The sequence below is a fragment of the Streptomyces sp. MA5143a genome (assembly GCF_900290235.1).
In the GTDB taxonomy this organism is placed as follows: domain Bacteria; phylum Actinomycetota; class Actinomycetes; order Streptomycetales; family Streptomycetaceae; genus Streptomyces.
The window spans coordinates 57,672-115,342 of record NZ_OLMK01000037.1 but is presented as its reverse complement, the minus strand read 5'-3'; the positions used below and the strand labels follow the sequence as shown (position 1 = coordinate 115,342).

Annotated in this window: 42 protein-coding genes and 2 tRNA genes (2 of these 44 cut by a window edge); 9 read left to right on the top strand and 35 right to left on the bottom strand. The window is 71.7% G+C overall.

The features are described from left to right. The 3 genes from SMA5143A_RS18970 to hrcA all read right to left on the bottom strand — a co-directional run. Nucleotides 1-1,155, bottom strand: partial view of a nitronate monooxygenase gene (locus SMA5143A_RS18970; RefSeq protein WP_107464093.1) — the 5' portion only. 33 nt of this gene lie to the left of the window's left edge; 1,155 of the gene's 1,188 nt are visible here — the first part of the coding sequence; it begins with the start codon at nt 1,153-1,155; the stop codon falls past the left edge of the window. A gap of 159 nt (nt 1,156-1,314) precedes the next feature. Continuing rightward, nucleotides 1,315-2,451, bottom strand: coding sequence for a molecular chaperone DnaJ (gene dnaJ, locus SMA5143A_RS18965; RefSeq protein WP_055543006.1), 1,137 nt, complete (start codon nt 2,449-2,451; stop codon nt 1,315-1,317). Then, nucleotides 2,452-3,468: a heat-inducible transcriptional repressor HrcA gene (hrcA, locus tag SMA5143A_RS18960; RefSeq protein WP_107464092.1), complete on the bottom strand. Its 1,017-nt coding sequence runs from the start codon at nt 3,466-3,468 to the stop codon at nt 2,452-2,454. Between the two features lie 319 nt (nt 3,469-3,787). Here hrcA and SMA5143A_RS18955 point away from each other — a divergent pair, with 319 nt between their 5' ends. Both SMA5143A_RS18955 and SMA5143A_RS18950 read left to right on the top strand, forming a co-directional pair. Beyond that, a complete protein-coding gene (locus SMA5143A_RS18955) occupies nt 3,788-4,525 on the top strand; it encodes an MBL fold metallo-hydrolase (protein ID WP_107464091.1) in 738 nt (245 codons plus the stop codon). A gap of 42 nt (nt 4,526-4,567) precedes the next feature. Beyond that, complete coding sequence (locus tag SMA5143A_RS18950) at nt 4,568-5,377, top strand: DUF3097 domain-containing protein (protein ID WP_107464090.1); 810 nt, start codon at nt 4,568-4,570, stop codon at nt 5,375-5,377. Between the two features lie 309 nt (nt 5,378-5,686). Here SMA5143A_RS18950 and hemW read toward each other — a convergent pair whose 3' ends face one another. Together hemW and SMA5143A_RS43995 are read right to left on the bottom strand one after the other, a co-directional pair. Continuing rightward, nucleotides 5,687-6,919: a radical SAM family heme chaperone HemW gene (gene hemW, locus SMA5143A_RS18945; protein WP_107464089.1), complete on the bottom strand. Its 1,233-nt coding sequence runs from the start codon at nt 6,917-6,919 to the stop codon at nt 5,687-5,689. A 30-nt stretch (nt 6,920-6,949) separates the two neighbouring features. Continuing rightward, nucleotides 6,950-9,628, bottom strand: coding sequence for a SpoIIE family protein phosphatase (locus SMA5143A_RS43995; protein WP_375136511.1), 2,679 nt, complete (start codon nt 9,626-9,628; stop codon nt 6,950-6,952). A gap of 133 nt (nt 9,629-9,761) precedes the next feature. Here SMA5143A_RS43995 and SMA5143A_RS18925 point away from each other — a divergent pair, with 133 nt between their 5' ends. Together SMA5143A_RS18925 and SMA5143A_RS18920 are read left to right on the top strand one after the other, a co-directional pair. Continuing rightward, nucleotides 9,762-13,898: a HAMP domain-containing protein gene (locus SMA5143A_RS18925; protein ID WP_181361925.1), complete on the top strand. Its 4,137-nt coding sequence runs from the start codon at nt 9,762-9,764 to the stop codon at nt 13,896-13,898. Then, nucleotides 13,895-14,467: a response regulator gene (locus tag SMA5143A_RS18920; RefSeq protein WP_107464088.1), complete on the top strand. Its 573-nt coding sequence runs from the start codon at nt 13,895-13,897 to the stop codon at nt 14,465-14,467. Before SMA5143A_RS18925 ends, SMA5143A_RS18920 begins: the two co-directional genes overlap by 4 nt. A gap of 5 nt (nt 14,468-14,472) precedes the next feature. Here SMA5143A_RS18920 and SMA5143A_RS18915 read toward each other — a convergent pair whose 3' ends face one another. After that, on the bottom strand, nt 14,473-16,350 hold the full coding sequence (locus SMA5143A_RS18915) for an AMP-dependent synthetase/ligase (protein ID WP_107464087.1): 1,878 nt from the start codon (nt 16,348-16,350) through the stop codon (nt 14,473-14,475). 303 nt (nt 16,351-16,653) lie between these two features. Next, nucleotides 16,654-18,522: a translation elongation factor 4 gene (gene lepA, locus SMA5143A_RS18910; RefSeq protein WP_107464086.1), complete on the bottom strand. Its 1,869-nt coding sequence runs from the start codon at nt 18,520-18,522 to the stop codon at nt 16,654-16,656. Nucleotides 18,523-18,799: 277 nt separating this feature from the next. Here lepA and rpsT point away from each other — a divergent pair, with 277 nt between their 5' ends. After that, on the top strand, nt 18,800-19,066 hold the full coding sequence (rpsT, locus tag SMA5143A_RS18905) for a 30S ribosomal protein S20 (protein WP_055515178.1): 267 nt from the start codon (nt 18,800-18,802) through the stop codon (nt 19,064-19,066). 393 nt (nt 19,067-19,459) lie between these two features. On the opposite strand, the gene holA is transcribed toward rpsT, so the two are convergent. From holA to leuS, 8 genes are all read right to left on the bottom strand, one after another. Continuing rightward, a complete protein-coding gene (gene holA / locus SMA5143A_RS18900) occupies nt 19,460-20,446 on the bottom strand; it encodes a DNA polymerase III subunit delta (protein ID WP_181361924.1) in 987 nt (328 codons plus the stop codon). 36 nt (nt 20,447-20,482) lie between these two features. Continuing rightward, the gene (locus SMA5143A_RS18895; RefSeq protein ID WP_107464084.1) at nt 20,483-20,728 is read right to left on the bottom strand and encodes a hypothetical protein; all 246 of its coding nucleotides are present in this window, start codon (nt 20,726-20,728) and stop codon (nt 20,483-20,485) included. A gap of 104 nt (nt 20,729-20,832) precedes the next feature. After that, entirely contained in the window at nt 20,833-21,642 is an 810-nt protein-coding gene (locus tag SMA5143A_RS18890; RefSeq protein WP_107464083.1) for an arylamine N-acetyltransferase family protein, read from the bottom strand. Between the two features lie 4 nt (nt 21,643-21,646). Further along, the gene (locus tag SMA5143A_RS18885; protein ID WP_441349506.1) at nt 21,647-24,106 is read right to left on the bottom strand and encodes a ComEC/Rec2 family competence protein; all 2,460 of its coding nucleotides are present in this window, start codon (nt 24,104-24,106) and stop codon (nt 21,647-21,649) included. A gap of 443 nt (nt 24,107-24,549) precedes the next feature. After that, nucleotides 24,550-25,290: a ComEA family DNA-binding protein gene (locus SMA5143A_RS44775; RefSeq protein WP_375136510.1), complete on the bottom strand. Its 741-nt coding sequence runs from the start codon at nt 25,288-25,290 to the stop codon at nt 24,550-24,552. A gap of 768 nt (nt 25,291-26,058) precedes the next feature. Further along, nucleotides 26,059-26,904, bottom strand: a complete 846-nt coding sequence (locus tag SMA5143A_RS18870) for a DegV family protein (RefSeq protein WP_107464080.1) — start codon at nt 26,902-26,904, stop codon at nt 26,059-26,061. A gap of 87 nt (nt 26,905-26,991) precedes the next feature. Beyond that, nucleotides 26,992-27,726 (bottom strand): hypothetical protein, encoded by a 735-nt coding sequence (locus SMA5143A_RS18865; RefSeq protein WP_181361923.1) that lies wholly within the window; start codon nt 27,724-27,726, stop codon nt 26,992-26,994. 170 nt (nt 27,727-27,896) lie between these two features. Next, nucleotides 27,897-30,770, bottom strand: a complete 2,874-nt coding sequence (gene leuS, locus SMA5143A_RS18860; RefSeq protein ID WP_107464078.1) for a leucine--tRNA ligase — start codon at nt 30,768-30,770, stop codon at nt 27,897-27,899. 433 nt (nt 30,771-31,203) lie between these two features. On the opposite strand from leuS, the gene SMA5143A_RS18855 reads away from it, so the two are divergent. Beyond that, nucleotides 31,204-32,586 (top strand): ferric reductase-like transmembrane domain-containing protein, encoded by a 1,383-nt coding sequence (locus SMA5143A_RS18855; RefSeq protein WP_258193604.1) that lies wholly within the window; start codon nt 31,204-31,206, stop codon nt 32,584-32,586. After that, nucleotides 32,583-34,199: an NADH-quinone oxidoreductase subunit NuoF family protein gene (locus tag SMA5143A_RS18850; RefSeq protein WP_107464076.1), complete on the top strand. Its 1,617-nt coding sequence runs from the start codon at nt 32,583-32,585 to the stop codon at nt 34,197-34,199. The genes SMA5143A_RS18855 and SMA5143A_RS18850 overlap by 4 nt, the downstream gene beginning before the upstream one ends. A 174-nt stretch (nt 34,200-34,373) precedes the next feature. Here SMA5143A_RS18850 and SMA5143A_RS18845 read toward each other — a convergent pair. The 9 genes from SMA5143A_RS18845 to SMA5143A_RS43050 form a co-directional block, all read right to left on the bottom strand. Next, nucleotides 34,374-34,446 (bottom strand) — tRNA-Ala (locus SMA5143A_RS18845). A 147-nt stretch (nt 34,447-34,593) separates the two neighbouring features. Further along, on the bottom strand, nt 34,594-34,827 hold the full coding sequence (locus tag SMA5143A_RS18840; RefSeq protein ID WP_005479297.1) for a hypothetical protein: 234 nt from the start codon (nt 34,825-34,827) through the stop codon (nt 34,594-34,596). 397 nt (nt 34,828-35,224) lie between these two features. Further along, nucleotides 35,225-35,297: transfer RNA gene (locus SMA5143A_RS18835), tRNA-Ala, on the bottom strand. A 132-nt stretch (nt 35,298-35,429) separates the two neighbouring features. Then, nucleotides 35,430-36,098 (bottom strand): histidine phosphatase family protein, encoded by a 669-nt coding sequence (locus SMA5143A_RS18830; RefSeq protein ID WP_107464075.1) that lies wholly within the window; start codon nt 36,096-36,098, stop codon nt 35,430-35,432. Beyond that, entirely contained in the window at nt 36,095-36,541 is a 447-nt protein-coding gene (rsfS, locus tag SMA5143A_RS18825; RefSeq protein WP_107464074.1) for a ribosome silencing factor, read from the bottom strand. The genes SMA5143A_RS18830 and rsfS overlap by 4 nt, the downstream gene beginning before the upstream one ends. A 163-nt stretch (nt 36,542-36,704) precedes the next feature. Next, nucleotides 36,705-38,540: an LCP family protein gene (locus SMA5143A_RS18820; protein ID WP_107464073.1), complete on the bottom strand. Its 1,836-nt coding sequence runs from the start codon at nt 38,538-38,540 to the stop codon at nt 36,705-36,707. 16 nt (nt 38,541-38,556) lie between these two features. Next, nucleotides 38,557-39,291 (bottom strand): nicotinate-nucleotide adenylyltransferase, encoded by a 735-nt coding sequence (gene nadD, locus SMA5143A_RS18815; RefSeq protein WP_107464072.1) that lies wholly within the window; start codon nt 39,289-39,291, stop codon nt 38,557-38,559. A 58-nt stretch (nt 39,292-39,349) separates the two neighbouring features. Further along, entirely contained in the window at nt 39,350-39,517 is a 168-nt protein-coding gene (locus SMA5143A_RS43055; RefSeq protein WP_099964502.1) for a hypothetical protein, read from the bottom strand. Nucleotides 39,518-39,640: 123 nt separating this feature from the next. Beyond that, nucleotides 39,641-39,811, bottom strand: a complete 171-nt coding sequence (locus tag SMA5143A_RS43050; RefSeq protein ID WP_181361922.1) for a hypothetical protein — start codon at nt 39,809-39,811, stop codon at nt 39,641-39,643. A gap of 98 nt (nt 39,812-39,909) precedes the next feature. Here SMA5143A_RS43050 and SMA5143A_RS18810 point away from each other — a divergent pair, with 98 nt between their 5' ends. After that, the gene (locus SMA5143A_RS18810; protein WP_107464071.1) at nt 39,910-41,049 is read left to right on the top strand and encodes a M48 family metallopeptidase; all 1,140 of its coding nucleotides are present in this window, start codon (nt 39,910-39,912) and stop codon (nt 41,047-41,049) included. 74 nt (nt 41,050-41,123) lie between these two features. Here the strand turns inward: SMA5143A_RS18810 and SMA5143A_RS18805 are convergent, their stop codons facing one another. The 5 genes from SMA5143A_RS18805 to proB form a co-directional block, all read right to left on the bottom strand. Further along, on the bottom strand, nt 41,124-42,194 hold the full coding sequence (locus SMA5143A_RS18805; protein WP_107464070.1) for an SCO2583 family membrane protein: 1,071 nt from the start codon (nt 42,192-42,194) through the stop codon (nt 41,124-41,126). A 101-nt stretch (nt 42,195-42,295) separates the two neighbouring features. Next, nucleotides 42,296-42,868 carry an SCO2584 family spore wall biosynthesis protein gene (locus SMA5143A_RS18800; protein WP_107464069.1) on the bottom strand — a complete coding sequence of 191 codons (573 nt, stop codon included), beginning with the start codon at nt 42,866-42,868 and terminating at the stop codon, nt 42,296-42,298. A gap of 158 nt (nt 42,869-43,026) precedes the next feature. Further along, nucleotides 43,027-44,313 carry a glutamate-5-semialdehyde dehydrogenase gene (locus SMA5143A_RS18795; protein WP_055716059.1) on the bottom strand — a complete coding sequence of 429 codons (1,287 nt, stop codon included), beginning with the start codon at nt 44,311-44,313 and terminating at the stop codon, nt 43,027-43,029. A gap of 88 nt (nt 44,314-44,401) precedes the next feature. Then, nucleotides 44,402-44,866, bottom strand: coding sequence for a hypothetical protein (locus SMA5143A_RS18790; protein ID WP_107464068.1), 465 nt, complete (start codon nt 44,864-44,866; stop codon nt 44,402-44,404). Between the two features lie 160 nt (nt 44,867-45,026). Continuing rightward, nucleotides 45,027-46,154 carry a glutamate 5-kinase gene (gene proB / locus SMA5143A_RS18785; RefSeq protein WP_181361920.1) on the bottom strand — a complete coding sequence of 376 codons (1,128 nt, stop codon included), beginning with the start codon at nt 46,152-46,154 and terminating at the stop codon, nt 45,027-45,029. Between the two features lie 368 nt (nt 46,155-46,522). Here proB and SMA5143A_RS18780 point away from each other — a divergent pair, with 368 nt between their 5' ends. Continuing rightward, entirely contained in the window at nt 46,523-48,604 is a 2,082-nt protein-coding gene (locus tag SMA5143A_RS18780; protein WP_107464066.1) for a hypothetical protein, read from the top strand. A gap of 471 nt (nt 48,605-49,075) precedes the next feature. Here SMA5143A_RS18780 and obgE read toward each other — a convergent pair whose 3' ends face one another. The 6 genes from obgE to SMA5143A_RS18750 form a co-directional block, all read right to left on the bottom strand. Beyond that, complete coding sequence (gene obgE, locus SMA5143A_RS18775; protein WP_107464065.1) at nt 49,076-50,512, bottom strand: GTPase ObgE; 1,437 nt, start codon at nt 50,510-50,512, stop codon at nt 49,076-49,078. Nucleotides 50,513-50,652: 140 nt separating this feature from the next. Beyond that, complete coding sequence (rpmA, locus tag SMA5143A_RS18770) at nt 50,653-50,907, bottom strand: 50S ribosomal protein L27 (RefSeq protein ID WP_055515300.1); 255 nt, start codon at nt 50,905-50,907, stop codon at nt 50,653-50,655. Nucleotides 50,908-50,921: 14 nt separating this feature from the next. Then, nucleotides 50,922-51,242: a 50S ribosomal protein L21 gene (gene rplU / locus SMA5143A_RS18765; protein ID WP_003990208.1), complete on the bottom strand. Its 321-nt coding sequence runs from the start codon at nt 51,240-51,242 to the stop codon at nt 50,922-50,924. Between the two features lie 203 nt (nt 51,243-51,445). After that, nucleotides 51,446-52,792 (bottom strand): phospholipase D-like domain-containing protein, encoded by a 1,347-nt coding sequence (locus SMA5143A_RS18760; RefSeq protein WP_107464064.1) that lies wholly within the window; start codon nt 52,790-52,792, stop codon nt 51,446-51,448. A 303-nt stretch (nt 52,793-53,095) separates the two neighbouring features. Then, nucleotides 53,096-57,322: an Rne/Rng family ribonuclease gene (locus SMA5143A_RS18755; RefSeq protein WP_107464063.1), complete on the bottom strand. Its 4,227-nt coding sequence runs from the start codon at nt 57,320-57,322 to the stop codon at nt 53,096-53,098. Between the two features lie 246 nt (nt 57,323-57,568). Next, nucleotides 57,569-57,671 carry the end of a TIGR03936 family radical SAM-associated protein gene (locus SMA5143A_RS18750; protein ID WP_107464062.1) on the bottom strand. It continues 695 nt past the right edge of the window, so 103 of the gene's 798 nt are visible here — the last part of the coding sequence; its start codon lies beyond the right edge, outside the window; the stop codon is at nt 57,569-57,571.

Genomic DNA, 57,671 nt, shown 5'->3' with positions numbered 1-57,671 from the left:
GCCGTCCTCGTCGGAACCGGAAACGGAAGCCGGCGCGGAGGCCGGCGCGGCCGACGCGGAGGCCGAGCCCGGCCCGGCCGTGCCGATCCCGGCGGAGACGACCGCGGCCCGCGCCTCGGCGATCTCGGCGGCCAGGAGCGCGACCAGTTCCCCGGCGGGCAGCTCCCGCGCCATCCGGTGCCCCTGCCCGGCCCACAGGGCCATGCCCTGCGCGTCCCCGGCCTTGGCGGCGGCCTTGCGCAGCGGCGACGTCAGATGGTGGACCTCGGGGTAGGCGACAGGCGCGTAGGGCCCGTGCTCGCGCATGAAGCGGTTGACCAGTCCCCGGGCCGGGCGCCCGGAGAAGGCGCGGGTCAGCTCCGTCCGCACGAACAGCGGGTCGGTCAGGGCCCGCTTGTGCACGGCGGCGGCCCCGGACTCGGGCGTGGCGAGGAACGCCGTACCGAGCTGGGCGGCGCTCGCGCCCGCCGTGAGGAGGGCGGCGATCTGGCCGCCGCGCATGATCCCGCCGGCCGCGACGATCGGCAGCGCCACGGCTTCCCGGACCTGGGCGACCAGGGCGAGCAGTCCGACACCGGCGCAGTCCCGCTCGGGGTCGTCCCGGTGGGTGCCCTGGTGACCGCCGGCCTCGACGCCCTGCACGATCACCGCGTGGGCGCCCGACCGCTCCACGGCCCGCGCCTCCTCCGCGGAGGTCGCGGTGACGAGGATCAGCGTCCCCTTGCGGGCGAGGGACTCGACGACCTCGGGGGTCGGGCAGCCGAAGTGGAAGGAGACCACCGGGACGGGGTTGTCGAGGAGGACGGCGAGCTTGGCCTCGTAGCCGTCGTCCCGCCCGCTGTCGGGGTCGCCCAGTTCCGTGCCGTACCAGGAGGCCTCACCGGCCAGCTGTTCCGCGTACACCTCGACGGCGGCGGGCTCCGAGTACTCGGGCTGCGGCATGAACAGGTTCACGCCGAACGGGCGTGAGGTGAGCGCCCGGAGCGCGTTGATCTCCTGGTACATCCCGTCGGCCGTCTTGTACCCGGCGGCCAGGAACCCCAGGCCTCCGGCCTCGGAGACGGCGGCGGCCAGCGGCGGGACGGAGACACCGCCCGCCATCGGGGCCTGCACGATCGGGAGGGGAAAGAGATCGGTCAGTGCGGAGGAGGACATGGCCGCATGTTGTCACGTCCCTGGACCGCCGCCGAACCGGGTGCGCGGACGGTTCGGCCGCGGGTGGGTGGGGGCTGGTCACGCCCACGCGGCGACAGCCGCATGTGTCACCGCCCCGCGCCCACCACCACGACGAGCCCGCAGCCGAACAACCGACGGTCAGCGCCCGTTGAACGCGTCCTTCAGCCGCGAGAACAACCCCTGCTGCCCCGGCTGGAACTGTCCCGTCGGCCGCTCCTCGCCGCGCAGCGCCGCCAGTTGGCGCAGCAGCTGCTCCTGCTCGGGGTCGAGCTTCGTCGGGGTCTGCACCTCGACGTGGACGATGAGGTCGCCCCGGCCCCCGCCACGCAGATGCGTGACGCCGCGCCCGTGCAGCGGGATCGACTGACCGGACTGGGTGCCGGGCCGGATGTCGACCTCCTCCAGACCGTCCAGCGTCTCCAGCGGCACCTTCGTGCCGAGCGCCGCCGCGGTCATGGGGATCGTCACCGTGCAGTGGAGGTCGTCGCCGCGCCGCTGGAACGTCGGGTGGGGCAGCTCGTGGATCTCGACGTACAGGTCACCGGCGGGACCGCCGCCGGGCCCGACCTCGCCCTCGCCGGCGAGCTGGATGCGCGTGCCGTTGTCGACGCCGGCCGGGATCTTCACCGTCAGCGTCCGCCGCGACCGCACCCGTCCGTCGCCCGCGCACTCGGGGCAGGGGTTCGGGACGATCGTGCCGAAGCCCTGGCACTGCGGGCAGGGCCGCGAGGTCATGACCTGGCCCAGGAAGGACCGCGTGACCTGCGAGACCTCACCGCGGCCGCGGCACATGTCACAGGTCTGCGCGCTCGTGCCGGGGGCCGCGCCCTCGCCGCTGCAGGTGCCGCACACCACGGCCGTGTCGACCTGGATGTCCTTCGTCGTGCCGAAGGCGGCCTCGTCGAGGTCGACCTCCAGCCGGATCATGGCGTCCTGGCCGCGGCGCGTACGCGAGCGGGGGCCGCGCTGGGACGCCGTGCCGAAGAAGGCGTCCATGATGTCCGAGAAGTTCCCGAAGCCACCGGCGCCGAAGCCGCCCGCGCCTCCGCCGCCCGACTGGGACAGCGGGTCGCCACCGAGGTCGTAGACCTGCTTCTTCTGCGGGTCCGAGAGAACCTCGTACGCCGCGTTGATCTCCTTGAACCGCTCCTGCGTCTTCGGATCGGGGTTGACGTCCGGGTGCAGCTCGCGAGCGAGCCTGCGGAACGCCTTCTTGATCTCGTCCTGGGACGCGTCGCGGCGCACGCCGAGTACGGCGTAGTAGTCCGTGGCCACTTAAGACTCCGCCAGGATCTGTCCGACGTACCGTGCCACCGCTCGTACCGCTCCCATCGTTCCCGGATAATCCATGCGCGTAGGTCCGACCACGCCCAGTTTGGCGACTGCCTCGCCGCCCGAACCGTAGCCGACCGAGACGACGGACGTGGAGTTGAGTCCCTCATACGCGTTCTCGTGACCGATGCGGACGGTCATGCCCGAATCCCCCGCCTCCCCCAGCAACTTGAGGAGGACGACCTGTTCCTCGAGGGCCTCGAGGACGGGCCGGATGGTGAGGGGGAAGTCATGTCCGAAGCGGGTCAGATTGGCGGTGCCGCCGATCATCAGCCGCTCCTCGTTCTCCTCGACAAGGGTCTCCAGCAGCGTGGAGAGCACCGTCGAGACCGTACCCCGGTCCTCGACGTCGAACGCCTCCGGCAGGTCCTCGACCAGCCGGGGCACATCGCTGAACCGGCGGCCCGCGACCCGGCTGTTCAGCCGGGCGCGCAGATCCGCGAGAGACGTTTCTCCGAACGGCGCCGGGCAGTCGACCATCCGCTGCTCGACCCGGCCGGTGTCCGTGATCAGCACGAGCATCAGCCTGGCGGGGGCCAGCGACAGCAGCTCCACGTGCCGCACCGTCGAGCGGGTCAGCGACGGGTACTGCACGACCGCGACCTGCCTGGTCAGCTGGGCGAGCAGCCGTACGGTCCGCGCGACCACGTCGTCCAGGTCGACGGCGCCGTCGAGGAAGTTCTGGATGGCGCGGCGCTCGGGCGCGGTCATCGGCTTGACGCCGGCCAGCTTGTCGACGAAGAGCCGGTACCCCTTGTCGGTGGGGATGCGACCCGCGCTGGTGTGGGGCTGCGCGATGTAGCCCTCGTCCTCCAGCGCCGCCATGTCGTTGCGGACCGTCGCCGGGGACACGCCGAGGTTGTGCCGCTCGGTCAGGGCCTTCGACCCCACCGGCTCCTCGGTGCCCACATAGTCCTGGACGATGGCGCGCAGCACCTGGAGCCTGCGTTCACTGAGCATCCGCGCACACCTCCAGCTCGTCTCCCGCGCGACATCCCCCTTGGCACTCACCGCGGGCGAGTGCCAACACTCCCCGCCCAGTGTACGGCGGTGGGGTACGCCCCCGGCAAGGCCGGTCCAGCCATGTCGTGCCGACGTGTACCGACCTGTCCGACGATGTCGCACCGCTTCCTACCGACGGGTACGGGCGGGGCGCGGGGCCGCCGGGGACGGGCGGGAGTGATGTGGGACACGGGGGCGCCGACGGGTGGCCGGAGCCCCGGGGCGCCACGGGCACCGCACCGAGCCCTCGGCCACCCGCTGGGGCTAGCGTCGGGCCATGACGGTGACGTGGGAAGAGTGCGGGTGGGAGGGGCTGGCGCCGCGGGTCGGACGGTGCCGCCTGCCGGGCTGGGACTGCACGGTCGGGCTGGTGGCCGGGGACGGCGCGGCCCTGATGATCGACGCGGGGTCGAGCCTGCGGGAGGGCGTGCGGTTGCGGGGCCAGGCGCACGAGCTGCTCGACGGCTCCCGTGTGACACATCTCGCGCTCACCCACTCGCACTTCGACCATGTCTTCGGGGCGTCCGCCTTCGCCGGGGTGGAGGTCTTCGGCGCGGTGGGCCTGGACGGCGTCCTGACCGCCGAGCGGGACGGGCTGCGCGCCGACGCCGTCCGCCACGGCCTCCCCGTCGAGGACGCCGCCGAGGCCGCTGACCTGCTCGTACGCCCCCGGCATCAGGTCTCGGGCGAGTGGACCCTGGATCTGGGCGGCGGCCTGCGGGTGCTGCTGGCGAACGTGGGCCCCGGTCATACGCCGCACGATCTGGTGGTCCTGGTGCCCGGTTCGTCCGCCGCCCCCGAGATCGTCTTCTGCGGGGACCTGGTGGAGGAGTCCGGTGAACCCCAGGCCGGCCCGGACGCCGTGCCCTCCCACTGGCCGGCCGCCCTGGACCGGCTCCTGGAACTGGGCGGCGAGGACGCGCTGTACGTACCCGGGCACGGGGCGGTGGTCGACGCGGCGTTCGTCCGCGCCCAGCGCGACGCGCTCGCGCACCGCTTCGGCGTGTCGGGCTGAGCGGGGGCGACTCCGGGCGCGGGTTCTCCTATCGTCATCCGAATGCGCCAGTACTCTCCGGATCTGACCCCGCCGTGGAAGAAGCCCCAGCCGGTTCCCGAGGTCCCGGCCGATCCGGGCCTGGTGGTCGAGGAGGCCGACACCGGTTTCTGCGGTGCGGTGATCCGTTGCGAGGCGGGCACGGTGACCCTGGAGGACCGCTTCGGCAAGCACCGGGTGTTCCCGCTGGAGCCTCGGGGGTTCCTGCTGGAGGGGCGGGTGGTGACGCTGGTGCGCCCCTCGTCCGCCGCCCCGCCCCGGCCGACGCGGACGGCGTCCGGCTCGGTCGCCGTCCCCGGCGCCCGCGCGCGGGTGGCCCGCGCCGGACGCATCTACGTGGAGGGCCGTCACGACGCCGAGCTGGTCGAGAAGGTCTGGGGCGACGATCTGCGGATCGAGGGCGTGGTGGTGGAGTACCTGGAGGGCGTGGACGACCTCCCGGCGATCGTCGCGGACTTCGCCCCCGGCCCCGACGCGCGCCTGGGCGTCCTGGTCGACCACCTGGTCCCCGGCAGCAAGGAGTCCCGCATCGCCGCGTCCGTGACCGGCGACCACGCGCTGGTCGTGGGCCACCCGTACATCGACATCTGGGAGGCGGTGAAGCCGTCCTCCCTGGGCATCACGGCGTGGCCGCGGGTGCCACGCGGCCAGGACTGGAAGACCGGGGTGTGCCGGGCGCTGGGATGGCCGGAAAACACCGGTGCGGCATGGCAGCGGATCCTGGGGAGCGTCCGGTCCTACAAGGACCTGGAGCCGGCCCTGCTGGGCCGAGTGGAGGAACTGATCGACTTCGTCACGGCCGGCGAGGGGTAGCCGGTCGCCCCACGGGGGTCTCGCAGGCCGACGGATGGCGGGCGGCCGGCGAGAGCCGGAACCGCGACGGACGGCGGGGCGGCCGACGAGGGCGGCCCGGTCGGCGACGGCCGGCCGGTCGGCCGGCGGGGGCCCGCAGCGCGGCACGCGCCACTTGAGCGCGCCGGGCGCCACCCATGCGGCAAAGGGGCGCGGGGAACTGCGCGACCGGCCACAAACCGACCCGCGGCCGCGAGATCACAGTCTCCCGGCAGACGCGTGGGGTGGCCGGGGCGGCCCGCTCGGGGTCGGTCGGCGGCTCATGGTCGGTCAGTCGACGAGGTCTCGGACGACCGCGTCGGCGAGGAGGCGGCCGCGGAGGGTCAGTACGGCGCGCCCTTCCTCGTACGGCTCCTTCGCCAGGAGCCCGTCCGTGAGCGCCCGGCGCGCGGCCGCGCGGCCGGCCTCCCGCAACAGGTCCAGCGGCACGCCCTCCCTCAGCCTCAGCTCCAGCAGGATCCGCTCCACCCGGCGGTCCTCGTCCGACAGCACCTCCCGCCCCGCTCCCGGCGACCTCCCCGCCGCCAGCGCGCCCGCGTACGCGCCGGGGTGCTTGACGTTCCACCAGCGCAGGCCGCCGACATGGCTGTGCGCGCCGGGGCCGGCGCCCCACCAGTCCGCGCCGCGCCAGTACAGCTCGTTGTGCAGGCACCGGCCGGCGTCGGAGGTCGCCCAGTTGGAGACCTCGTACCAGTCGAAGCCCGCGGCCGAGAGCATCTCCTCGGCGATCAGATAGCGGTCGGCGTGCACGTCGTCGTCCGTCATCGGCACCTCGCCCCGCCGGATCCGCCGCGCGAGCTGGGTGCCCTCCTCGACGATCAGCGCGTACGCCGAGAGGTGGTCCGGCCCGGCGCCGAGCGCCGCGTCCAGGGAGGCCCGCCAGTCGTCGTCGGACTCGCCGGGCGTGCCGTAGATCAGGTCGAGGTTGACGTGCTCGAACCCGGCCGCGCGCGCCTCCGCGACACACGCCTCGGGGCGCCCCGGTGTGTGCGTCCGATCGAGGATCCTCAGCACGTGCTGCCGGGCGCTCTGCATACCGAAGGAGATCCGGTTGAAGCCGCCGGCCCGCAGTGTCGCCAGGTACCCGGGGTCCACGGACTCCGGGTTCGCCTCCGTCGTCACCTCGGCGTCGTCCGCGAGCCCGAACTCGTCCCGGATCGCCCCGAGCATCCGTACGAGATCGTCGGCGGCCAGCAGCGTGGGGGTACCGCCGCCGACGAAGACCGTGCGGACGGGCCGCGGGTCGTCGCCGAGGACCTTGCGGGCGAGGCGGATCTCGTCGACGACGGTGTCCGCGTAGTTGTCGCGGGACGCGAGCACACCACCGGTGCCGCGCAGCTCGGTCGCGGTGTAGGTGTTGAAGTCGCAGTACCCGCAGCGGGTCGCGCAGTACGGGACGTGCAGATAGAACCCGAGGGGCCGCTCGGCCGCCCCGGCCAGGGCGTGCGCGGGCAGCGCCCCGTCGTCGGGAACGGGCTCACCGTCGGGAAGTGCGGAAGGCATGCGTTCCATTGTCCAGCACCGGCGCGGCGTCTACTCCGCCTGGAGCACCAGCAGCGCCAGGTCGTCCTCCGGGGCACCCTGGCCGAACTCGTGCACGAGTCGACGGATCCGTTCGGCGATCAGCTCGGCGCTGAGCCCGGCGCAGCCGGCCAGCGCGCTCGCGAGGCCGTCGCCGTCGTCGAACATCACGGGCCCGCTGCGCCGCTCGGTCACCCCGTCGGTGACGCTGAGCAGCGTGTCGCCGGGGCGTAGCTCGAAGGTCTCGGAGACGTACTCCGCGTCCTCGATCACCCCGAGCAGGGTCTGTGGCTCGGCCACGGCGCGTACGTCGCCGTCGGGCCCGAGGAGCAGCGGCAGCGGATGCCCGGCGGAGGCGAGGGTGCAGCGGACGCCGCCGTCGAAGGGGACGAGTTCTCCGTAGAGGAGGGACAGGAAGCGGGTCTGGGAGGCCTCGGGGTCGACGAGGCCGGGGTCGCCCGCCGTGACCAGGGCCCGCGCGGCGGCGTCGGCCGTCTCTGTCGCGTCGTCGAGGAGGAGCTGGTTGAGGCGGTCGAGTACGTCGGCGACGCCGTAGCCCTCGCGGGCGAGCAGCCGGAGCCAGGGGCGGGCGAGGCCGATGACGACGGCGGCCTCGGGGCCCTTGCCCTGGACGTCGCCGAGTGCGAAGCACCAGCGGCCCCGGCCCGCCGGGAACAGGTCGTAGAAGTCACCGCTGGGCCCGCCCTTGTCGCGCGGCTCGTACACGAGGGCGCTGGTGACGCCGGGGATCTCGGCGACCGCGCCCGGGAGCAGCCCGCGCTGAAGGACGCGGCTGATGGTGGCCTGGCGGGCGTACTGCCGGGCCGCGCCGATCGCCAGCGCGATCCGGCGGCTGAGGTCCTCGACGAGCCCGGTCAACTCGTCCGGGAAACGGAGCAGCCCGGCGCGGCCGATCACGAGCGTCCCGAGCGGCCGCCCACCGGCGATCAGCCGGTACGCGAGCGCCGCCCCGCCCTCGACGCCGCCTCCGGGCTCCCCTTCGTCCCGGCCTTCGGACGACGCCCCCGACCCGCCTGCCCGCCGCGACGCGGGGGCCGGCTCGACCGCGGCCGCGCTTCCGGGTGCGCCTGTGCTTACGGGCGCACCTGTACTCCCTGGGGCGCCCGAGCTTCGCGGAGCGCCGGTATTCTCCGGCGCGCCCGTAGTCGCCGCCGCAGCCGCCTTGACCGCCGAAGCCGCCGGGGTCTTTGTGGTTGCCGAGGCACCCGAGGTCGCCGAGGCACCCGAGGTCGCCGAGGCACCCGAACCCGCAGCCGCACCCGTGTCCGCCACGGCCCCGGCGTCCCCCATCCGCGGCCACGGCACCGGCACCGCGCGCGACCGCACCGACTCGGGGAGCCTCGGCGGGTCCTTCTCCAGGGCCCTGCGGAGGTCCTCGATGCGGTTCTCGCTGCCGTGCCAGACCCGGGCGAGCCGGGGCGCGGGGCCGAGCGAGCCGTCGGAGCCGCGCCAGCCGAGGGTCTCGTCCTCCAGCCACACCGCGCACCAGTCGGCGAGGCGGGGCACCAGCAGCTGTCCGGCGAGTGCGGCGACCAGGTCCTCGTCGAGCTGACCGGCGAGCAGGTCGGACGCCTCGGCGAGGAACGAGAGGGCGCCCCGGTTCAGCCACTCCCGGTCCCCCTCCACCCCACGCCGCGGAACCGGCGCGATGAGATCGGCCGGCCCTCGGTCGACGGGGCCGGGAAGCCCGGTGGAGTCACCGGGGTCACGGAAGGCGTCGGAGCCGACCGGGCTCATGGAGCCGACCAGGTTCACGGAGTCGACCGGACCGACCGGATCGACCACGCCGACGGAACCGCCCGGGGCGACCGGCTCAGGGGCAAGCGAACCCACCGTGTCCACAAAGCCGTCCGGATCGACCGGACCGACCACGCCGACGGAACCGCCCGGGGCGACCGGCTCAGGGGCAAGCGAACCCACCGTCTCCACAAAGCCGTCCGGGCCACCAGGCCCGACCAGGCCCGAGCCGTCACCCTCACACCCAAGACCCGGCTCGCCCCCGAGCCCCGGTCCAGACCCCACGGCGTACGCCCCCGCGCCCCCACCCTCGGGCCCGGCGTGCGCCCCCGCCCCCGACCCCCCGCCCTCCACCGGCGTCCCGTCCACCGCCAGCGCCCCATCCACCGACAGCCGGGCCCAGACCGTCTTCGTGCCGGTCCGATACGTGATGCCCCATGCCTCGGAGACCGCCGCGACGAGGCGCAGGCCCCGGCCGTACTCGGCGGCGCCGTAAGGACGTTCGACGAGGTACGGGCGGGCGGCGCCCTCGTCGCGTACCGCGCGGGAGGGATGGTGGTCGGAGACCTCGACGACGAGCCAGCCTGAGGCGGTGCCGTCGTCGCGGTCGTAGCGGCACAGCAGTTCGACATCGGTACCGGCGTGGACGACCGCGTTGGTGACCAGCTCGCTGACCACGACGAGCACGTCCTCGACCAGTCGGCCGCCGAACGCGTCCGCGCCCGGGAGTTCGAGGTCCGCCCACTCCTGGAGCGCGCTGCCGACGAAGCGCCGGGCGGCTCCGGGCGCGAGCGGCCCACCCGGCAACGACAGCCGCGCCACCGCGCGCCGGTCGGCCCCGGCGCGTACGGAGCCGACGTAGGCCGCGCCGGCGTAGCCCGCGGGGGCGCTCCCGCCCTCCGGACGCGCGGGCGCATCGGGAGAACGCGGCACGGTCTCCCGTTGCGTCGGAATGGCCCCCACTGAGCGGCTCCCTGAGAAGTTCGGACGAATAGGCCTCAGGCGGCACGGACAGAGTGACAGACTGGCCACGCTCATAAGCGCCGAGTCACCGAAGTGGGCAACCATGAGTGAGAACAGTGCTACGCGGGCGCTCGAAGACGGTCGGAAAGACAGCGGAACGGACGGACTGATCCAGGCGTCCGACCTCCGTGCGCTCGCCGCCGCCATGACCGCGGCGCGCGACGGCACCTTCATCAAGACCCCGGAGACGGGTCCCGCGCCGGTCGCGGAGCTGTGCGCCCTCTTCAACCAGATCATCGACCGCAGCACGCACTTCGGCGGCGAAGTGCAGCGCGTGAAGCGGGAGTTGGTGCGGCACGGCCGACTGGACGAGCGGCTCTCGGCCAGCCCCGGCCAGGGCGCCTGGGCGACCCGCGTCGACGACGTGAACCAGACGCTCGACGCGCTGGTCGCCCCCGCGGTGAACGCCACGCGGGTGCTGGACGCGGTGGCCGGCGGCGATCTGACCCAGCGTGTCGACCTGCACGACGGCAACCGGCAACTGCGCGGCGACTTACGCCGGTTGGGCCGAGCGGTCAACAAGATGGTGGACCAGTTGTCGCTGTTCACCGGCGAGGTGACCCGGGTGGCCCGCGAGGTCGGCACCGAGGGACGGCTCGGCGGCCGGGCCAAGGTGCGTGGTCTGTCCGGCAGTTGGCGGGATGTGACCGAAGCGGTCAACACGATGGCCTCCCGACTGACCGCGCAGGTCCGGGACATCGCCCTGGTGACCACGGCCGTCGCCCGCGGCGATCTCACCCGTACGGTGACGGTCGAGGCGACCGGCGAGTTGCTCGAACTGAAGCTCACCGTGAACACGATGGTGGACCAGCTGTCCGCGTTCGCCGACGAGGTGACGCGGGTGGCCCGCGAGGTCGGCACCGAGGGCCAGCTGGGCGGCCGGGCGCAGGTCAGAGGGGTCTCGGGGGTGTGGAAGGACCTCACCGACAACGTCAACTTCATGGCGTCGAACCTGACCTCGCAGGTCCGCAACATCGCCCAGGTCACCACCGCCGTCGCCAACGGCGATCTGAGCCAGAAGATCACGGTCGACGCGCAGGGCGAGATCCTGGAGCTGAAGTCGACGATCAACACCATGGTCGACCAGCTCTCCGCCTTCGCCGACGAGGTCACCCGCGTCGCCCGCGAAGTCGGCACCGAAGGCAACCTCGGCGGCCGGGCCCAGGTCAGAGGAGTCTCCGGCGTCTGGAAGGACCTCACCGACAACGTCAACTTCATGGCGGACAACCTGACCTCGCAGGTCCGCAACATCGCCCTCGTCTCCACGGCCGTCGCCCAGGGCGATCTCGGCAAGAAGATCACGGTCGAGGCGAAGGGCGAGATCCTGGAGCTGAAGTCGACGATCAACACCATGGTCGACCAGCTCTCCGCCTTCGCCGACGAGGTCACCCGCGTCGCCCGCGAAGTCGGCACCGAAGGCAACCTCGGTGGTCAGGCGCAGGTCAGAGGAGTCTCAGGGGTCTGGAAGGACCTCACCGACAACGTCAACTTCATGGCCCTGAACCTGACCTCCCAGGTTCGCAACATCGCCCAGGTGACGACCGCCGTCGCCAACGGCGACCTCTCCAAGAAGATCACCGTCGACGCGCGCGGCGAGATCCTGGAGCTGAAGGACACCGTCAACACGATGGTGGAGCAACTGCGGGCGTTCGCCGACGAGGTGACGCGGGTGGCCCGCGAGGTCGGCACCGACGGCCGGCTCGGCGGGCGCGCCCAGGTGCTGGGCGTGTCCGGTGTGTGGCGGGACCTGACCGACAACGTCAACTCCATGGCCGACAACCTGACCTCGCAGGTCCGCAACATCGCCCAGGTGACGACGGCCGTCGCCAACGGCGACCTCTCCAAGAAGATCGACGTGGACGCGCGCGGCGAGATCCTCGAACTCAAGACCGCCATCAACACCATGGTCGACACGCTCTCGTCGTTCTCCTCCGAGGTCACCCGCGTCGCCCGCGAGGTCGGCTCGGAGGGCCAACTCGGCGGGCAGGCGCGGGTCGAGGGCGTGTACGGCACCTGGAAACGCCTCACGACGAACGTGAACGAACTCGCGCTGAACCTGACCACCCAGGTCCGCGCCATCGCCGAGGTGGCGTCGGCCGTGGCCCAGGGCGACATGTCCCGTTCGATCACGGTGGAGGCGCGCGGCGAGGTCGCCGAGCTGAAGGACAACATCAACCTGATGGTGGCCAACCTCCGTGAGACGACCCGCGCGAAGGACTGGCTGGAGTCCAACCTCGCCCGCCTCGCCGCCCTGATGCAGGGCCACCGCGATCTGATGGAGGTCGCCGATCTGATCCTGCGCGAGCTGACGCCGCTGGTGAAGGCCCAGTACGGCGCCTTCTACCTGGCCGACCCCGACCAGGACGGGGCGGCGCTGCGCACGGTGGCCCCCGGCAAGGGCCTCGCCTTCATCGCGGGCTACGGGTCGGCGCAGGACGCGACGGTCGAGACCGGCGGTCTGCCCGTGCACGGGCTCGTCGCCCAGGCGGCCCGCGAGAAGAAGCGGATCCTGGTCGAGCAGACACCGCCCGACTACATCAAGATCAACAGCGGTCTCGGGGAGGCGGCCCCGTCCAGCGTGGTCATCATCCCGATCCTCTTCGAGGACAAGCTCCTCGGTGTGATCGAACTCGCCTCGTTCTCCCGCTTCTCGGACGTCCATCTGGCGTTCTTCGACCAGTTCGTGAACACCATCGGCGTCGCGATCAACACCATCATCGCCAACTCCCGCACGGAGTCCCTCCTCGGAGAGTCCCAGCGCCTGGCCATGCAGCTCCAGGAACGCTCCGACGAACTCCAGAAGCAGCAGGCGGAACTCCAGCGCTCGAACGCCGAACTGGAGGAGAAGGCGGCCCTGCTCGCGACCTCCTCCCAGTACAAGTCGGAGTTCCTGGCCAACATGTCGCACGAGCTGCGCACACCGCTCAACTCGCTGCTCATCCTGGCGCGTCTGCTCTCCGACAACCCGGACGGCCATCTCTCCGACCAGGAGGTGCAGTTCGCGTCGACGATCCACCGCTCGGGCTCCGACCTCCTCCAGCTGATCAACGACATCCTGGACCTGTCGAAGATCGAGGCGGGCCGGATGGACGTACGGCCCAAGCGGCTGCCGCTCATCAAGCTGCTGGACTACGTCCACGCCACGTTCCGCCCGCTCACCCTCGACCGAGGCCTGGCCTTCGAGGTCACGGTCGGCGAGGACGTACCGCGCGAGATGTACTCGGACGAGCAGCGCCTCCAGCAGATCCTGCGCAACCTGCTGTCCAACGCGATCAAGTTCACCGCGTCCGGCAGGGTCGAGCTGACCGTCAACCGCGTGAAGGACCCCGAGCACCGCTACGCCCGTGAGGACACCGACGAGGTGATCGCGTTCGCAGTGTCCGACACCGGCATCGGTATCGCGCCGGAGAAACTGCCGGTGATCTTCGAGGCGTTCCAGCAGGCCGACGGCACCACGAACCGCAAGTACGGCGGCACCGGCCTCGGGCTGTCCATCAGCCGGGAGATCGCGGGCCTGCTGGGCGGCCGCATCATCGCCGAGAGCATCCCCGGCAGGGGCTCGACGTTCACGCTGTACGTGCCCGTCTTCAGCCCCGGCCACACGGTGACCGGCGGCCCCGAGAACCCCGCCACGGCGCTGATCCCCGACCAGCCGGCGGCCGAGCCGTACCCGGCCGCCCCCGAGGACGACACCTGGCCCGCGCCCACCAAGCTGGAGGCGTGGAAGGCGGGGCGCGCGGGCCAGATCCTCCCCGGCCGGCGGGTGCTGATCGTGGACGACGACATCCGCAACGTCTTCGCGCTCACCCATGTCCTCGGCCGGGTCGGCATGCCGGTCCTGTACGCGGAGAACGGGCGGGAGGGCATCGAGACCCTGGAGCGCAACCCGGACGTCGAGCTGGTCCTGATGGACATCATGATGCCGGAGATGGACGGCTACGAGACGATCTCCGCCATCCGTCGCACGCCCCGCTGGGCCGGTCTGCCCATCGTCGCGCTGACCGCGAAGGCGATGCCCGGCGACCGCGAGAAGTCCATCGCCCGGGGCGCCAACGACTACGTACCCAAGCCGGTGGACGTCGACCAGTTGCTCACCGTGGTGTGCGCCGTCCTGGACCCGGAGGGCGTCGAGCCGTCGCCCGAGAAACGCACCGAAGAGAACGAGGCACCCTCACCATGACCACTCAGGACCGGACCGACGGACGCGCGGGCATCCTCCTCGTCGACGACATGGAGGACAACCTGATCGCGCTGGAGGCCGTCCTGGCATCGCTCAACGAGCCGCTGGTACGGGCCCGTTCCGGCGAGGAGGCCATGAAGGCCCTGCTGCGGCAGCGCTTCGCCGTCGTCCTCCTGGACATCCGTATGCCGGGTATGGACGGTTTCGAGACCGCGGCCAACCTCAAGCGCCTCGACCAGACCAAGGACGTCCCGATCATCTTCCTCACCGGCACGGACGCCGAGATGGGCTACGCCTTCCGCGGATACGCCACCGGCGCCGCCGACTATCTGACCAAGCCCTTCGACCCCTGGGTCCTCCGCGCGAAGGTCAGCGTCTTCCTGGAGCTGCACCGCAAGACCCGCAAGCTGGAGGCCCTGCGGGCACGGCAGAGGGAACAGGCGGAACAGGTCCTGTCCCGCCTGAGCGCACTGGAGAAACAGCTGTCCGAGGAGTCCCCGGACCTGGCGGAGGCCCGCATACAGGTCCAGGAACTCCGTTCCCTGGTGACCAGGGACCAGGGCAGCTGACCTCGCTACTTCTCCCGGGTTCCCGCGTACATCTCGTCGATGAGGTGCTGGTACTCCTTCTCCACCACCGGCCGCTTCAGCTTCAGGCTCGGCGTCAGCTCACCGTGCTCGACGTCCAGGTCCCGCGGCAGCAGACGGAACTTCTTGACGGTCTGCCACCGCTGCAACCCCTGGTTGAGCCGGGTGACGTACCCCTCGATGAGCTCCACCGTGGCCGGAGCCGCGATGATCTGCTCGTACGACTTGCCCTCCAAGCCGTTCTCCTTGGCCCAGCCGAGGAGGGCCGGCTCGTCGAGGGCGATGAGGGCCGTGCAGAAGTTGCGGTCGGCACCGATGACCATGACGTTGGACGTGAACGGGCACAGCGCCTTGAACTGGCCCTCGATCTCGGTCGGCGCGATGTACTTGCCGCCGGAGGTCTTGAACAGGTCCTTCTTGCGGTCGGTGATCCGCAGGTACCCGTCGGGCGACAGCTCACCGATGTCACCGGTGTGGAACCAGCCGTCCGCCTCCAGGACCTCGGCGGTCTTGTCCGGCAGCCCGTGGTAGCCCTCCATGATGCCGGGGCCGCGCAGCAGGATCTCGCCGTCGTCCGCGATGCGCACCTCGCAGCCGGGGAGCGGCTTGCCGACCGTCCCGGTGCGGAACGCCTCACCGGGGTTGAGGAACGACGCCGCGGAGGACTCGGTCAGGCCGTAGCCCTCCAGGATGGGGATGCCCGCGCCGGCGAAGAAGAAGCCGATCTCGGGTGCCAGAGCCACCGAACCGGAGATACAGGCGCGCAGCCGCCCGCCGAACGCCTCACGCAGCTTCTTGTAGACCAGCGCGTCGGCGACCTTGTGCTTGGCCCCCAGCCCGAACGGCACGGACGCGGTGCCGGTGCGGCGGAAGTTGTCCTGGCTGACCTTGGCGTACTCGCGGGCGACCTCGGACGCCCACTGGAAGATCTTGTACTTGGCGGCGCCGCCCTCGCGGGCCTTCGCGGCGACCCCGTTGTAGACCTTCTCGAAGATGCGCGGCACCGCGGCCATGTACGTCGGCCGCACGACCGGCAGATTCTCGATGATCTTGTCGACCCGGCCGTCGACGGCGGTGATGTGCCCGACCTCGATGTGCCCGGACAGCAGCACCTTGCCCATGACGTGCGCGAGCGGCAGCCACAGGTACTGCACGTCCTCCGCGCCGAGCAGACCGGTCGCGGCGATGGCCTTGCCCATGTACGCCCAGTTGTCGTGCGGGAGGCGCACACCCTTGGGGCGGCCGGTGGTCCCCGAGGTGTAGATGAGGGTGGCGAGCTGGTCCTTGGTGATCGCGCCGACCTTCTCCTTGATCAGGTCGGGCTTCTTCTCCAGGTACGCCGTCCCGCGCTTCTCCAGCTCGGCCAGCGAGAGGATCCAGTCCTCCGAGAGGTCGGCGCCCTCGGGGTCGATGACGATCACATGGGTCAGCTCGGGCAGCTCGGCCTTCTTCTCCCGCGCCTTCTGAAGCTGCTCGGCGTTCTCCGCGATGAGGACCTTGCTCGCCGAGTCGGACAGGATGTACGCCGATTCCTCGGCGTTGGTCGACGGGTAGATCGTCGTATTGGCGGCGCCGGCGCACATGATGCCGAGGTCGCACAGGATCCACTCGATCCTGGTGGCGGAGGACAGCGCGATGCGTTCCTCCGGCTGTACGCCCAGCTCGACCAGCCCGGCCGCGATGGCGTCGACGCGCGCGGCTGCCTCCGCCCAGGTCAGCGGCTTCCAGTCCGAAGGACCCTGGCCCGAGGCCGGCGGCACCGGGTAGCGGAATGCCTCCGCGTCGGGCGTGGCCGCCACGCGCTCCAGGAAGAGGGCCGCCATGGACGGCGGTCGGTTCTCGATCAGGGTCTGTGTGTCGCTCACGACATCCTCCGGGGCCCGCGACAGTGCGGCAGGGTCAGCATGGACTGTGCGGCTGGCTCAAAGCGGCTGTTGTTTAACTCGCGAGTAACCATCGAGTGGTGATCAGGGTAGAGCGAGGTTGGCTGGTTCGTAAGGGGCGGCGGGCCGTCACTTTTCACCGAGAACGACCGTACGAGCACGCGGCCGCCGCGCCCCGAAGACATGCGGGCCCGCCGCGCCGAAACGCGACGGGCCCGCATCCTGCCCAAGTTTCCGGGGGTAACAACGGCTACCGCAGGCACCTGCGGAGATCCCCGCGGGTGGCTACTTCTTGCCCTTGGCTCCGCCGGCGCTGTCGTCACTGGACAGCACGGCGATGAAGGCCTCCTGCGGAACTTCCACAGAGCCCACCATCTTCATCCGCTTCTTGCCCTCCTTCTGCTTCTCCAGCAGCTTCCGCTTCCGGGAGATGTCACCGCCGTAGCACTTGGCGAGGACGTCCTTGCGGATGGCGCGGATGGTCTCGCGGGCGATGACCCGGGAGCCGATGGCGGCCTGGATCGGCACCTCGAAGGCCTGGCGCGGGATCAGCTCGCGCAGCTTGGCGACGAGCCGCACCCCGTACGCGTACGCGGCGTCCTTGTGGGTGATCGCGGAGAACGCGTCCACCTTGTCGCCGTGCAGCAGGATGTCGACCTTGACCAGGGAGGACGTCTGCTCGCCGGTGGGCTCGTAGTCCAGCGAGGCGTAGCCGCGGGTCTTCGACTTCAGCTGGTCGAAGAAATCGAAGACGATCTCCGCCAGGGGCAGCGTATAGCGGATCTCGACGCGGTCCTCGGAGAGGTAGTCCATGCCCAGCAGGGTGCCGCGCCGGGTCTGGCACAGCTCCATGATCGAGCCGATGAACTCGGTGGGCGCGAGGATCGTGGCGCGTACGACGGGCTCGTACACCTCGTTGATCTTGCCCTCGGGGAACTCGCTCGGGTTGGTGACGGTGTGCTCGGTGCCGTCCTCCATCACGACGCGGTAGACCACGTTCGGCGCGGTGGCGATCAGGTCGAGCCCGAACTCGCGCTCGAGCCGCTCGCGGATCACGTCGAGGTGCAGCAGCCCGAGGAAGCCGACACGGAAACCGAAGCCGAGCGCGGCGGACGTCTCCGGCTCGTAGACGAGCGCGGCGTCGTTGAGCTGGAGCTTGTCGAGGGCCTCGCGCAGCTCGGGGTAGTCGGAGCCGTCCAGCGGATACAGCCCGGAGAAGACCATGGGCTTGGGGTCCTTGTACCCGCCGAGGGCCTCGGTGGCGCCCTTCTGCTGGCTGGTGACGGTGTCACCGACCTTGGACTGGCGGACGTCCTTCACACCGGTGATGAGGTAGCCCACCTCACCGACGCCGAGGCCGTCGGCCCCCAGCATCTCGGGCGAGTTCGTACCGATCTCCAGCAGCTCGTGGGTGGCGCCCGTCGACATCATCCGGATGCGCTCACGCTTGTTGAGCTGCCCGTCGATGACCCGGACGTACGTGACCACGCCGCGGTACGAGTCATACACCGAGTCGAAGATCATCGCGCGGGCCGGGGCGTCCTTGACGCCGACCGGGGCGGGGACATCGGCGACGACCCTGTCGAGCAGCGCGTCGACCCCGACACCCGTCTTGGCGGAGACCCGCAGCACGTCGTCGGGGTCGCACCCGACGAGGTTGGCGAGCTCCTCGGCGAACTTCTCCGGCTGGGCGGCCGGCAGGTCGATCTTGTTGAGGACCGGGATGATCGTGAGGTCGTTCTCCATCGCCAGGTACAGGTTGGCGAGGGTCTGCGCCTCGATGCCCTGCGCGGCGTCCACGAGGAGGACGGTCCCCTCGCAGGCGGCCAGCGACCGTGACACCTCGTAGGTGAAGTCGACGTGCCCGGGGGTGTCGATCATGTTGAGGATGTGCGTGTTGCCCGGGTCGCCGGTCGGCGCCCAGGGCAGACGCACCGCCTGGGACTTGATCGTGATACCGCGCTCACGCTCGATGTCCATGCGGTCGAGGTACTGAGCACGCATCTGCCGCTGCTCGACCACACCGGTCAACTGGAGCATCCGGTCGGCGAGCGTGGACTTGCCGTGGTCGATGTGCGCGATGATGCAGAAATTGCGGATCAGAGCCGGGTCGGTACGGCTCGGCTCGGGCACATGGCTAGGGATCGCGGGCACGCAGGGTCCTGATTCTTGAGGCGTCCGCAGCCGTCTGCGGTCTCGGGTCGGATCTAGCGGGTCTGTACGAACGGGGTCTACCGGGTCTATGCGTAGGCTCCATGGTCCCACGGGCGCGGGGCTGGGGCGGGTTTGGGCCACTCGCGGAGCCACTGGTAGCCTGGGTGGCTGTGTCTCATGCCCTCTCTGCAGGAGGCACATCCCAAAGAAAACCAAAGGTGCCCGGGGTCCGCATGCCTGCGTGTCCTCGGTCGCCAGTAGCTGAGAAGGCTCATTCGTGGCGAACATCAAGTCCCAGATCAAGCGGAACAAGACCAACGAGAAGGCGCGCCTGCGCAACAAGGCCGTCAAGTCGTCGCTCAAGACCGCGATCCGCAAGGCCCGTGAGGCCGCTGCCGCGGGTGACGCCGAGAAGGCCACCGAGTACCAGCGCGCTGCCGCGCGTCAGCTCGACAAGGCCGTCTCGAAGGGCGTCATCCACAAGAACCAGGCCGCCAACAAGAAGTCGGCGCTTGCTTCCAAGGTCGCTTCCCTCAAGGGCTGAGCTTCACCTTTGATCTGACCGCCGGACGGACCCGTAGCGGGCCCTCTCTCATCCGCTCCCGCCCGGCACCCCCGGACCTGCACGCGGCCTGCGTTCGCCACGCGGGTGCAAGTCCACCATCGTGAAACGAAGACCCCGTGGCCCTCCCTTCCCCAGGGAGGGCCACGGGGTCTTCGCGTTGGGGGCTGGTGCGGGTCGTGCCGGTGCGCGCGTCGTGCCGGGCCGGGGCCCCGGGACACCCGGGAGCCGTGAGACGAGGGCCCTCAGCGCTCGGGGGCGCCGGGGCGCCGGGGCGCCGGGGCGCCGGGGCGCGGCGAACGCGCGAGAAGTCACAACGGCACGGCAGCGGGCACGCACGGCAGCGGGCGCCGCGCCCTGGCGAGGTCGGCGGACTCACCCCCGGCGGGAACGCGCCGCCCGGGCGATGGTCACGACCGCCTTCTCCAGCGCGTACTCGGGGTCGTCCCCGCCGCCCTTGACCCCGGCGTCGGCCTCGGCGACGGCCCGCATCGCGACGGCGACCCCTTCCGGTGTCCACCCCCGCATCTGCTGCCGCACCCGGTCGATCTTCCACGGCGGCATGCCCAGCTCCCGCGCCAGGTCCGCCGGCCTGCCGCCCCGCGCGGACGACAGCTTCCCGATCGCCCGGACACCCTGCGCCAGCGCGCTGGTGATCAACACCGGCGCCACCCCGGTGGACAGCGACCACCTGAGCGCCTCCAGCGCCTCCGCCGCCCGTCCCTCGACGGCCCGGTCGGCGACCTCGAAGCTCGACGCCTCGGCCCGACCCGTGTAGTACCGCCCGACCACGGCCTCGTCGATGGTCCCCTCGACATCGGCGACCAACTGCGACGCCGCCGAAGCCAGCTCCCGCAGATCGCTTCCGATCGCGTCGACCAGCGCCTGGCACGCCTCCGGTGTCGCGGACCGCCCGAGCGCGCGGAACTCCCCCCGCACGAACGCCAGCCGCTCCGCCGGCTTCGTCATCTTCGGGCAGGCCACCTCCCGCGCCCCCGCCTTGCGCGCCGCGTCCAGCAGCCCCTTGCCCTTGGCTCCGCCCGCGTGCAGCAGCACGAGGGTGATCTCCTCGGCCGGGGAGCCCAGGTACCCCTTCACGTCCTTGACGGTGTCGGCCGACAGGTCCTGCGCGTTGCGCACGACCACGACCTTCCGCTCGGCGAACAGCGAGGGACTCGTCAGCTCGGCGAGCGTGCCGGGCTGCAACTGGTCCGAGGTGAGGTCCCGCACATCTGTGTCGGCGTCGGCGGCCCTGGCGGCGGCCACCACCTCCTGCACGGCCCGGTCGAGCAGCAACTCCTCCTGCCCCACGGCGAGGGTGACAGAAGCGAGGGGATCATCGTGAGCGGTCTTCTTGGCCATCACGCACAGCATCCCACGGGGCACCGACAACGAGCCCTACGGCTCCTCACGCCACCCCTCCCACTCCCCCGCGAACTCGTCCAGCGCCACCGGATCGAGCCGCCCGTCCTCGTCGCGCAGCACCAGCAGCCACTGGGCGTCCTCCGCGTCGTCCTCCCCGGCCAGCGCGTCCCGCACCAGCTGGGGCTCCTCCTTCAGCCCGAACCGTTCCCCGAGGGCCTGCGCCGCCTCTTCCGCCGCGTCACGATCGGGCAGCACCAGCACATGTCTCACATCGCTCACGCCCCCATTTTCCGCGACCCGCCCACCGCCCACGCCGGGCACCCCACGCCGGGCATCCCATGCCCGGCGGTCCGCGCCCCACCCGGCCGGTGGCCGGGCCCGCGCTACTTCGCCCCGCGCACCTGCGGCACCCGCCCCAACTCCATCCCGAACCGCTCCCGGTACACCGCCAGGACCTCCTCGTCCGTCCCCAGCTCGGTCACCTCCTTCTCGCCCTCCCGGGACGTGACCGTGAGGGTGCGGCCACTGAGCGTCGTCCGTCCACCGTCGTCACCGAGCCGCGAGCAGATCACCGACCGGGTGAAGCGCGAGGCCGGCGAGGTGCTGTGCCACCAGGCCCCGGCCACGAAGTCCCCGAGCACCCGCGGCCGCACCTCCAGCCGGTACTGCGGCTTGCCGTCCCGCAGTACATCCAGGTCCCCGAACTCCCGCGCCCCGCTCTGCCGGTCCGCCTCCACCACCCGGAACGTGCCCGCCGGGTCCTCCTGCTCCCCTCTCCCCCCGAAGTCCAGCGGATAGTGGCTGTTCGACCCGAACCCCACATCGGCCAGCCAGTCACCCCCGTCCACCGTCCGCACCCGCAGCGCGAGATGGTCGTAGGGGATGCCCAGGCGCTTCTCGTCGCCGTGGACCCGTGCCGCGAGCAGCGTCACGTCGAAACCCAGCGCCGCGAGCATCGCCCCGAACAGCCCGTTCAGTTCGTAGCAGAAGCCGCCCCTGCGCTCCCCGACGATCTTGTCGAGCAGCCGCTTCTCCTCCAGCACGATCTCCTCCCCCAGGTGGATCGACAGGTTCTCGAACGGCACCGTCCGCAGATGGCGCAGGTGCAGTTCACGCAGTACGTCCACGGTGGGCCAGGCCGGGTGCTCGGCTCCGATGCGGCGAAGGTAGGTGTCCAGCTCTGCGGTATCCATGACCTCAGTCTCTCGCCACCCGCAGCTCCTCGGCCGTACCCGCGACGGCGATCGCGCCGTCCTCGTCCGTACGCAGCACCCTGGCGCCCCCGCCCCGCAGCGCCGCGACCGTGCTCGGCGCCGGGTGGCCGTAGGGGTTGTCGGCGCCCACCGAGATGAGCGCCAGCCGCGGCGCCATCGCCCGTATCAGGGTCGGGTCCTGGTAGGCCGAACCGTGGTGGGCGACCTTCACCACGTCCACCGCTGCCAGCTCCGCGACCGCCGGGGATCTCGACAGCTCCCGCTGCGCGGGCGGTTCGAGGTCGCCGAGCAGCAGCAGGGTCAGCCCGGCCGAGCGGACGAGCATGGTCACACTGGCGTCGTTCGGCCCGTCCGGGGTGGCCGCGTCGCCCGGCGGCCACAGCACCCGCCACGCGAGGCTCCCGGTACGCCGTTCCTGTCCGGCGACGGCGCGGGTCACCGGGATCCGCCGGGCCGCTGCCTCCCTGTGCACGAACTCGGCCTGGTCCGCGGGCTCCTGGAACCCCGTCGTCTCGATCGCCCCCACCGCCCGCCCCCGCAGCACACCCGGCAATCCGGCCACATGGTCGGCGTGGAAGTGGGTGAGCACCACGAGAGGGATCTCGGTGATGCCGAGGGCCGTCAGGCAGCGGTCCACCAGCACCGGGTCGGGGCCGGCGTCCACGACCACCCCTGTGCCGTCGCCCGCCGCCAGCACGGTCGCGTCACCCTGCCCCACGTCGCACATCACGAACCGCCAACCGGGCGGCGGCCATCCCGTGATCACCCTCGTCAGGGGCGGCGGCTGCACCACGGCCAGCAGGAACACCACCAGGCAGGCCCCCACCAGCCACGGGCGGCCCACCAGTCGCCGCCCGACGACCACCGCCACCACCGTGACGAGGGCCAGCAGTGCCGCGCCGGTCCAACTGCCCGGCCAGTCCACCCCCGCCCCCGGCAGGGACGCCCCCGTGCGTGCGATGTCCGCGATCCACCCGGCGGGCCAACTCGCGCACCAGGCGATGCACTCGGCCACGGACATCGCGACCGGCGCCGCCGCCAGCGTGGCGAACCCCAGCACCGTCGCCGGCGCCACGGCGAACTCCGCCAGCAGATTGCACGGCACCGCCACCAGGCTCACCTTCGCCGACAGCACCACCACGACCGGCGCGCACACCGCCTGCGCGGCCCCCGCCGCCGCCAGCGCCTCGGCCGGGCGGGACGGTACCCGACGCCGCTGGAGCGCCGCGCTCCACCGTGGGGCGAGCAGGAGCAACGCCCCGGTCGCCAGGACGGACAGCAGGAAGCCGTAACTCCGGGCGAGCCACGGGTCGTACAGCACCAGCAGCAGCACGGCCGTCGCCAGCGCGGGCACGAGCGATCTGCGGCGCCCCGTCACGATGGCCAGCAGCGCGATCGACCCGCAGGCCGCCGCCCGCACCACGCTCGGCTCCGGCCGGCACACGATCATGAAGCCGAGCGTCAGCGCACCGCCGACCAGCGCGGTCGCCCGCAGCGGAATCCCCAGCCGGGGCGCGAGCCCCCGCCGCTCCGCCCGCTGGGCGAGCCCCGGCGGGCCGATGAACAGGGCCAGCAGGATCGTGAAGTTGGCACCGCTGACCGCCAGGAGGTGAGTGAGGTCGGTCGCCTTGAACGCCTCGTCCAACTCGGCCGGGACCCGCGAGGTGTCCCCCACGACGAACCCCGGCAACAGCGCCCGCGCGTCCCCGTCCAGCCCGTCCGTCGCCTCGCGCAGCCCCTCCCGCAACCGCCCCGCGAACCGCTGTGCCGCGCTCGCCTCCTCCACCACCTCCGGGGGCCCGCCCCCTCGCACCCGTAGCACCGCAGCGACCCGGTCTCCCCCGGCCAGGGCAGGTACGGCCTGCGCGCGCACCCGCACCCGCGTCGACGGCAGCAGCGTGAGCCACGGCGAACGGCCCCTCTCTCCCGCCGACGACCGCCGTGCCAGGTCGACGATCACCAGCACCGGCGTCCGTGTGTCCACGACCGCCCCGTCCGGCCCCCTCACCCTCCGGACCTCGGCCTGGAGGAGCACGGCCGTCGGGGTGGCGTGGTTGCCGTTGATCCGCGGGCGGGTGAGCCGGGGGTCGGACGTCAGCTCGACCTCAGCGGTGACCGACGCGTACCGCTCGGCCAGCCGTGGAACCGGGCCACGCCGCAGATCCGCCCCGTGCAGCCCGGCGGAGACAGCCGAGGCGGCGACACAGAGCAACACCGCGGCCACGGACACCTTCGCCCCTGCGGAGCAGGACAACAGACGGGCAGGGCCCCGGCTCACCAGCGACTCGGGGCCCACCTGCGACTCGGGGCCCACCTGCGACTCGGGGCCCACCTGCGACTCGGGGCCGCCCCTCGGCTCCGGGCCCGCCCGTGGGTCCGGGCCCACCTGGGACTCCGGGCCGCCCACCCGGGGCTCCGGCGTCACTCGGCGTTCCGGCCTCATACGAGGCTGCCGCTCGGCCCAAGGTTCCGACCTCACGGGTGGCTGCCGCACGATCCGAGCTTCCGACCCCCCGCGAGGCTGCCGCACGATCCGAGCGTCCGGCCTCACACGTGCCTGCCGCCCGCCCCGCAGCGCCCGCCCGCGCCCTCGATGGGCCACGAGCAGCCCGAGCCCCACGACCAGGCTGACCACGACCACGCCGACGATCCACCCGGTCGAGGCGTGCACCATCAGCGCCGCCGTCCCCCACGCCGCCAGCGCCGGTGGCACGAGACGAAGGTCCGTCGGGCCCTCCTGTCTCGGATGGGCGACACCGAGCCGGTGCGCGGAGGCCGCGTGCACGTCCGGACGGCGGGGAGTCGCCCGCCCCACCCCGGTACGCGACTCGGCACGCGCCCCGACCCGCGCATCGGCGGGCACCGGTGCCCCTGTCTCCGGCGCGCTCATGGCCGTACGAGGTTCCGCAGGTCGGCGAAGCGGCGGTCACCGATGCCGTTCACCTCGCGCAGTTCGTCGACGGAGCGGAAGCCGCCGTGTTCGGTGCGGTAGGCGATGATGTGCTGCGCGAGGACGGGACCCACTCCGGGCAGCGTGTCGAGTTGCTCCGCGGTGGCGGTGTTGAGCGAGACCGGCGCCGCGGGGCCCGCTCCGGCCACCGTTCCCCCGGACCCAGCCCCGGATCCGGCCGCGCCGACACCACCCGCCCCCGAGCCGGCACCCGCGCCCGCACCCGCCCCTGTCGCCGCTGCCGGACCGCCGACCAGGACCTGCTCCCCGTCGACGAGGAGGCGGGCGCGGTTCAGCCCGTCGGTGTTCGCACCCGGCCGCACTCCGCCCGCGGCCCGTAGCGCGTCGGCCACACGGGAGCCGGCGGGCAGCCGTTGGATGCCGGGGCGGCGGACCTTACCGCTGACGTCGACGACGATCGAGGGGCCGGCCGTGGGCGCACCGGCTCCGGTAGGAACCCCCGCTCCCTCCGCCGGACCACCGCCGTCCTCACCGAACGACGCCGCCGGGGCCGACGCAGCCGACGGGGCTCCCGCCCGCACCACCTCGGGTGCGCTGACCGGTTGGGTCCGGCCGGCCCAGAAGTGCTGCCCCGCGAACACCGCGGCGACGACCAGCACGACGCTCAGCGCGACCACGTTCTTGCGCTCGATGCCGCACCGGGCCTGCAACCACAACGGCAACCGCTCCCGAACAGCCGGCCCCACCCGATCCCGCCAGCCGTCCCTCACGCCTCCGCCGAGGGCATCACCACCACCGTCGCCAGGGTCCACGCCACCGCCCCGGCCGACGCCACCACCGCTGTCGAAGCCGTCACCGTTGCGAAGGTCCTCACCACGGCCAAGGTCACCATCGCGGCGGACGCCACCTCCACGGGCAACATCATCCCCACGCCGGGCACGCCCGGTCCTGCTGCCTCCACCCCAGGCATCCCCGTCCCCGGCGTCCCCGACGTCATCCCCCTCCGCACCCCAGGCATCCTCATCCCCCGCATGCCCAGCACCGGAATCCCGAGCCCCGGCGTCCCCGGCCTCCACAGCCGCCGTCCCACCCCTCCGCCCACCCGGCGGCTGCCCCAACTCCCGTGGCTCAGCGGCGCTCTCCGGGAACAGCGCCTCCGCGCGCAGCCTCAGCGTCTCCGCGGTGGCCCGGTGGCGGCCGGCACGGCCCCTCGGCCGCCGGGGGCGGTCGCGTGCGCGGCCGTCGGAGGACGGACCCCGCCCCGGCCCACTCGTGACTGTCGCTGTACGTGAACGTGATCGAAGTGCCATGCGACGAGGATGGGCCAAGCCCGCACATCCACGAGGATCTTGCTCAATTCCGGTGGATTACTCCCTGGTTGTGGATAACTCAGTCACCCACACGAGCGACAAGCCACACCGAAAGCGGCAACCCACCGCCCATGAGCCGCCACCCACCACCCCTCAGCCGCCACCCGCCACCCCTCACCGAGGAGAGACAACCGCCGCCAGCAACCCCGGCCCCGTGTGCGCCCCGATGACCGCTCCGACCTCGCTCACATGCAGATCGGCGAGCCCCGCAACGCGCTCCCGGAGCCGCTCCGCGAGCGCCGACGCCCGCTCGGGCGCGGCGAGATGGTGGACAGCGATGTCGACCGGCGCGGCACCGGCCCGCTCGGCGACGATCTCCTCCAGGCGGGCGATCGCCCTGGAGGCCGTGCGCACCTTCTCCAGCGGCTCGATGCGGCCGCCGTCCAGCTGCAGCAGCGGCTTCACCGCGAGCGCCGAGCCGAACAGGGCCTGCGCCGCGCCGATCCGGCCGCCCCGGCGCAGATAGTCGAGGGTGTCGACGTAGAAGAACGCGGACGTACCCGCCGCCCGCTTCTCGGCGGCCGTGACGGCCTCGTCGACCGTGCCGCCCGCCTCCGCGGCCTCGGCGGCGGCCAGCGCGCAGAATCCGAGGGCCATCGCGACCATTCCGGTGTCCACGACGCGCACCGGCACGGGTGCCTCGCGCGCCGCGAGCACGGCGGCGTCGTACGTGCCCGAGAACTCGGCGGACAGGTGGAGCGAGACGATGCCCGTGGCGCCCGCCTCGGCCACCTTGCGGTAGGTCTCCGCGAACAGCTCGGGACTGGGGCGGGAGGTGGTGACGGATCGTCGCTTCTGCAGTGCCTGGGCCAGGGAGCGGGCCGAGATCTCGGTGCCCTCCTCGAGCGCCTGGTCGCCGAGGACCACGGTCAACGGCACCGCGATGATGTCGTGACGCTCCATCGTCTGCGGCGGCAGATAGGCCGTGGAATCGGTGACGATCGCGACATGGCGGGACATGAGCTGGAGGTTACCCGCCAAGTCCCGTCGACGGCAGCCCGGCCCCACCGGCCGCCTCGCCACCGCGTCGGGCCGCTCCGCACCTCATCAAGTCGTGCTCTCCGGGCGCGGCTTCTTCTGCCATGGATATGTCGGGCGCGGTCCCGGCGGGGTGATCGCCGGCCGGGACGGCTCCTCGGTGGTGCGGGCCCCGGTGCTCTCCTGCCACTTCTGCCCGCCGGAGGCGGTCGGCTCGGGCTTCGGTGCCTCGGGCCAGACGTGCGCGGGCTCGGACGGATCGGTCGTCCAGTGCCGCAGCGCGCCCGCCTCGACGTCGATCTGGGCGCTGAGCGTCTCCAGGTCGTCCTCGGCGAACTTGCGGGCCCGGTCGTGCGCCGCCCAGCGCAGGGCGTCGGCCGACTTGATGATCTTCTCCGTGCGGGTGCGCAGATCGGGCAGCCGTTGGACCAACTTCGCGCGGTCCGGCTCGGGTTCCAACCGCCTGAGCTCGTCGTCCAGCTCACGGCCGTGCCTGCTGAGCTGCTGGAACAGGGCGAGGGACTCCTTCAGGGACTCGTCCTCGCCGACGCCCGCCTGGAGCGCCTCCTGGGTGGCCCGCATCGAGGTGCGCAACCTCAGGCGCAGGTCCGCGAGTTGGCCGACGGGGCCGGGCTGGGCGAGGCTCCTGGCGCGCAGGGTGGTGTCCTCGACCGTCCGCTTGGCCTGGGTGATCGTGCGGTCCACGCCGCGCTTGGCCGCGCCGACCGCCTTCACCGTGGCGTACGCGCCCAGCACCACGCACAGCACGAAGAGCAGGGCGACGATTGCGATCACGGCTTCCACGGCGCGCTCCTCCTTCGACCGGCACGCCACATACTGCGGCGCTCTTCCACGGTAAACGCAACGGGCAGGTCCACAGTTCCAGCAGAACCCCGAACCTGCCCGTAGGGGATCACCCCGTGCGACCACACGACAACCGCACGGCCCCGCCCCCAGCCCGGGCCCGACCAGCCCTAGACGACGATGTTCACCAGCTTCGGCGCACGCACGATCACCTTGCGGATCGGTGCCCCGGCCAGCGCCGCGACCACCTTCTCGTCGGCCAGGGCCACCTTCTCCAGCTCCTCCTCGGAGATGGCCGGCGGAACCTCCAGGCGGGCCTTGACCTTGCCCTTGATCTGGACGACGCAGGTGACGGCCTCGTCCACGACGTACGCCTGGTCGGCGACCGGGAAGTCCTGGTGGACGACGGTGTCGCCGTGGCCCAGCTTGCGCCACAGCTCCTCGGCGATGTGCGGGGCCAGCGGCGCGACCAGCAGGACCAGCGCCTCGGCGACGGACCGCGAGACGGGACCGCCCGCCTTGGTCAGGTGGTTGTTCAGCTCGGTGACCTTGGCGATCGCCGTGTTGAAGCGCAGGCCCTCCAGGTCCTGGCGCACCCCGTCGATCGCCTTGTGCAGCGCCCGCAGCGTGTCCTCGCCGGGCTCGGCGTCGACGACCGTGACCTCACCGGTCGCCTCGTCGACGATGTTGCGCCACAGCCGCTGCAACAGCCGGAACTGGCCCACCACCGCGCGCGTGTCCCACGGCCGGGAGACATCCAGCGGGCCCATCGCCATCTCGTACAGACGCAGGGTGTCGGCGCCGTACTCCTCGCAGATGGATTCAGGGGTGACCGCGTTCTTCAGGGACTTGCCCATCTTGCCCAGCAGACGGCTGACCTGCTCGCCCTCGTAGTAGAAGGCGCCGTCGCGCTCCTCCACCTCGGCGGCGGGCACCGCGAAGCCACGGCTGTCGCGGTAGACGAACGCCTGGATCATGCCCTGGTTGAACAGCTTGTGGAACGGCTCGGCGGACGAGACGTACCCCAGGTCGTACAGGACCTTGGACCAGAAGCGCGCGTACAGCAGGTGCAGCACGGCGTGCTCGGCGCCGCCGACGTACAGGTCGACACCGCCGTGCGGCCGGTCCTCGCCCGGGCCCATCCAGTAGCGCTCGATCTCGGGGTCGACCATCTGCCGGTCGTTGTGCGGGTCCAGGTAGCGCAGCTCGTACCAGCAGGAACCGGCCCAGTTGGGCATGGTGTTGGTCTCGCGCCGGTACTTCTTCGGCCCGTCGCCCAGGTCCAGCGTGACGTCGACCCACTCCTCGTTCCGCGACAGCGGAGTCTCGGGCTGGGTGTCGGCGTCGTCCGGGTCGAAGGTGCGGGGCGAGTAGTCCTCGACCTCGGGCAGCTCCAGCGGCAGCATCGACTGCGGCAGGGAGTGGGCGACGCCGTCCTCGTCGTAGACGATCGGGAAGGGCTCGCCCCAGTAGCGCTGGCGGCTGAACAGCCAGTCGCGCAGACGGAAGTTGACGGTGCCCTCGCCGATGCCGGACCGCTCCAGCCACTCGGTGACGCGCGCCTTGGCCTCGACGACGCCCAGGCCGTCCAGGGAGACGCCCGCACCGGTGGAGTTGACGATCGTCGCGTCGTACGAGACGAAGGCGTCGTCCCACGCCGACGTGTCCGTGCCCCGGTCGTCCGTCGGTTCGACGACGCAGATGATCGGCAGCTCGAAGGCGCGCGCGAACGCGAAGTCACGCACGTCGTGCGCCGGGACGGCCATGATGGCGCCGGTGCCGTAGCCCATCAGCACGTAGTCGGCGATGAAGACGGGGATCTTCTCGCCGTTGACGGGGTTGGTGGCGTAGGAGCCGGTGAAGACGCCCGTCTTGTCCTTGGCCTCGGCCTGCCGCTCGACGTCGGACTTCGAGGCGGCCTGGGCTCGGTAGGCGGAGACGGCCTCGGCGGGGGTGGCGTGCCCGCCGGTCCACACGTCGTGGGTGCCCTCGGGCCAGGCGGCCGGGGTGAACTTGTCGACCAGCGGGTGCTCGGGGGCCAGCACCATGTAGCTCGCGCCGAACAGTGTGTCGGGACGCGTGGTGAAGACGGTGATGTGCTCGCCGTCGATCGGGAAGTCGACGCGGGCGCCCTCGGAGCGGCCGATCCAGTTGCGCTGCTGCAGCTTGATGGCCTCGGGCCAGTCCAGCGCCTCCAGGTCCTCCAGCAGACGGTCGGCGTAGGCCGTGATCCGCATGTTCCACTGGCGCAGCTTGGCCTTGAAGACGGGGAAGTTGCCGCGCTCGGAGCGGCCGTCGGCGGTGACCTCCTCGTTGGCCAGGACGGTGCCCAGGCCGGGGCACCAGTTCACGGGCGCGTCGGAGGCGTAGGCCAGGCGGTACTCGCCCAGGACGTCGGCGCGTTCGACGGCGCTCAGCGCGTTCCAGGAGCGCCCGCCGGGCACGGCGCGCTCACCCGACTCGAACTGGGCGACCAGTTCGGCGATGGGGCGGGCCTTCCTCGCCTCGTCGTCGTACCAGGAGTTGAAGATCTGCAGGAAGATCCACTGGGTCCACTTGTAGTAGTCCGGGTCGATCGTGGCGAACGACCGGCGCTTGTCGTGGCCCAGGCCCAGCCGGCGCAGCTGGGACTTCATGTTGGTGATGGCGGCCTCGGTGGTGACCCGGGGGTGCTCGCCGGTGGCCACGGCGTGCTGCTCGGCGGGCAGGCCGAACGCGTCGAAGCCCAGGGTGTGCAGGACGTTGTGGCCGGTCATCCGCTGGTAGCGGGCGAAGACGTCGGTGGCGATGTACCCCAGCGGGTGACCGACGTGCAGGCCCGCACCGGAGGGGTACGGGAACATGTCCATGATGAACTTCTTGGGGCGGGCGGCCAGCTCCGGGTCGCCCGCCAGGTCGCCCTTGGGGTTCGGTGCCGCGTAGGTGCCCTCGGCGTCCCAGAAGTCCTGCCAGCGTGCCTCGATCTCGGCCGCGACGGCGGCCGTGTAGCGGTGCGGCGCGGTATCCACCGACGCTCCTGCGGCAGCGGGGTTCGTCTCGCTCATGATCCTCAAAGCTCCATCGATCGTCTCTGCCAGCGGTGGGTTCGTCCGGAAACGAAAAATCCCCTCGCACAGGAGGGGACGCCGCGCCGATTCCGACCACGCCGTTCATCGGCGGTCGGGACTGATCAGCGCGGCTCGCTAAGCAGAAGGCGTACGGCACGCATGGGCTCAGGGTACCCCAGGGTCCCCAGCCGTCGCGACGAGGTTCCGGGCCGTCACAGGACAGGACCAGCGGTGTGTCAGCCACAGGATCCGGCCAAAAAAGTTGAACAAAGTTCAAATCTTACTTCGCGTAACAACCACTAAGGGACATCACCGATGTGAGATTGGCCCTTGATAACAGCGCAATAACTCAAACCACCTACTGCTCGGTTTGGCACCACTTACAGTTCGACGACGGGACCGCTTTCCCGAACTGTTCGGAGTTGCCCCCATGAACCCTCGTCGCAGTAACAGCACGCTGCCCCAGACCGGCCGTTCGGCCTACGGGATCGCGACCGCTGCCGCTCTGCTGCTGATACCCGTAAGTGTGCTGGTCGGAGGTGACGCCTACCGTGAGTTCCTCGACTTCGGCGCCGGCGTCCTCTCGCTGGTGTCGCTGACCCTGTCGGTGCTCTGGGGACTCGTCGCCCAGGACCGCACCCTGCTCAGCGTGCGCCAGCGGATCATCGGCCAGGCCGTCCACCGGACGACCGCCATCGCGTCGGTCGCGTTCCTCGTCCTCCACGTCACCGTCAAGCTGGCGCTGGACCACGTCTCCGCGATCGCCCTGTTCCCCTTCGCGCTCGGCGTGACGGGTACGGGCGCGCTCATCGGCTTCGGTGCGACCGCCGCATCCCTGATGATCTTCGTCGCCGTCACCGGCGCACTGCGCAGCAACTTCGCCTCCCCGGCGGAGACCGCGGCGCGCTGGCGGGCGATGCACATGCTGGCCTACGCGGCCTGGTGTTTCGCTCTCGTGCACGGACTCTACGCGGGTCGCGAAGCCAAGCCGATCTTCATCACGCTCTACTCGCTGGGCCTGGCCGCAGTGGCCGCGGCGCTGCTGCTGCGGGCGGCCCCCCGTTCGGTCAAGCGGCAGTTCGTGGAGCGCATCACGGCCGTCCTGGGCACCGACGGCCAGCGTCCCCCCGAGGTCGACGAGCTCGTCAAGTCCCGGGCCGCCCGCCAGGACCCGGGCGGGCGCCGTGAGGAGCCGGGCGGGCGCCGTGAGGACGGACCGCGCGACTCCCGGCAGCGGGACACCGGGCAGTTCCCCCTGCCGGGCTTCGGCGGCCAGGCCCCGGGCCCCGCGCTGGGCGACAGCCTCGTGCCCCCGCCCCGCACGGGCGCGTCGGCCGACGGCCCCGGTTTCGCGGCGGCCTACCGCGCCGTGTCGATGACACCGCGCTCCCCGGAGCCGACCGCGCCCTACCTGACCCAGCAGCAGCCCCCGCTGGACATGCAGCCCACGCAGGCCATGCCCCGTCTGGACGACGGTCCGGCCACGGGCACGCGCTGGCCGTCCCCGTCCCCGCCGCCGGTCGGCGAGGCGCCCCCGTCGTCGTACGACCCCATGCAGGACACCTTCGCCGGGCAGCCCCTGGGCGGCCAGACCCTCGGCGGCCAGGCATACCCGGGCCAGACGTACCAGGGTGAGGCGTACCCCACGGGGGTTCCGGAAAGTTCCTACGGAACCGCTGAGACGAACGCCCCCTACGGCACGTACAACCCGAACGACACGTACAACAGCGGTCCCGCCACTGAAACGCTGCCCGGGTACGACCAGCCGGGCTCAGGCGAACCCTGGAACGCGCCTTCCGGAGGCTTTAAGTGAACGAGGCCCTTCCCGACGTCCCCGAAGTCCGTGTGGTGGGGCTCCCCCAGCTCACCTCGGGCTTCGACCTCGTCGAGAGACTCGATCTCCCCATGCACCTGAAGGTGCACGGTCCGCTCGAACCCATGGGCGGGGAGCAGTTGGCCCAGCTCTCCGAGCGGATCAATCTGAAGGGCAGGGGCGGCGCGGGCTTCCCGTTCCACAAGAAGCTGCGCTCGGTCGCCGAGTCGGCGATCAAGCGCGGCATCCGGCCGGTCGTGGTCGTCAACGGCAGTGAGGACGAACCCGCCTGCCGCAAGGACACGGTGCTGATCAACCGTGCCCCGCACCTCATCCTGGACGGCGCCCTGCTGGTCGCGGAGGCCCTCGGCGCCCGTCAGCTGGTCATCGGGGTGACACGTGAATCCACCCAGCGGTCCATGGAGGCCGCCCTCGCCGAGCGCGGCCTCGGCAACCGGCGCGGCGCGGCCATCCGCGCGAGCGTGCAGCGCAATCCGGTCCGCATGGTCACGGGCGCGGCCGCCTCGCTGATCCGTTCCATCGACGGGGGCCCGGCGATCCCGCCCGGCCGTAAGACCAGCGCGTCCAAGAGCGGTGTCGGAGGCGCGCCGACGCTGCTCTCGAACGCGGAGACCTTCGCCCAGCTCGCCATCGGCGCCCGCATCGGCGCCGAGCGGTACGCCAACACCGGCCTGTACGACGAGCCGGGCACCGTCATGCTCACCGTCTCCGGCGCGGTCGCCCGGCCCATGGTGATCGAGGCACCGACCGGCGTGCCGCTGCGCTACATCCTGCAGCTCGCCGGCGCGCCGCCGGTCCCGCAGGGTGTGCTGACGGGCGGCTACCACGGCAAGTGGATCGACGCGGCGACGGTCAACGAGGCGGTCGTCTCCCGCAACTCCCTGGACGCGGTGGGCGGTGCGCTCGGCGCGGGCGCGATCCTGCCGATCAGCCAGGACACCTGCCCGCTCGGCGAGTCGCTCCAGGTCGCCAAGTGGCTCGCCGAGGAGAGCGCGGGACAGTGCGGTCCCTGCTACCTCGGTCTGCCGGCCGCCGCGCGCGGCATGGAGGACATCCTCAACGGCGGCGGACCGGCCGCCCTGGAGGCACTCAAGCAGGTCGCCAAGAACGTCAAGCGGCGCGGAGCGTGCTCGCACCCCGACGGCTCCGCGATGTTCCTGGAGTCGACCATCAAGGCCTTCACCGACGACCTCGCCGCGCATGTCCTCGGCAACGGCTGCGGGCGGCCCGTGGAAGGTGTCCTGCCGCTGTTCGAGGGCGGCAGGGGGCCCACGGGCCTCCCGGGCGGCGCGGCTCAGGAGGAGTCCGGCGCGAGCCGCCAGAAGATCTTCGTCGACTGGACGCTGTGCCGGGGGCACGGCCTGTGCGCCGACATCCTCCCGGAGGTCTTCCAGCTGGGCGCCGACGGCTTCCCCACAGTCGCCCAGGCGAAGGTCCCGCAGTACGCCGAGGCGAAGGCACTGCGTGCGGTGCGGCGCTGCCCGGCGCTGGCCCTGCGCATCGAGGAGGACACCCGGGGCAACGCCCCGTCCCGCAACCTCCCGGTCCTCTCCCAGGGCCGTGGCCGCCGGGCTCTGGGCAGCGGCCGCTGAGACCCCGCTGAAGCGACGCGAGGGCGGGCCACCCGTTACGGGGCGGCCCGCCCTTTTCCGTCCCCCTGGCCGCCGTCACAGGCGCTCTCAGGCCCTGTCGCACGGTCGGCGGCCGGCCCCCGAAACACCGTCAACAACGCGAAGACCCCGTCCACTTGGACGGGGTCTTTTCTGTGGAGCTAAGGAGAATTGAACTCCTGACCTCCTGCATGCCATGCAGGCGCTCTACCAACTGAGCTATAGCCCCTTGCTGTTTCCGCCGGGTTCCCCCGGCGACATCGCCAACTTTACCGGTCCCCGCGCCGACCACCAAATCCTTTCCGAGCGGCGCACCTTATGGGCGATTTCAGCGCATTACGCCCGTTGTTGGGGCGTCGCGTTGACACCTGGCCGCTCAGGCGGTCACGAACGAGTAGAAACGCTTGAGCGTGCAGTGCTCCTCGAGGAGCCGGCCGTAGATCGGCTCGCCCTCGAGCTCGCGGTACGTCTCGATGGGGTCGCCTTTTATGATCAGCGCCCGTGCGCATTCCTCGCACCAGTACTGGTAGTCGGCGTTGACGGGTTCCATGTCGCGGACGATCGGGGTGCCGCTGCCGCACCAGTCGCATTTCCTCCTGTGTGCGCCCATCGATCAGCTCCAGCTGTGGCCGCAGGCCGTGCACACGTAGGAAATACCTCCGTTGTCACCGAGTACTTGGGCAACGTGGAGCGAGCCGCAGGAAGGGCACAGGAGGGTGGTCTTGCTCCGCATCATCACAGCGGCGGGAAGGTCGTGGACCTTCCCGCGGATGCTCGCAGGCATCGCTTCTCCCTCCCGTCGGGCCGCGCCCCCTTCCGGCCGTTTGATTCTGCCACGGCCGGACCAATACGGTCAGCGACGCCTTCGTACCAGTCCGGACACGCGACAGGAAAGAAGGTCGTCCGCAGAGGTATACGCCCGTGGGGCGCCCCGCGCTCAAGGAGGTCACGGATCTCACACGAAAAATCCCGTCCCCTGCCGGGAACGGGATCTTCTGTCCGATGTGTGGAGCTAAGGAGAATTGAACTCCTGACCTCCTGCATGCCATGCAGGCGCTCTACCAACTGAGCTATAGCCCCTTGCCCCATGCGGCCGAAGCCGTATGGTGTTTCGCCCCGCTCGGCGGGGCGAACAAGAAGAACTTTAGCCTGCGACCTGCCGGAAAGTGAAATCCGGGCCGCGGCCCCGCCGCCGGGGCCCCGCGCGGCCGCTCAGTCGTCGTCGCCGAGCACCGGCTCCGGGAGGGTGCCGGCGTTGTGCTCCAGCAGACGCCAGCCACGGACGCCCTCGCCGAGGACGGACCAGCAGCAGTTGGAGAGGCCGCCGAGGCTCTCCCAGTACTGCGGCTCCAGGCCGAGCAGGCGGCCGATGGTGGTGCGGATGGTGCCGCCGTGGCTGGTGACCACGAGGGTGCCGTTCTCCGGGAGCTTGTCGGCGTGCCGGAGCACCACGGGGGCGGCACGGTCGGCGACCTCGGTCTCCAGTTCACCGCCGCCGCGACGGACCGCCTCGCCGCGCTTCCACGCGCCGTACTCCTCGCCGTACCGGGCGATGATCTCGTCGTGCGTGAGGCCCTGCCAGACACCCGCGTACGTCTCCCGCAGGCCCTCGTCGTGCGAGACCTCCAGGCCGGTCAGAGCGGCCAGCTCGGCGGCCGTCCGCGCGGCGCGCTGGAGGTCGGAGGCGACGATCGCGTCCGGTTTGAGGGAGGCGAGCAGCCGGGCGGCGCGGCGGGCCTGGCCGAGGCCGGTCTCGGTGAGCTCGACGTCGGTGGTGCCCTGGAAGCGGCGCTCCACGTTCCACGAGGTCTGGCCGTGCCGCCACAGGATGATCCGGCGCCCGCGACCCTTGCGGTCGGCCGGGTCGGCCCCCGGGGTCATCGCAGTTCCCCGCCCAGCTCGGCGGCCTCCTCGGCGGCCTGCAGCTTCGCGTGCTCCGCGGCCTTGCCCTTGGTGGCCTGCGCGTCGGCGGGCAGGTCCAGCTCGGGGCAGTCCTTCCAGAGCCGCTCCAGGGCGTAGAAGACGCGCTCCTCGCTGTGCTGGACGTGCACGACGATGTCGACGTAGTCCAGCAGCACCCAGCGGGCCTCGCGGTCCCCCTCACGGCGGACCGGCTTGGCGCCGAGCTCCTTGTTCAGCCGCTCCTCGATCTCGTCGACGATCGACTTGACCTGGCGGTCGTTGGGCGCGGAGGCGAGCAGGAAGGCGTCCGTGATGGAGAGCACATCGCTGACGTCGTACGCGATGATGTCGTGCGCGAGCTTGTCGGCGGCCGCCTGTGCGGCGGTGTGGATGAGCTCGATGGAGCGGTCGGTGGCGGTCACTACATGGCTTTCCGTAGGCGGTCAGGAACCCTCACGGGCTACCACAAGGGTCTCATGTACCGCCGACACAGCCCCACGGGTTAAGCGATCAGGCCCCGGAGCACCGCCGTCGAAGCGGCTCCGGGGCCTGATCGCGATCACTGCCGATCCGAGGGGGTGACGGTCAGCCGGTGGTCCCGCTCGTACCCGTCGTACTCGTGGCACCCGTGGTGCCGGTCGTACCCGTGCTACCCGCGCCCGTGGTCCCCGTCGTACCCGTGGTGCCGCCCGTGCCCGGCGGGTCCGTCGTCTCGTAGTTCCGGCCGAGGACGACGGTGACGTCGGCGTTGGACGTGGTCTCGCCCTTCTTCACGGCGCTCGCGGGAAGGCCGAGGGTCTTGGCGACCTCGACGGCGTCCTGTTTGCGGGCCGCGTCGGAGTAGAGCACCCGGGAGGTGGCCTCGGCGGTGCCGACGGTGCCGGCGTCCAGGAAGGTGTAGCCGCCGTTGAGCAGGACCACACGGGCCTGTTCGGTGGCGTCCTTGTCGCCGGTGGCGTTGCGGATGCCGACGCGGAGAGTGTCCCCGGCCTCGGGGCTCCTGGCGGTGCCGCCGAGCAGGTTCCGGACCACGCTGTCGGAGTCCTCGGCGCTGAGGGTGCCGTCCTGCTGGACGGGGAGCAGCTCGGACGTGTAGTCGCCGCCCTTGGCGCGGTCGGCGAGCCCCGCGAGGAACGCGCCGAGGTCCTTCTCGCCGAGCGAGGGGTCGAGGATCTGACCGAGGGTCTGCACGGTGACCGTGGCCGCCTGGGCGTCGGAGGACAGCTTGCGCAGCACGCCCTGCATGACCTGCCCGAACCGCTTCAGCTGGGCGTCCTGCGACTCGCCGGAGGCCCGGTAGGTGGCGTAGGCGACGGCCATCTTGCCGCTGAGCGTCTGGTTCTCGCCCTTGGTGACGAGGGGCGCCTCGCCCTTCTTCTTCGCCTCCGGGTCCGGTACCGAGACGTCGGTGTCGAGGTCGATGTTGCCGACGAGTTCGACGAGGTTGCTCAGGAAGGGGGTGTCCAGGCGCCAGGTGCCCTCGATGTCGGTGCCGAGGACGGTGTCGAGTTCCTCGCGGGTGCCGGCGGAGCCGTCGTCCTCGACGGACTTGGCGAGGGTGGTCGTGGTGCCGTCGTCGCCGGTCAGGGCGAGGGAGTTGGGCAGCAGGACGGTCGCCCCCCGTTTGGTGGTGGTGTTGTCGACGAGCAGCGCCGTGGAGGTGCCGCCCTTCTTGGTGTCGTGCAGGTGGACGGCGATGACGTCGCGCTTCTGGGCGCCCGCGGCGGTGGTCGTGCCGGTCTTCTGGTCGGCGGAGGAGCCGGGCAGCACGCCCGCGAACCAGAGATAGCCGACGCCGCCGACCGCGACCAGCGCCAGCACGACCACGAGGGCGATCATGCGGCTCTTGGCGCGCCGCTTGGCCTCCTCACGGCGCTCGGTGCGGTTCTCGGTGAAGTTCAGCCAGTCGATGACGTCCTCGGAGTCGCCGTCGGGCTGGTCGACGAAGGCGAACTGCTCGGTGCGGTACTCCGGGTCGCCGGTCTCCGCGCCGGCCTCGGGACCGCCGTCCTCGGTGGTCTCCTGCGGGCCCGTCTGGTGCGGGATGAGGGCCGTCTGCTCGGCGACCGGGGCCTGATGGCCGGTGACCGCGGTCTGCCCGTACGGGTCGTAGGGGTCGTACGCGGGTGCCGGTGCCTGCTGGCCCGTGTCGTAGGCGGTGCCGTAGCCCTGGGTGGGCTGCTGCTGGACCTGGCCGGTCGCGTACGGGTCGTACCCGTAGCCCTGGCCGTAACCACCTTGTCCGTGGTTCTGGCCGTAACCCTGACCGTAGCCCTGCTGCTGCCCGTAGGGGTCGTACGTCTGTTGCTGAGGCACCTGCTGGGTGGGCGCCTGTCGGTACACCGGCTGTCCGAACTCGTCGTAGCCGACGAGTTCGTACGGCTGGTCGCCCCCGTGGCCAGCGTCGTATCGGTCGTTCACCGGTGCCCCTCTCGGCTCACTCGCCGCGGTACAGCTGCCGCTTGTCGATGTAGCGCACCACTCCGTCCGGCACCAGATACCAGACGGGGTCGCCCTTGGCGACCCTCGCACGGCAGTCGGTGGACGAGATGGCGAGCGCCGGAACCTCAACGAGCGTGACCCCGCCCGCGGGCAGGCCGGGGTCGGCCAAAGTGTGGCCGGGACGGGTGACCCCGATGAAGTGCGCGAGGGAGAACAGCTCCTCGGCGTCGCGCCAGGTGAGGATCTGGCCGAGCGCGTCGGCGCCCGTGATGAAGAAGAGGTCCGTGTCCGGGTTGAGTTCGTGCAGCTCGCGCAGGGTGTCGATGGTGTACGTGGGGCCCTTGCGGTCGACGTCGATGCGGCTGACGGAGAACTGGGGGTTCTCGGCCGTCGCGATGACCGTCATCAGGTACCGGTCCTCGGCGGCCGACACCGTGCGGTGGGACTTCTGCCAGGGCTGGCCGGTCGGTACGAACACGACCTCGTCGAGACCGAACTGCGCGGCGACCTCCTGGGCCGCGACGAGGTGCCCGTGGTGGATCGGGTCGAACGTCCCGCCCATGACGCCGAGGCGCCTGCGCCCCGGCTTCGGCCTCGCGTTCGACTCCGTGTTCGACGGGGTGTTCTCCGGTGCCGTGCCGGTGCTGCCGGCCCGGCCGCCGGTGGTCTCGTGCGCCTGGTCGTTCGCCGTGTCGTGCTCCGGACCGGTAGGCGGTTCCTGCTCTCCCATGCGTCGAGACACTACCGGCCCGGCGGACACACTCTGTTCGAATGACCTTTTGCGCGGATCAGCGGTCCCGGTTGAAGCGCGTGGTGATCCACAGCAGCAGGAGCAGGGCGAAGAGGGCTCCGCCGCCGGTCAGGTAGGGGCTGAGGCTCTCGTGGTTGCCGCCGTGCTCCCCGCCGCCCTCGGCGGCGAAAGTGACCAAGTCGGCAGCGGTGCTGTGGAAGCTCATCGTCGGCAGGACCTATCCGTGTGGGATCGGGATAAAGACTCGGCCCATCGTAAGCGGGGGCCGCGTCGGCGATCACGCCGACTCCGCCCCGGGATGAACGGACGGGGCTCCGTCTCCGTACCGTCAGTCGTCCCGCTTGTATCCGCGCAGGAGGAACCAGGCCATCAGGACCGACCCCAGGACCATCACGATCAGCACCACACGCAGCAGGTTTCCCGCGCCCTGCTCCTTGGCGGCGGCGTCCGCGGCCTCGGTGAACCAGGAGGCCGTCGTGACGTGGGGGAGATGCTCCATGAGATCGCTCCTTACGGTTGATGCCCTGCCACGGTAACTCCGCCTAGGCTGGTCTCCGCTTCGGGGGCAATATGGGCAATCAAACGCATGGGGGAAACATGCCGGACGACAGCCACGAGCAGAACGGGCACGAGAACGTGCCGAGCAGGCAGCGCAGGCGCTTCGAGGGAATCTCCTCGCGGGCGTACGAACACCCCGCGGACCGCTCGGCGCTGGTGGCGCTGCGCAAGCTCAGCGGCTTCGACACGGTGTTCAAGGCACTCAGTGGTCTGCTGCCCGAGCGCAGCCTCAGGCTGCTGTTCCTGTCCGACTCCGTACGGGTCTCGGACCAGCAGTTCACCCACCTCAACGACATGCTGCGGGACGCCTGTTACATCCTGGACCTGGAGAAGGTCCCGCCGATGTACGTCAACCAGGACCCGCAGCCGAACGCGATGTGCATCGGCCTGGACGAGCCGATCATCGTCGTGACGACCGGGCTCGTCGAGCTGCTCGACGAGGAGGAGATGCGGGCCGTCATCGGCCACGAGGTGGGCCACGCCCTCTCCGGCCACTCGGTGTACCGCACGATCCTGCTGTTCCTGACGAGCCTCGCGCTGAAGGTCGCCTGGATCCCGCTGGGCAACCTCGCGATCATGGCGATCGTGACCGCGCTGCGGGAGTGGTTCCGCAAGTCGGAGCTGTCCGCCGACCGCGCCGGGCTGCTGGTCGGCCAGGACCTGAAGGCCTCGATGCGCGGTCTGATGAAGATCGCGGGCGGCAACCACCTGCACGAGATGAACGTCGACGCGTTCCTCGCGCAGGCCGAGGAGTACGAGGCCGGGGGCGACCTGCGCGACTCCGTGCTGAAGATCCTCAATGTGCTGCCCCGCTCGCACCCCTTCACCACCGTGCGCGCGGCCGAGCTGAAGAAGTGGGCGGAGTCCCGCGACTTCCAGCGGATCATGGACGGCCACTACCCGCGGCGCAGCGAGGACAAGGACACCAAGGTGACCGACTCCTTCCGTGAGTCGGCGGAGCACTACACGAACCATGTGAAGAGCTCCAAGGACCCGCTGATGAAGCTGGTCACGGACATCGCGGGCGGCGCGGGCGACCTCGGCGGCCGGGTGCGGCGCGGCTTCAGCGGCTTCGCGGGCGGCGGCCCGGCGTCCGGCGGCACGGCGTCGGAGGGCACCGCGTCGGGCGGCGGTACGACCACGGACACCGCCGAGGACAGGCGCCCGGACGACGAGTGACGCGGCGGACACCGCCGGTGCGCCGAGAGCGCCCGGCCCGGAGGTTCCCCTCCGGGCCGGGCGCTTCGTCGTGGTCACACCTTCGGCTGGGCGCTCTGGGCCAGGGCGCCGCACAGGGCGGTGGTGCCGCCGGTGGCGTACGGGTCGGTGCCGGCCGGGCCGCCGGCCTTGTCCTGCTGGCCGGCGAGCAGCGGCCGCAGATGGTTCGTGGCGTCGTCGGCGCAGGCCAGCGGTCCGGCCTGGACGTAGGAGACGACGACCTCGGCCTGGCGGGTGCGCAGGTCGTCCTGGTCGAAGCGGAAGTGCAGCTCGCGCCGCACGGTGAACAGGGACGCCTCGGCCCCCGCCTTGGGGTTCGCCGGGCGCAGCGCGTACACGAAGGTGTGCGCGGCGACGACCTCCAGGGTGCCCGAGTCGAACTCCGCCGCCTGGAGGGTGCCCTGGACGCGGATCCTGGTATCGGCGAGCTGGGCTCGGGAGGGGTCGAAGCGGACCAGCCAGCCGGTGGGCGCGTGGCGTCCGTCGGCGGTGGGGCGGTCGAAGCTCTGGTCGAACTGGTCGAGCTGGTCGGAGTCGAGCAGCCGTCGTACCGGCTCGACGGTGGTGCCGGCGAGGACCTGCGGGTCGAGCGCGGAGGCGACCAGGTACTCCTTGGCGACGATCAGGGAGGTGACGACCTGGCTGTCGGAGAAGTGCTCGGTGCGGCGGGTGGCCGGCATCGTGATGCCGTCGGCGCCGGTGCGGAAGTGGGCGGCGGGACTGTTCTCGTACAGCCTTTCGGGGTCGTCGGCGCCCGGGACCCGCGCCTGGGGGGCCAGCGGGATCACCGTCATCCGCAGCGGCTCGGTGGGACTCGTGGCCCGGGGTTGGTACGGATGGCGGACGCCCATGTAGATGGCGGTGCCGAAGGCGACGGCGATCAGCAGGACGAGGACCAGTGCCTGCCGGGAGAAGCCGCGGCGCGCGGGCGGGCGGCGACGGACGGCGGGGGCGTGGTCGGTGAGGCGTTCCTGGGCGGAGAACTCCTGGAGACGGGCAGCGCGAATGAACGATTCGTCGAACACGACGGATCGGTATTCGTCCTCGCCTCCACCGCCGGGGGTGCCCTCGGGTGTCCCCTCGGGTGGGTCTCCGGGCCCGCCCATACCTTCAGGGTAGGTCTGGCGGAGCTCCGATAAACGCCGAGGTGCGCGACAACTTCTGACAGGTTCTCACCAGGTTTTCGAACGTCTCGTCGAACCAGCTGTCAGCGTTGGCGCGGGCTCGCCGAGGCCGCCGGCTGGGAGTAGTCCGCGGAGGCCGAGGGACGGGCCGAGGCACCCTGTTCGACTCCGGTGGTGGCGGGGGGCGGGACCTCGTCGCCACGGCTGGAGGAGGCGCCCCGGTAGACGGCGGTGAAGGCCAGCGCGACCATGCCGATGCCCATGACCAGGGCGAGGAGCCAGGCGACGGGGCGGTGCCAGCGGGTCTGCTTGCCGTAGGGCCCGTCGGAGCCGAAGCGGCCCTCCAGGATCTCGGGGTCGTCGAGATCATCGAGGTCGTGACCGAAGTCCGGGCCGTCGGCGAAGCCGTCGTCGTAGTCGTCGCCGCGGGGGCCTCTGGAGTGGGCCCTGCGGGCCTCGGCCTCCTGGGCCGCGGCACGGGCCTCCGCGGCGGCGAGCAGCCGCTCGACCGCGGTCGGCTCATGGACCACGGCCGCCCGTACGAAGTCCTCGTCGAAGACCACGGAGGCGAACTCTTCGTCCATACCTCCGCGGTCGCGGTCGTCGTCGGGCTCCCAGCCGTCAGGGAACGGCGTGCCCCCCACGTCCTCCGGCACGGATCCAGAGTAGACCGGGGTGGTCAATTTGGGCAGACGGTAAGGAAATTCATCCGTTCTGCTCAGCGGGTCGCCGGTCGTTCCCCGGGAACGGGCCGGCGCCCCACGAGGCGCGTACGCCCCGCCGGGCACCGTACGCGCCGGGTGTCGACCGGATGTCAGCGGCGTACGTGCCCGTCGCCCGTGACGATGTACTTGGTGCTGGTCATCTCGGGCAGGCCCATCGGGCCGCGGGCGTGCAGCTTCTGGGTGGAGATGCCGATCTCCGCGCCGAAGCCGAACTGGCCGCCGTCGGTGAAGCGGGTGGAGGCGTTGACGGCGACGGTCGTGGAGTCCACCAACTGGGTGAAGCGGCGGGCGGCCTGCTGGGAGGTCGTCACGATCGCCTCGGTGTGTCCGGAGCTCCACAGCCGGATGTGCTCCACGGCCCGGTCCAGCGAGTCGACGACTGCGGCGGCGATGTCGTACGAGAGGTACTCGGTCTCCCAGTCCTCCGTGGTGGCCTCGACGACCGTGGCGCGGGTCTCCTTGGCGTACGCGAGGACGCGCTCGTCGCCGTGGACGGTGACGCCGGCGTCGGCGAGGGCGTCGAGGGCGCGGGGCAGGAACTCGGGCGCGATGTCCTGGTGGACCAGGAGGGTCTCGGCGGCGTTGCAGACGCTGACCCGCTGGGCCTTGGAGTTGATCAGGATCTCGATCGCCGTGTCGAGGTCGGCGTTGGCGTCGACGTAGACGTGGCAGTTGCCGGTGCCGGTCTCGATCACCGGGACGGTGGACTCCTCGACGACCGTGCGGATCAGGGAGGCGCCGCCGCGCGGGATGAGCACGTCGACCAGGCCGCGGGCGCGCATCAGCTCGCGCACGGAGTCGCGGCTCTCGCCGGGGACGAGCTGGATGGCGTCGGCGGGCAGCCCGGCGCCGCCGACGGCGTCGCGCAGGACGCGGACGAGGGCGGTGTTGGACTCGTAGGCGGAGGACGAGCCGCGCAGCAGGACCGCGTTGCCCGACTTCAGGCAGAGGGCGGCGGCGTCGACGGTGACGTTCGGGCGGGCCTCGTAGATGATGCCGACGACGCCGAGCGGGACGCGGACCTGGCGCAGGTCGATGCCGTTCGGCAGGGTCGAGCCGCGGACGACCTCGCCGACCGGGTCGGGCAGCGCGGCGACGTCGCGCACATCGGCGGCGATCGCGCGGATCCGCTCGGGGGTGAGTGTCAGCCGGTCGATGACCGACTCGCTGGTGCCGGCCTCGCGGGCGCGCTCGATGTCCTTGGCGTTGGCCTCGACGATCTCACTCGTACGGACTTCCAGCGCGTCGGCGATGGCGAGCAGCGCGTCGTCCTTGTCGGCGCGCGGGAGCGGCGCGAGGTCGGCGGCGGCGGCCTTGGCGCGATAGGCGGCCCGGGTGACCGGGGACATGGAGTCGTACGGCGAGAGCGTGGTCATAAGGGAAGGGTAGTGCGCCGCGGGAGAGGGCCCCAGTCGCTGTCCCACAAGCCGAGACGCCCCCGGACGCAACCCCTCGCGGCGCGTCCTAGTAAGGGTGGACGCCCACGCGGGCCGCCGGTGGGGGGCCGTAGCCCTCGGCGATGCGCAGGTGGTAGGTCTGACGGTCGATGACCTCCAGGCCGACGATCTCCCAGGGCGGCAGTCCGGCCGTGCGGCGGTGCTCGCCCCACAGGCGCAGGGCGACGGCGGCCGCGTCATGGAGGTCGCGGGCCTCCTCCCAGTAGCGGATCTCGGCGTGGTCGTTGGCGTAGCGGCTGGTCAGCAGGAAGGGGTGGTCGTGGGCGAGCTGTTCCAGGCCGCGCCGCACCTCCTTCAGCGGGGCCTCGGGCCCGGAGACGCTCAGCGTGACGTGCCACAGCCGGGGCAGGTCCTGCGGCTCCTCGGCGCCGCCCTCGTACGCGTCCGAGGAGCCGACGCTGGTGAGCGTCCGCTCCTCGCCTGCCGCACGGGAGGTACCACCACCACGGGACGCCGTGGCCCCGGGGCGCACTCGTCTCACGACGGCCTCCTTCGCAAGGATGCGGGCTTCGCATGGGGTGGTGCGGAATGCCCCTGGGACAAAGTTGAGCAGGCTCAAGGGCTCCGTGGGGCGGTTTTACGGAACGCGCACCGGCGCGGGCCGTGCCGCGGCACCCTCGCGGGGCGGCTGGTCAGGGATGCAGGAGCACCAGGTCGTCCCTGTGTACGACCTCTCGTTCGTACGCGGGACCCAGCTCGCGCGCCAGTTCCCGGGTCGAGCGGCCGATCAGCTGGGGGATCTCCTTGGCGTCGAAGTTGACCAGCCCGCGGGCCACGGCCCGGCCCGCTCCGTCGCGCAGTTCGACCGGGTCCCCGGCGCTGAAGTCGCCGTCGACGGCCGCGATGCCGGCCGGCAGCAGGGACTTGCGGCGCTCGACGACCGCGCGCACGGCGCCGTCGTCCAGGGTGAGCGCGCCCTGCGGGGTGGACGCGTGCTGGAGCCACAGCAGCCGGTCGGCGGAGCGTTTGCCTGTGGGATGGAAGTAGGTGCCGGTGTCACGGCCGGCGAGGGCGTCCGCGGCGTGGACGGCGCTGGTCAGGACGACGGGGATGCCCGCCCCTGTGGCGATCGCGGCCGCCTCGACCTTGGTGACCATGCCGCCGGTGCCGACGCCTGCCTTGCCCGCGCTGCCGATCTCCACGTGCGCGAGGTCCTCGGGGCCCCGTACCTCCGCTATCCGCGAGGTGCCCGGACGGCTGGGGTCGCCGTCGTACACGCCGTCGACGTCCGAGAGCAGGACCAGCAGGTCGGCGCGGACGAGGTGGGCGACGAGGGCGGCGAGACGGTCGTTGTCACCGAAGCGGATCTCGTCCGTGGCAACCGTGTCGTTCTCGTTGACCACGGGCAGCGCGCCCATCGCGAGGAGCTTGTCCAGGGTGCGGGAGGCGTTGCGGTGGTGGGAGCGGCGGCTCATGTCGTCGGAGGTGAGAAGCACCTGGCCGACGCGGATGCCGTAGCGGGCGCAGGAAGCCGTGTAGCGGGCCACCAGGAGCCCCTGGCCGACGCTGGCGGCGGCCTGCTGCCGGGCGAGGTCCTTGGGGCGGCGGCGCAGACCCAGCGGCGCGAGCCCTGCGGCGATGGCACCGGACGAGACGAGGACGATCTCCCGCTCTCCCCCGCTGCGCCCCTTGGCGAGGACGTCCACGAGGGCGTCCACCCGGTCCGCGTCGAGACCCCCGGAGGCCGTCGTCAGTGACGAGGAGCCCACCTTGACGACGATCCGGTGGGCTTGCGCCACTCCCTGCCTTGCCGCTGACACCTGTATCCCCAATGTTCCGAACCAGCCCGGTGTGTGCAGTGCGCAATCTACGGGAGCCGCCCGGCCGGACGCGTCCTCATTTCGAGGGGCGGACGGCACGCGTCCACCCGGTCCGGCGGCCAGCCTCCGCGGGGCGGAACGTGAGAAACACCTCGCGGTTCAGGGCGATATGACCGATTACTGGTGACTGATCTCACGGGAGATTGCTCCTCGACCGCCCTAGGTCATACGGTCAGGATCGGTCTTCCTCATCTCGTGCGGCATTCCTGGGTCGGAAGGCGCCCGGGGGGTGCGCGCACCGTGGCGGGCCACTCCCACTACTCTCATTCCCCCTTCCGTCCGTCGCACCCTCCGCAGGAGCCCCGCCCGTGCCCTCCGCAGGCCTCGTACCCCGCCGCATCGTGCAGCTGTCAGCGCTGTTCGCGATGTTCGCGCTCTTCACGGTCCAGATCGTCTCCGCGCTGCTGCCGAACATTCCCCTGTTCGTCGCCGCCGGCGCGGCGGGCCTCGTCCTGGACACGTATCTGCAGTACCGGGACCCCGGACTCCTCGCGCTGCTGGGCAAGGTCCGCTTCGACGCGCTGGTGCGCCAGCTGCTGCGCGACATGCTGATCCTGGTGGGCCTGCTGCGCATCGACGGCATCGACCCGCTGCGCGAGCAGGCACCGCTGCTGGTCGGTCTGTGCCTCTTCTACGCGGTGCACTTCGCCTGCCAGGGCGTCTCCGTGCTGGTCCGCCGCACCCGGACGCTGCCGATCGTCACGCGCAACATCGACGCCTCCGCGCTGCGCCTGACCGCCGCCCCGCCGCGGATCCTGGCCCGCCGCCAGGCCCACCGGCTGCTGACCTTCTCGCTGCCGATCACCGCCGGTCTGCTGACCACGGCGGCCACGAAGGACGCCACCTGGGGCGGTCTCGGCCTCGGCTTCGGCCTCACCCTCCTCGTCGGGGGCACCGCCCACCTGGCGACCTGGCTGCTGCCCAAGAAGCGGGCGAAGAGCGAGCAGCAGGTCATGGAGTGGCTGGACGCGTGGCTGGAGCGCTACCAGCCGACCGTCGCCATGTACTTCTCCGGCGGCACGACCTCGGCGTACCAGGCGAACATGTGGCTCTCCACGCTGTCCCAGCTGGACAAGCCGCTGATCGTGCTGCGTGAGCGCTTCATGGTCCAGAAGATCGACGCCACCGACGTCCCGATCATCTGCTTCCCGAAGGTCGCGACGATGTTCTCCCTGGAGAACTCGACCCTGAAGATGATGCTGCACCCGGCGAACGCCGCGAAGACCTCCCAGGTCCTGCGCATCCCCACCATCAAGCACGCCTTCATCAACCACGGCGAGAGCGACAAGCTGTCCTCCTGCAACCCGTACGCGAAGGCGTACGACGAGGTGTGGGTCGCCGGTCCCGCCGCGCGCGAGCGGTACGCGCTGGCCGAGGTCGGTGTCGAGGACAAGGACATCGTGGAGGTGGGCCGCCCGCAGCTGGCCCCGATCCGCCCGTACGCGGGCCCGCCGACCGGCACGTACACGACCGTCCTGTACGCCCCCACCTGGGAGGGCTGGGACGGCAACCCCGGCAACACCTCGGTGGTCCTGGCCGGTGAGAACATCGTCCGCGCGCTGCTCGCCGACGACAAGGTACGGCTGCTGTACAAGCCGCACCCGATGACCGGCTCGGTCGACCCGCGCGCGGGCGCCGCGAACGAGCGCATCAAGGCGATGATCCGCGAGGCCAACACCAAGCGCTCGGGGGCCCGGCCGGGTGCCGACGCCGCCGAGGAGCTGGCGCGCCGCACGGCCGAGCTGGACAGGCTGACGTCGACGTCGTTCCGGCCCAGCGCGGACGAGATGGAGCGGATGCTGCTCCAGGGCACGCCGAGCGGTGACCGTGAGGCGGCCATCGCCGAGGCCACGCTGGCCTGGGAGAAGGCGTACTGGGCGTCGTTCCCCGAGTGGGAGCACCTCGTCATCACCGAGGCCCGGCCGGCGATCTTCGCCTGCTTCAACGCGTCCGACCTGCTCATCAGCGATGTCTCGTCGGTGGTGTCGGACTGGCTGTCCAGCGAGAAGCCGTACGCCGTGGGCAACACCTCCGGGCTGCCGGAGGCGGCGTTCCGCACGGCGTTCCCGACCGTGTCGGCGGGTGTCGTGATCACGCCGGACGCACGTGAGGTGCCGGGGCTGCTGGACGCGGTGCGCAACCCGGAGAAGGACCACTTCACCAAGGCCCGCGCCGACCTGAAGGAGCAGCTGCTCGGTCCGTCGGACCCGCCGTCCATCGTCCGGTTCGGCGCGGCCGTCCGGACACTCTGCGCCAAGGCCGACGACCGCCGGGTCCGTATGGAGTCCCGCCTCGCCAACGAGATCCCCTCTCCCCGTGAGTCCCGGGACGAGGTGACGGTCGAGGGAGAGGCGAGCGAGGCGGCCGAGGACGCGGAGGCGCTCCGCTAGGTTCAGCCGAACAGGTCCAGCCGAAGGGCCCCGGTGGCGTTGTGCCGCCGGGGCCCTTTGCTGTTGCCGAGGGTGGGGTGGGTTCGGGTTCGGGTGCGAGTGGGGTGCGGGTGCACCCACTGGCTCGGGGGGATGCGTTGCGGGGCGGCTGCGGGTGCGTTGTGGTTTGTCGCGCAGTTCCCCGCGCCCCTGGTGGGGGCTGGCCCCGGCTGCGTAGGGGTGCCGTAGGCAGACCTCCGGCCACCCGCCCGCACGTCGCCACAGCAGTTCCGCCGCCGCAGCCGCGCACGACCCTCACGCCGCCGCAGCGCCCTCGCTCAGCCGCGCACGCCCCTCACGCCGCCGCAGCGCCCTCGCTCGCCCTGCTCGCACGAGGGTGCCTTGCCCGTGCCGGGGTGGCTGCGGCTGGTCGGCGGTGCCGGGGGTGCCCCGAGGGCACAGGACCCGCTCCCCGGGGCACCACCTGCCCCTTTAGAAGGGCTCGAAGTCGTCGTACGCCTGGTCGAGTTCGTCGCGTTCGGCCTGGCGGTCGCGGCGGCGCTGTACGGCGGGGCGGGGCTCCTCGAAGCGGTGGTCCTCGCCTCGGCGGCCGAGCATCTCCGCGCCGGCCGTGACGGACGGCTCCCAGTCGAAGACGACCGCGTTGTCCTCGGGGCCGATGGCGACGCCGTCGCCGGAGCGGGCGCCCGCCTTCATCAGCTCGTCCTCGACGCCGAGGCGGTTCAGACGGTCGGCGAGGTAGCCCACCGCCTCGTCGTTGTTGAAGTCGGTCTGCCGTACCCAGCGCTCCGGCTTCTCGCCCCGCACCCGGAAGAGACCGTCCTCCTCGCGCGTGACGGTGAAGCCCGCGTCGTCGACCGCCTTCGGGCGGATGACGATCCGGGTCGCCTCCTCCTTCGGCTTGGCGGCCCGCGCCTTGCCGACGAGGTCCGCGAGGGCGAAGGACAGCTCCTTCAGCCCCATGTGGGCCACCGCGGACACCTCGAAGACCCGGTAGCCGCGTGCCTCCAGGTCCGGCCGCACCATCTCGGCGAGGTCCTTGCCGTCGGGCACGTCGATCTTGTTGAGGACCACGATGCGCGGCCGGTTGTCGAGCCCGCCGTACTCCTTCAGCTCCTCCTCGATGATGTCGAGGTCGGAGACGGGGTCGCGGTCGGACTCCAGCGTCGCCGTGTCCAGGACATGGACGAGGACGCTGCAGCGCTCCACGTGCCGGAGGAACTCCAGGCCGAGGCCCTTGCCCTGGCTGGCGCCGGGGATCAGCCCCGGCACGTCGGCGATCGTGTAGACCGTCGAGCCGGCCGTCACCACGCCCAGGTTGGGGACGAGGGTCGTGAAGGGATAGTCCGCGATCTTCGGCTTGGCGGCGCTCAGCACCGAGATCAGCGAGGACTTGCCCGCGCTCGGGTAACCGACCAGCGCCACATCGGCGACGGTCTTCAGCTCCAGGACGATGTCCCGCAGGTCTCCCGGCTCACCGAGCAGCGCGAAACCGGGCGCCTTGCGGCGGGCGGAGGCGAGGGCCGCGTTGCCGAGGCCGCCCCGGCCACCCTGCGCGGCGACGAAGGAGGTGCCGTGGCCGACGAGGTCGGCGAGGACGTTCCCCTGCTTGTCGAGGACCACCGTGCCGTCCGGTACCACCAGGACGAGGTCCTGGCCGTCCTTGCCGGAGCGGTTGCCGCCCTCGCCCGGCTTGCCGTTGGTGGCCTTGCGGTGCGGGGAGTGGTGGTACTCGAGCAGCGTGGTGACGGACTGGTCCACGGTCAGGATCACATCGCCGCCGCGGCCGCCGTTGCCCCCGTCGGGGCCGCCCAGCGGCTTGAACTTCTCACGGTGGACGGAGGCACAGCCGTGGCCTCCGTTACCCGCGGCGACATGCAGCTCGACGCGGTCCACGAAGGTGGTCATGGTGGGTGCCTCCAGTTACGCGCAATGCGTGGTGTACGGAATTGTCTTAGCTGTAACACGTCAAAGGCGGACCCGCTTCCCGTACGGGAAGTGAGGTCCGCCTCGACGAAATCGCTCTACGGAAGCCCTGGTCGGAAGACTCAGGCGACCGGAACGATGTTCACGACCTTGCGGCCACGGCTGGTGCCGAACTGCACCGCACCGGCGTTCAGCGCGAACAGCGTGTCGTCGCCACCACGGCCGACACCCGCACCGGGGTGGAAGTGGGTGCCACGCTGGCGGACCAGGATCTCACCCGCGCTCACGACCTGACCGCCGAAGCGCTTCACGCCGAGCCGCTGGGCATTCGAGTCGCGACCGTTCCGGGTGGACGATGCGCCCTTCTTGTGTGCCATGTCTCCTCAGTCCCTTACTTCGCAGCCGTGGGGATCTCAGTGACCTTGATCGCCGTGTACTGCTGGCGGTGGCCCTGACGACGGCGGTAGCCGGTCTTGTTCTTGTAGCGCAGAATGTCGATCTTCTGGCCCTTGTGGTGGTCCACGACCTCGGCCTGGACCTTGATGCCGGCCAGCACCCACGGGTCGCTGGTCACAGCGTCGCCGTCGACAACGAGCAGGGTCGAGAGCTCGACCGTGTCGCCAACCTTGGCGGTGGAAATCTTGTCAACCTCAACGATGTCGCCGACAGCAACCTTGTGCTGGCGACCACCGCTGCGCACGATGGCGTACACGCGGATCTCACTCTCTCGCTCGGGAACGGCACCCCCGCAGTCCAGCCACCCGACATGCGTGCGGCCTCTCCCGAGGCGCCCGGCGCCCGGAAGGATGAGGTTTACGAGGATGTGACGTGCCTGCTTACGGACACGCCGACGGTCAAGGTTACGGGGCGACGCTCGAACGGGTCAAACCGAGCCCCGCACGGCGCCCGTGGGCCTCACCGGGTCGGCTTCTCGCCGTCCGCCGGCAGCGGCTTCACTCCCTTGCAGAGGTCCGTGGTGTCGGACTTGCCGGGGTACGCGACCTTGATCACCTGGTCGAAGTGGGACTTGTACCTGTCGTGCACGGCGTCGTCGTCGACCTTCACGATCGACTCGTCGTTCTCGCGCAGCGCGGGACCGGTGTAGTTCCCGGAGCCGGTGAAGCTGATCTTGTTGCGCACCCCGTCGTACGCGCCGTCCACCAGGATGTACTTGGAGTGGATGATGTACGGCGTGGTGAGCTTCTGCCCCGGGTTCAGCGGGTCCCGGTCGTCGTTGTAGCAGCGCACGGTCGGCCCGCCGGAGGTGTGCATCTTCTCCCAGGTGCCCGGTGTGCCTCCCGAGCTCTTGGCGCTGTCCGACTCGGCGTAGACGATGCTCACGTCGCAGCCGGCCTTCTTCAGCGCGACCAGCTTCTCGGCGATCGCCATCCGCGTGATCTTGAAGATCGCCACCCGTACCCAGGTCTTCCGCGTGACCCCTGCGGTGTCCTTGTAGGAGCACTGCACGTTGTTGAGCACCGAGTACACGCTGTCGGTGGCCCGTGTGCTCCCCGCCCGGGGGAAGAAGTACGCCTTGTACAGGCCGTTGCTGACGGTCCGGTACTCCCAGCCCGCCCAGTCCCGGCCCACCATCGTGTCGAAGTAGTCCGCGTAGGCGTCGTACATCGTCGGGTTGTTCGGCAGCAGCAGCGCGTCGTTGAAGAACTTGGTGTGCGCGGAGGGCGTCGAGTTCGAGGTCGTCTGCACGACGACGTTGGTGGCGCCCTCGACCGCCGAGAACAGCCAGAACTTGTTGTGCATGATCGACTGCCCGTACTTCGGGTCGCCGAGGCAGGACTTGTCGACGGGGCAGGTCGCTATGTACGAGCCCTTCGTGCGGTCGGTGCCGAGCGCGGCGACGAGGCTGCCGTACGCGGTGTTGGCGGGACGGTCGCTGACACTCGACTCGTCCAGCAGGACCTGGACGTTGACGCCCCGGTCCTTGGCGGCGACGAGCGCGTCGACGACGGGCGCCTCCCACACGTGGTAGACCGCGACCTTGATGGTGGAGCCGGGCAGCGCGGCCGCCGTCAGGTCGATCAGGCGCGTACGTATCGCGAGTTGCTCGCTCTCCTCGCCCAACGGGTCGTTGAAGACGGGCCCTTCGGTCCAGGTGGGGGCGGCCTGCGCGGTCCCGGCGGAGACCGCGGTCTGCACCCCGGCCGCCGACAGGACGGTGGCCAGCGCCAGCGCCTTGCGCGCGGCCCCGGCCGGCCCCCCAGGGCGGTGCCGCCTCGTGCTCATCAGGCGCACACGCGCCATGCGATCCCCTCCCCGTTCCCCGCTCACGGCCCCGGGTGCTCGCCCCCGCGGACGGACCGTGCGTCGAGGTAGTGCTTCCACGCTCTTGCTCGTACGACTACGTGAGTTTTGCAGGCGTCTGCGGGTGATCCAAGAGGCAGGGGGTGCTTACGCGCCAAAAGTGCCGCCCAAACCGCCCCAAACGTCGCCGCGTTGTGTGAGCTTTCTCGCCCTTGTCCGGGCAACGCGAAGGCCCCCGCCCGGCAGTTGATCCGCCGGACGGGGGCCTTCGTGGGGGGCGGGCCGTGGCCCGTCCCGTGGGGCTCAGCTCTCGTCGGTCGAAGCGGTGACCGTGTTCGACGCCTGCTCGGCGGCGACCGTGGTCTTCTTCGTGGCCGACTTCTTCGTCGCCGCCTTCTTGGCCGTGGCCTTCTTGGCGACCGTCTTCTTGGCCGCCGTCTTCTTCGTGGCGGCCTTCTTCGCCGTCGCCTTCTTGGCCGTCTTCCGCGCCGCCGCCTTCTTGGCGGGCACCTCGGACTCCTCCGCGACCGCGGCGGCGTCCTCGGCCGGGGCCTGCGCCGTCTCCTCCGCCGCGGCGGACGGCACGACCACGACCGCGGTCTCCTCCGACGCGGTGGGCGCCGTCGCCTTGCGCACGGCACGCCGCCTCGGGCGGGCCGGAGCCGCGCTCTCGACGGGGACCGCCTCGGGCTGCTCCGCCGCCGCTTCCACGACCGGCTCGGCCACGGCCTCGACGACCGGCTCCGCGACGGACTCGGCCACCGTCACCACGGCGTCGTCCGCGGCCGTCCCGGCGGGGGCACCCGCGGGCGCGGACACCTTCCGGGTCGCCCGCCGACGCGTACGGCCCTTGGGCGCGGTCTCCTCGGCGCTCACCGCGGCCGGCGTCTCGACGACCGGGTCCTCCACCGCGACCGGCTCGGCCTCGGCGGCCTCACGCGACTTGGGAGCCCGCTCCTCGGCGTCCTCGGACGGGGCGTCCGCCACGGTCTCCCGGCGCTTCGGCGCACCCGAGGGCGCGGAGGCCCGACGGGTCACCCGGCGCCGCGAACGACCGCGCGTGACCGCGGCCTCCGCCTCGGCGACGCTGCTGTACAGCTCCTCGTCCGGCTCGAACTCGGGCGAGGGCAGCGCCACGGGCTCGGCGACCTCGGCGGCCACCTCCGCGACCTCGGCCGGCTCCGCCGTCTCGGCGGCCTCCGGCTCGACGGCCTCGGGCGCGGCCACGTGCTCGTGGTCGTGCTCCGCGCCGCCACGCCCGCGCTTGCGGCGCTTGCCACCGCCACCGGCGGCCGTCGGCTGGTCCATGTGCACGATCACGCCGCGCCCGTTGCAGTGGACGCAGGTCTCGGAGAAGGACTCCAGCAGACCCTGCCCGACCCGCTTGCGGGTCATCTGGACCAGGCCCAGCGAGGTGACCTCGGCGACCTGGTGCTTCGTCCGGTCGCGGCCCAGGCACTCCAGCAGGCGCCGCAGCACGAGGTCCCGGTTGGACTCCAGCACCATGTCGATGAAGTCGATGACGACGATGCCGCCGAGGTCACGCAGCCGCAGCTGGCGCACGATCTCCTCGGCCGCCTCCAGGTTGTTCCTGGTGACCGTCTCCTCCAGGTTGCCGCCCTGGCCGGTGAACTTGCCGGTGTTGACGTCGATCACGACCATGGCCTCGGTCTTGTCGATCACCAGCGAACCACCGCTGGGCAGCCACACCTTGCGGTCCAGCGCCTTCATCAGCTGCTCGTCGATGCGGTACGTCGCGAAGACGTCGACCTCGGAGGTCCACTTCTGCAGCCGGTCCGCGAGGTCGGGCGCGACGTGGGAGACATATCCGTGGATGGTCTCCCAGGCGTCCTCACCGCTGACGATGACCTTGGAGAAGTCCTCGTTGAAGATGTCGCGCACGACGCGGACGGTCATGTCCGGCTCGCCGTACAGCAGCGTCGGGGCGTTGCCGCTCTTCGCCTTCTTCTGGATGTCCTCCCACTGCGCCTGCAACCGCTCGACGTCACGGCGCAGCTCGTCCTCGCTCGCGCCCTCGGCGGCGGTGCGCACGATGACGCCCGCGTCCTCGGGGACGATCTTCTTGAGGATGGTCTTCAGCCGGGCCCGCTCGGTGTCGGGCAGCTTGCGGCTGATACCGGTCATCGACCCCTCGGGGACGTACACCAGGTAGCGGCCGGGCAGCGAGACCTGGCTGGTCAGGCGGGCGCCCTTGTGTCCGATCGGGTCCTTGGTGACCTGGACGAGCACGGACTGTCCGGACTTCAGGGCGGACTCGATACGGCGCGGCCCGTTGGCCATGCCGAGTGCCTCGAAGTTGACCTCACCGGCGTACAGGACGGCGTTGCGGCCCTTGCCGATGTCGATGAAGGCGGCCTCCATCGACGGCAGCACGTTCTGGACCTTGCCGAGGTACACGTTGCCGACGTACGAGGTGGCCTGCTCCTTGTTGACGTAGTGCTCGACGAGCACGTTGTCCTCGAGGACGCCGATCTGGGTGCGCTCGCCGCTCTGGCGGACGACCATGACGCGCTCGACGGCCTCGCGGCGGGCGAGGAACTCGGCCTCGGTGATGATCGGGACGCGCCGGCGCCCCTGCTCACGGCCTTCCCGGCGGCGCTGCTTCTTCGCCTCCAGACGGGTCGAGCCCTTGATGGACTGCACCTCGTCCGACGGCTCGGTCTCCTTGGCGCGCCGCTCACGCGGCTCGCGGACCTTGACTACGGTGCGCTCGGGGTCGTCCGTCGCGGCGTCGGCCTCGCCGGAGGAGTCCCCGGCGCGCCGGCGGCGGCGACGACGGCGTCGGCTGCTGCTGGAGCCGGAGGTCTCGTCGCGCTCGTCGGAGTCGCCCTCGTCCTCGGCGTCCTCGTCGACCTGCTCGGCGGTGTCCTCGGCGTCCTGCGCGGCCTGCTCGGCGGCGAGCTCGTCGCCCTCGCCCTCGGCCGACTCGCCCCGGCGACGGCGACGGCCGCCACGGCGCCGGCGACGCCGCGACCCGGTGGCCTCCTCCTCGCCGAACTCGTCGTCGGCACCGTCCTCGGACGCCCCCTCGGGCTCCTCGGACTCGTCCGACTCCTCGGCCTCGTCGACCTCGATGGGCTCGGGGGTCTCGTCCGCCGTCACGGGCTCCGCCTCGGCCGACTCGCCGCGGCGGCGGCGCCGACGACGCGAGCCGCCGGTGGTCTCCTCCTGGGCGTACCCACCGGGCTCGACGGTCTCGTCGCTCTCGGCGACCTCCGCCTCGGCCTCGGCGGCGGCCTGTGCGGCGGCCCGCTCCGGCGTCTGGAACATCGGCTCGGTGAACACCGGGGCCTGGAACACGGCCACGGCGGGCCGGGCGGGCCGCGCGGGCGCGTCCTCGGCCGCGGACGCCGCCGGCTCGGAGAACCCGACGGCCGCCTTCCGGGCGACCCGGCGCCGGGCGCGCCGCGCCCCGCCGTCCTCACCCTCGGCGGACGCCTTCGCGGCCGGGGCGGAGGGCGCCTGGGCGGGCGCGGGCTCGGCGGCGGCCTGAGCGGTGGCGGTGGTCTCGGCGGTGGCGGTGGTCCCGGCCGACGGGGTGCCGGTGGAGGTCTCGCTCTCGGGGGCGCCCGTGGGGGCGGTCACCCGGCGCGTGGCACGACGGCGCGTCCGGCGCGGCGCGGCCTCCTCGGCCGCCGCGGCGTCCTGAGCGGGCTCGGCGGCGGCCTCGTCCGCGACGGCGGCAGGCGCGGCCTCCACGGGGGCCACGGTCTCCGGGGCCTGCGGGGTCTCGGCGGGCACCGTCACGGCCTCGGCCGCCTTCGGCTCCCCGGCGGGCGCGGAGGCGCGACGCGTGGCGCGTCGGCGCGTACGCCCGGCGGGCGCGGCCTCGGCGACCTCTGCGGGCTCGGCGGTCTTGCTGTCGGCTGCCCCTGCGGAGGCATCGGCGGCGGTCTCGGGCACGGCCACCTCGGTGCTTTCGGCGGCGACCACGGTCTCGGCGGCCTGGGGCGCGCCGACGGGGGCCGACGCACGGCGGGTGGCGCGGCGACGCGGACGGGCGGCGGGCGCGGCCTCCTCGGCGGGGGCGGACACCTCGGCGGCAGCGGGCGCCTCGGTGACGGCGGCGGCGCTCTCCTCGACCGTGGCCGGCACGACGGTCTCGGCGATCTCGGCGGCCTGGGCACCCGTGGGGGCGCCTGCGGGGGCGGAGGCACGGCGTGTGGCACGACGGCGCGTGCGCCCGGCGGGCGCGGCCTCGGCGACCTCTGCGGCCTTGTCGGCCTCACCGTCGGCGGTGACCTCGGCTTCGGAAGCCACCTTGGCCTCCGCGGTCTCCTCCACCTCGTCCGTCACAGCGGCCTCACCGGGCCCGCTGCTCGCGAGGTCCGCGGCCTCCGCCACCGACACGGTCGGCTCGACGGTCTCGGCGGACACCTCGTCCGCCGCGGACGGCGGTCCCGCCGGGCGGGACGCGGCACGGCGGCGACGGCGCGGCGGCAGAGTGTCGCTGGGCGTGTTGCGGTCGGAGCCCTGCGCGGGCTCCGCGTTCTCGATCTGTTCGGGCATGCGGGCGTTTCTCCCGTCAGGCTCCCGGGCGCCGCACCCGGGTCCGGCGTGGCCGGTGACGTCCGCGGCTCGCGTGGTACGCGTCTGCCGCCGTCCGGGGCGCGGGCGCCGCTCGGGAGCTCTCTGTGTCCTGTCTCGCCGGTTCCGTACGCCGTGTTGCGTACGGCCTGGCGAAAGTCTTGTGGTCGGTGCGCTGCCCGACCCAGGTGGCTCCCGGATCCGAGGGCGGCGCTACGACGTCCGTCCCTACGCGGGGCCGACCGGCTCCGACGCCTTCGCGGCGGCAGTGGGGGCGGCCGTTGTGAGGGCCGCCGCTGCCTCGCGGTCGGGCGCGAGCGGGTCGGTCACC

Excerpts from the sequence above, each read along its gene's own strand:
- hrcA (WP_107464092.1), bottom strand. The coding sequence starts at position 3,468 with ATGCTCAGTGAACGCAGGCTCCAGGTGCTGCGCGCCATCGTCCAGGAC.
- SMA5143A_RS18955 (WP_107464091.1), top strand. The coding sequence starts at position 3,788 with ATGACGGTGACGTGGGAAGAGTGCGGGTGGGAGGGGCTGGCGCCGCGG.
- SMA5143A_RS18950 (WP_107464090.1), top strand. The coding sequence starts at position 4,568 with ATGCGCCAGTACTCTCCGGATCTGACCCCGCCGTGGAAGAAGCCCCAG.
- hemW (WP_107464089.1), bottom strand. The coding sequence starts at position 6,919 with ATGCCTTCCGCACTTCCCGACGGTGAGCCCGTTCCCGACGACGGGGCG.
- SMA5143A_RS18925 (WP_181361925.1), top strand. The coding sequence starts at position 9,762 with ATGAGTGAGAACAGTGCTACGCGGGCGCTCGAAGACGGTCGGAAAGAC.
- SMA5143A_RS18920 (WP_107464088.1), top strand. The coding sequence starts at position 13,895 with ATGACCACTCAGGACCGGACCGACGGACGCGCGGGCATCCTCCTCGTC.
- holA (WP_181361924.1), bottom strand. The coding sequence starts at position 20,446 with ATGGCCAAGAAGACCGCTCACGATGATCCCCTCGCTTCTGTCACCCTC.
- SMA5143A_RS18890 (WP_107464083.1), bottom strand. The coding sequence starts at position 21,642 with ATGGATACCGCAGAGCTGGACACCTACCTTCGCCGCATCGGAGCCGAG.
- SMA5143A_RS18885 (WP_441349506.1), bottom strand. The coding sequence starts at position 24,106 with ATGAGGCCGGAACGCCGAGTGACGCCGGAGCCCCGGGTGGGCGGCCCG.
- SMA5143A_RS18870 (WP_107464080.1), bottom strand. The coding sequence starts at position 26,904 with ATGTCCCGCCATGTCGCGATCGTCACCGATTCCACGGCCTATCTGCCG.
- leuS (WP_107464078.1), bottom strand. The coding sequence starts at position 30,770 with ATGAGCGAGACGAACCCCGCTGCCGCAGGAGCGTCGGTGGATACCGCG.
- SMA5143A_RS18855 (WP_258193604.1), top strand. The coding sequence starts at position 31,204 with ATGAACCCTCGTCGCAGTAACAGCACGCTGCCCCAGACCGGCCGTTCG.
- SMA5143A_RS18840 (WP_005479297.1), bottom strand. The coding sequence starts at position 34,827 with ATGGGCGCACACAGGAGGAAATGCGACTGGTGCGGCAGCGGCACCCCG.
- SMA5143A_RS18830 (WP_107464075.1), bottom strand. The coding sequence starts at position 36,098 with ATGACCCCGGGGGCCGACCCGGCCGACCGCAAGGGTCGCGGGCGCCGG.
- nadD (WP_107464072.1), bottom strand. The coding sequence starts at position 39,291 with ATGGGAGAGCAGGAACCGCCTACCGGTCCGGAGCACGACACGGCGAAC.
- SMA5143A_RS43055 (WP_099964502.1), bottom strand. The coding sequence starts at position 39,517 with ATGAGCTTCCACAGCACCGCTGCCGACTTGGTCACTTTCGCCGCCGAG.
- SMA5143A_RS43050 (WP_181361922.1), bottom strand. The coding sequence starts at position 39,811 with ATGGAGCATCTCCCCCACGTCACGACGGCCTCCTGGTTCACCGAGGCC.
- SMA5143A_RS18810 (WP_107464071.1), top strand. The coding sequence starts at position 39,910 with ATGCCGGACGACAGCCACGAGCAGAACGGGCACGAGAACGTGCCGAGC.
- SMA5143A_RS18805 (WP_107464070.1), bottom strand. The coding sequence starts at position 42,194 with ATGGGCGGGCCCGGAGACCCACCCGAGGGGACACCCGAGGGCACCCCC.
- SMA5143A_RS18795 (WP_055716059.1), bottom strand. The coding sequence starts at position 44,313 with ATGACCACGCTCTCGCCGTACGACTCCATGTCCCCGGTCACCCGGGCC.
- obgE (WP_107464065.1), bottom strand. The coding sequence starts at position 50,512 with ATGACCACCTTCGTGGACCGCGTCGAGCTGCATGTCGCCGCGGGTAAC.
- rpmA (WP_055515300.1), bottom strand. The coding sequence starts at position 50,907 with ATGGCACACAAGAAGGGCGCATCGTCCACCCGGAACGGTCGCGACTCG.
- SMA5143A_RS18760 (WP_107464064.1), bottom strand. The coding sequence starts at position 52,792 with ATGGCGCGTGTGCGCCTGATGAGCACGAGGCGGCACCGCCCTGGGGGG.
- SMA5143A_RS18755 (WP_107464063.1), bottom strand. The coding sequence starts at position 57,322 with ATGCCCGAACAGATCGAGAACGCGGAGCCCGCGCAGGGCTCCGACCGC.